Source organism: Pseudomonas sp. LS2P72, from assembly GCF_054897865.1.
Genome location: NZ_CM142708.1, coordinates 228,310 through 283,416, shown reverse-complemented (window position 1 = coordinate 283,416; position 55,107 = coordinate 228,310). Strand labels below are relative to the sequence as shown.

Annotated in this window: 55 protein-coding genes, 1 tRNA gene and 2 pseudogenes (2 of these 58 cut by a window edge); 30 read left to right on the top strand and 28 right to left on the bottom strand. The window is 59.2% G+C overall.

Going from position 1 to position 55,107, the window contains the following annotated elements; all coding sequences use genetic code 11:
* On the bottom strand, window positions 1-767 hold the 5' end (the start) of the coding sequence (locus ACYZUA_RS01250; RefSeq protein ID WP_461961766.1) for a Tex family protein. Its footprint begins 1,558 nt before the window's first position; only the first 767 of its 2,325 coding nucleotides appear in the window; it begins with the start codon at window positions 765-767; its stop codon lies off the left edge, out of view.
* Window positions 768-1,128: 361 nt separating this feature from the next.
* Between ACYZUA_RS01250 and ompR the strand changes: the two genes are divergently transcribed.
* Window positions 1,129-1,869 carry an osmolarity response regulator transcription factor OmpR gene (ompR, locus tag ACYZUA_RS01245; protein WP_008149284.1) on the top strand — a complete coding sequence of 247 codons (741 nt, stop codon included), beginning with the start codon at window positions 1,129-1,131 and terminating at the stop codon, window positions 1,867-1,869.
* Window positions 1,870-1,984: 115 nt separating this feature from the next.
* Window positions 1,985-3,298 carry an ATP-binding protein gene (locus tag ACYZUA_RS01240; RefSeq protein WP_461961765.1) on the top strand — a complete coding sequence of 438 codons (1,314 nt, stop codon included), beginning with the start codon at window positions 1,985-1,987 and terminating at the stop codon, window positions 3,296-3,298.
* Window positions 3,299-3,446: 148 nt separating this feature from the next.
* Here ACYZUA_RS01240 and rimK read toward each other — a convergent pair whose 3' ends face one another.
* Genes rimK through rimA form a run of 3 tightly spaced genes read right to left on the bottom strand, consistent with a single transcriptional unit; the run spans window position 3,447 to window position 5,624 of the window.
* A complete protein-coding gene (gene rimK / locus ACYZUA_RS01235) occupies window positions 3,447-4,352 on the bottom strand; it encodes a 30S ribosomal protein S6--L-glutamate ligase (RefSeq protein ID WP_283182504.1) in 906 nt (301 codons plus the stop codon).
* On the bottom strand, window positions 4,349-4,828 hold the full coding sequence (gene rimB / locus ACYZUA_RS01230; protein WP_461961764.1) for a retropepsin-like aspartic endopeptidase RimB: 480 nt from the start codon (window positions 4,826-4,828) through the stop codon (window positions 4,349-4,351). The genes rimK and rimB overlap by 4 nt, the downstream gene beginning before the upstream one ends.
* A gap of 16 nt (window positions 4,829-4,844) precedes the next feature.
* Window positions 4,845-5,624 carry a S6 modification regulatory phosphodiesterase RimA gene (gene rimA / locus ACYZUA_RS01225; protein ID WP_461961763.1) on the bottom strand — a complete coding sequence of 260 codons (780 nt, stop codon included), beginning with the start codon at window positions 5,622-5,624 and terminating at the stop codon, window positions 4,845-4,847.
* 116 nt (window positions 5,625-5,740) lie between these two features.
* Here rimA and ACYZUA_RS01220 point away from each other — a divergent pair, with 116 nt between their 5' ends.
* Entirely contained in the window at window positions 5,741-6,148 is a 408-nt protein-coding gene (locus ACYZUA_RS01220; RefSeq protein ID WP_129439414.1) for an RNA-binding S4 domain-containing protein, read from the top strand.
* Between the two features lie 13 nt (window positions 6,149-6,161).
* On the opposite strand, the pseudogene ACYZUA_RS01215 reads toward ACYZUA_RS01220, so the two are convergent.
* Window positions 6,162-6,326: pseudogene (locus tag ACYZUA_RS01215) on the bottom strand (phosphatase PAP2 family protein); the annotation flags it as partial.
* Window positions 6,327-6,429: 103 nt separating this feature from the next.
* Between ACYZUA_RS01215 and hslO the strand changes: the two are divergent.
* From hslO to ltrA, 3 genes are all read left to right on the top strand, one after another.
* Window positions 6,430-7,332 carry an Hsp33 family molecular chaperone HslO gene (gene hslO / locus ACYZUA_RS01210; protein WP_140680456.1) on the top strand — a complete coding sequence of 301 codons (903 nt, stop codon included), beginning with the start codon at window positions 6,430-6,432 and terminating at the stop codon, window positions 7,330-7,332.
* A gap of 182 nt (window positions 7,333-7,514) precedes the next feature.
* The gene (locus tag ACYZUA_RS01205) at window positions 7,515-9,056 is read left to right on the top strand and encodes a phosphoenolpyruvate carboxykinase (RefSeq protein ID WP_461961762.1); all 1,542 of its coding nucleotides are present in this window, start codon (window positions 7,515-7,517) and stop codon (window positions 9,054-9,056) included.
* 479 nt (window positions 9,057-9,535) lie between these two features.
* Entirely contained in the window at window positions 9,536-10,957 is a 1,422-nt protein-coding gene (gene ltrA, locus ACYZUA_RS01200; RefSeq protein ID WP_461959972.1) for a group II intron reverse transcriptase/maturase, read from the top strand.
* A 162-nt stretch (window positions 10,958-11,119) separates the two neighbouring features.
* Here the strand turns inward: ltrA and ACYZUA_RS01195 are convergent, their stop codons facing one another.
* The 6 genes and pseudogenes from ACYZUA_RS01195 to ACYZUA_RS01170 all read right to left on the bottom strand — a co-directional run bounded on the left by ACYZUA_RS01195 (window position 11,120) and on the right by ACYZUA_RS01170 (window position 13,415).
* Window positions 11,120-11,473: a DUF1493 family protein gene (locus tag ACYZUA_RS01195; RefSeq protein WP_461961761.1), complete on the bottom strand. Its 354-nt coding sequence runs from the start codon at window positions 11,471-11,473 to the stop codon at window positions 11,120-11,122.
* An 88-nt stretch (window positions 11,474-11,561) separates the two neighbouring features.
* A pseudogene (locus tag ACYZUA_RS01190) lies at window positions 11,562-11,717 on the bottom strand (YhfG family protein); the annotation flags it as partial.
* Between the two features lie 131 nt (window positions 11,718-11,848).
* The gene (nadS, locus tag ACYZUA_RS01185; protein ID WP_046031301.1) at window positions 11,849-12,136 is read right to left on the bottom strand and encodes a NadS family protein; all 288 of its coding nucleotides are present in this window, start codon (window positions 12,134-12,136) and stop codon (window positions 11,849-11,851) included.
* Between the two features lie 140 nt (window positions 12,137-12,276).
* A complete protein-coding gene (locus ACYZUA_RS01180) occupies window positions 12,277-12,573 on the bottom strand; it encodes a hypothetical protein (RefSeq protein ID WP_046045506.1) in 297 nt (98 codons plus the stop codon).
* 332 nt (window positions 12,574-12,905) lie between these two features.
* Window positions 12,906-13,073 (bottom strand): antitoxin PaaA2 family protein, encoded by a 168-nt coding sequence (locus tag ACYZUA_RS01175; protein ID WP_461961760.1) that lies wholly within the window; start codon window positions 13,071-13,073, stop codon window positions 12,906-12,908.
* Window positions 13,074-13,136: 63 nt separating this feature from the next.
* Window positions 13,137-13,415 carry a hypothetical protein gene (locus ACYZUA_RS01170; RefSeq protein ID WP_046045507.1) on the bottom strand — a complete coding sequence of 93 codons (279 nt, stop codon included), beginning with the start codon at window positions 13,413-13,415 and terminating at the stop codon, window positions 13,137-13,139.
* A gap of 310 nt (window positions 13,416-13,725) precedes the next feature.
* Between ACYZUA_RS01170 and ACYZUA_RS01165 the strand changes: the two genes are divergently transcribed.
* From ACYZUA_RS01165 to ACYZUA_RS01150, 4 genes are all read left to right on the top strand, one after another.
* Window positions 13,726-14,229 carry a polysaccharide deacetylase gene (locus tag ACYZUA_RS01165; protein ID WP_461961759.1) on the top strand — a complete coding sequence of 168 codons (504 nt, stop codon included), beginning with the start codon at window positions 13,726-13,728 and terminating at the stop codon, window positions 14,227-14,229.
* Between the two features lie 129 nt (window positions 14,230-14,358).
* Window positions 14,359-16,293 carry a RecQ family ATP-dependent DNA helicase gene (locus tag ACYZUA_RS01160; RefSeq protein WP_461961758.1) on the top strand — a complete coding sequence of 645 codons (1,935 nt, stop codon included), beginning with the start codon at window positions 14,359-14,361 and terminating at the stop codon, window positions 16,291-16,293.
* A 257-nt stretch (window positions 16,294-16,550) separates the two neighbouring features.
* Window positions 16,551-17,777, top strand: coding sequence for a 3-hydroxyacyl-CoA dehydrogenase (locus ACYZUA_RS01155; protein ID WP_461961757.1), 1,227 nt, complete (start codon window positions 16,551-16,553; stop codon window positions 17,775-17,777).
* 37 nt (window positions 17,778-17,814) lie between these two features.
* Entirely contained in the window at window positions 17,815-18,234 is a 420-nt protein-coding gene (locus tag ACYZUA_RS01150) for an acyl-CoA thioesterase (RefSeq protein ID WP_461961756.1), read from the top strand.
* Between the two features lie 69 nt (window positions 18,235-18,303).
* Here ACYZUA_RS01150 and ACYZUA_RS01145 read toward each other — a convergent pair whose 3' ends face one another.
* The 4 genes from ACYZUA_RS01145 to ACYZUA_RS01130 all read right to left on the bottom strand — a co-directional run bounded on the left by ACYZUA_RS01145 (window position 18,304) and on the right by ACYZUA_RS01130 (window position 23,294).
* Entirely contained in the window at window positions 18,304-18,789 is a 486-nt protein-coding gene (locus ACYZUA_RS01145) for a glycine zipper domain-containing protein (protein WP_048396028.1), read from the bottom strand.
* Window positions 18,790-19,126: 337 nt separating this feature from the next.
* Window positions 19,127-21,475 (bottom strand): FdhF/YdeP family oxidoreductase, encoded by a 2,349-nt coding sequence (locus ACYZUA_RS01140; protein WP_461961755.1) that lies wholly within the window; start codon window positions 21,473-21,475, stop codon window positions 19,127-19,129.
* A complete protein-coding gene (fdhD, locus tag ACYZUA_RS01135) occupies window positions 21,472-22,311 on the bottom strand; it encodes a formate dehydrogenase accessory sulfurtransferase FdhD (RefSeq protein WP_461961754.1) in 840 nt (279 codons plus the stop codon). The genes ACYZUA_RS01140 and fdhD overlap by 4 nt, the downstream gene beginning before the upstream one ends.
* 95 nt (window positions 22,312-22,406) lie before the next feature.
* Entirely contained in the window at window positions 22,407-23,294 is an 888-nt protein-coding gene (locus ACYZUA_RS01130) for a LysR family transcriptional regulator (RefSeq protein WP_461961753.1), read from the bottom strand.
* Between the two features lie 136 nt (window positions 23,295-23,430).
* Here ACYZUA_RS01130 and lysM point away from each other — a divergent pair, with 136 nt between their 5' ends.
* Entirely contained in the window at window positions 23,431-23,871 is a 441-nt protein-coding gene (gene lysM, locus ACYZUA_RS01125; RefSeq protein WP_223432609.1) for a peptidoglycan-binding protein LysM, read from the top strand.
* Window positions 23,872-23,991: 120 nt separating this feature from the next.
* Here the strand turns inward: lysM and yrfG are convergent, their stop codons facing one another.
* Window positions 23,992-24,654 (bottom strand): GMP/IMP nucleotidase, encoded by a 663-nt coding sequence (gene yrfG / locus ACYZUA_RS01120; RefSeq protein ID WP_134101224.1) that lies wholly within the window; start codon window positions 24,652-24,654, stop codon window positions 23,992-23,994.
* Window positions 24,655-24,743: 89 nt separating this feature from the next.
* Here yrfG and nudE point away from each other — a divergent pair, with 89 nt between their 5' ends.
* Window positions 24,744-25,310 carry an ADP compounds hydrolase NudE gene (nudE, locus tag ACYZUA_RS01115; RefSeq protein WP_461961752.1) on the top strand — a complete coding sequence of 189 codons (567 nt, stop codon included), beginning with the start codon at window positions 24,744-24,746 and terminating at the stop codon, window positions 25,308-25,310.
* Window positions 25,307-26,134, top strand: coding sequence for a 3'(2'),5'-bisphosphate nucleotidase CysQ (cysQ, locus tag ACYZUA_RS01110; RefSeq protein ID WP_461961751.1), 828 nt, complete (start codon window positions 25,307-25,309; stop codon window positions 26,132-26,134). The genes nudE and cysQ overlap by 4 nt, the downstream gene beginning before the upstream one ends.
* Before the next feature lie 193 nt (window positions 26,135-26,327).
* On the opposite strand, the gene ACYZUA_RS01105 is transcribed toward cysQ, so the two are convergent.
* From ACYZUA_RS01105 to rfbC, 4 genes are all read right to left on the bottom strand, one after another.
* On the bottom strand, window positions 26,328-26,783 hold the full coding sequence (locus tag ACYZUA_RS01105; protein WP_461961750.1) for a YiiD C-terminal domain-containing protein: 456 nt from the start codon (window positions 26,781-26,783) through the stop codon (window positions 26,328-26,330).
* 40 nt (window positions 26,784-26,823) lie between these two features.
* Window positions 26,824-28,215, bottom strand: a complete 1,392-nt coding sequence (locus ACYZUA_RS01100) for a sigma-54-dependent transcriptional regulator (RefSeq protein WP_461961749.1) — start codon at window positions 28,213-28,215, stop codon at window positions 26,824-26,826.
* Window positions 28,212-30,020 (bottom strand): sensor histidine kinase, encoded by a 1,809-nt coding sequence (locus ACYZUA_RS01095; protein WP_461961748.1) that lies wholly within the window; start codon window positions 30,018-30,020, stop codon window positions 28,212-28,214. Before ACYZUA_RS01095 ends, ACYZUA_RS01100 begins: the two co-directional genes overlap by 4 nt.
* A 106-nt stretch (window positions 30,021-30,126) precedes the next feature.
* Entirely contained in the window at window positions 30,127-30,672 is a 546-nt protein-coding gene (rfbC, locus tag ACYZUA_RS01090) for a dTDP-4-dehydrorhamnose 3,5-epimerase (RefSeq protein WP_461961747.1), read from the bottom strand.
* A 206-nt stretch (window positions 30,673-30,878) separates the two neighbouring features.
* Between rfbC and ACYZUA_RS01085 the strand changes: the two genes are divergently transcribed.
* From ACYZUA_RS01085 to ACYZUA_RS01070, 4 genes are all read left to right on the top strand, one after another.
* On the top strand, window positions 30,879-33,791 hold the full coding sequence (locus ACYZUA_RS01085; protein ID WP_461961746.1) for an aminotransferase: 2,913 nt from the start codon (window positions 30,879-30,881) through the stop codon (window positions 33,789-33,791).
* A 303-nt stretch (window positions 33,792-34,094) separates the two neighbouring features.
* Window positions 34,095-34,973 (top strand): N-carbamoylputrescine amidase, encoded by an 879-nt coding sequence (aguB, locus tag ACYZUA_RS01080; RefSeq protein ID WP_461961745.1) that lies wholly within the window; start codon window positions 34,095-34,097, stop codon window positions 34,971-34,973.
* Window positions 34,974-34,978: 5 nt separating this feature from the next.
* Window positions 34,979-36,085, top strand: a complete 1,107-nt coding sequence (gene aguA, locus ACYZUA_RS01075) for an agmatine deiminase (RefSeq protein WP_461961744.1) — start codon at window positions 34,979-34,981, stop codon at window positions 36,083-36,085.
* Window positions 36,086-36,329: 244 nt separating this feature from the next.
* On the top strand, window positions 36,330-36,542 hold the full coding sequence (locus ACYZUA_RS01070; RefSeq protein ID WP_046045525.1) for a hypothetical protein: 213 nt from the start codon (window positions 36,330-36,332) through the stop codon (window positions 36,540-36,542).
* A gap of 229 nt (window positions 36,543-36,771) precedes the next feature.
* Here ACYZUA_RS01070 and ACYZUA_RS01065 read toward each other — a convergent pair whose 3' ends face one another.
* Window positions 36,772-38,862, bottom strand: a complete 2,091-nt coding sequence (locus ACYZUA_RS01065; RefSeq protein ID WP_461961743.1) for a TonB-dependent receptor — start codon at window positions 38,860-38,862, stop codon at window positions 36,772-36,774.
* Window positions 38,863-39,106: 244 nt separating this feature from the next.
* Here ACYZUA_RS01065 and ACYZUA_RS01060 point away from each other — a divergent pair, with 244 nt between their 5' ends.
* The 13 genes from ACYZUA_RS01060 (at window position 39,107) to ACYZUA_RS01000 (ending at window position 49,798) form a co-directional block, all read left to right on the top strand.
* Window positions 39,107-39,778 carry a DsbA family protein gene (locus ACYZUA_RS01060; protein ID WP_461961742.1) on the top strand — a complete coding sequence of 224 codons (672 nt, stop codon included), beginning with the start codon at window positions 39,107-39,109 and terminating at the stop codon, window positions 39,776-39,778.
* 252 nt (window positions 39,779-40,030) lie between these two features.
* The gene (locus tag ACYZUA_RS01055) at window positions 40,031-41,314 is read left to right on the top strand and encodes an OprD family porin (RefSeq protein ID WP_461961741.1); all 1,284 of its coding nucleotides are present in this window, start codon (window positions 40,031-40,033) and stop codon (window positions 41,312-41,314) included.
* A gap of 328 nt (window positions 41,315-41,642) precedes the next feature.
* Window positions 41,643-41,933 carry a type II toxin-antitoxin system RelB/DinJ family antitoxin gene (locus tag ACYZUA_RS01050; RefSeq protein ID WP_461961740.1) on the top strand — a complete coding sequence of 97 codons (291 nt, stop codon included), beginning with the start codon at window positions 41,643-41,645 and terminating at the stop codon, window positions 41,931-41,933.
* Window positions 41,899-42,213, top strand: a complete 315-nt coding sequence (locus tag ACYZUA_RS01045) for a type II toxin-antitoxin system YafQ family toxin (RefSeq protein ID WP_461961739.1) — start codon at window positions 41,899-41,901, stop codon at window positions 42,211-42,213. Before ACYZUA_RS01050 ends, ACYZUA_RS01045 begins: the two co-directional genes overlap by 35 nt.
* Before the next feature lie 264 nt (window positions 42,214-42,477).
* The gene (locus ACYZUA_RS01040; RefSeq protein WP_461961738.1) at window positions 42,478-43,491 is read left to right on the top strand and encodes a 2-keto-3-deoxygluconate permease; all 1,014 of its coding nucleotides are present in this window, start codon (window positions 42,478-42,480) and stop codon (window positions 43,489-43,491) included.
* Window positions 43,488-44,768, top strand: a complete 1,281-nt coding sequence (locus ACYZUA_RS01035; RefSeq protein WP_461961737.1) for a four-carbon acid sugar kinase family protein — start codon at window positions 43,488-43,490, stop codon at window positions 44,766-44,768. Before ACYZUA_RS01040 ends, ACYZUA_RS01035 begins: the two co-directional genes overlap by 4 nt.
* A gap of 5 nt (window positions 44,769-44,773) precedes the next feature.
* A complete protein-coding gene (pdxA, locus tag ACYZUA_RS01030; RefSeq protein ID WP_461961736.1) occupies window positions 44,774-45,775 on the top strand; it encodes a 4-hydroxythreonine-4-phosphate dehydrogenase PdxA in 1,002 nt (333 codons plus the stop codon).
* A gap of 55 nt (window positions 45,776-45,830) precedes the next feature.
* A complete protein-coding gene (locus tag ACYZUA_RS01025; protein ID WP_461961735.1) occupies window positions 45,831-46,610 on the top strand; it encodes a DeoR/GlpR family DNA-binding transcription regulator in 780 nt (259 codons plus the stop codon).
* Window positions 46,611-46,697: 87 nt separating this feature from the next.
* Complete coding sequence (locus ACYZUA_RS01020; RefSeq protein ID WP_033058347.1) at window positions 46,698-47,108, top strand: MbcA/ParS/Xre antitoxin family protein; 411 nt, start codon at window positions 46,698-46,700, stop codon at window positions 47,106-47,108.
* Window positions 47,108-47,785, top strand: a complete 678-nt coding sequence (locus tag ACYZUA_RS01015) for an RES family NAD+ phosphorylase (RefSeq protein ID WP_461961734.1) — start codon at window positions 47,108-47,110, stop codon at window positions 47,783-47,785. Before ACYZUA_RS01020 ends, ACYZUA_RS01015 begins: the two co-directional genes overlap by 1 nt.
* 384 nt (window positions 47,786-48,169) lie before the next feature.
* The gene (locus ACYZUA_RS01010; RefSeq protein WP_046045533.1) at window positions 48,170-48,391 is read left to right on the top strand and encodes a tautomerase family protein; all 222 of its coding nucleotides are present in this window, start codon (window positions 48,170-48,172) and stop codon (window positions 48,389-48,391) included.
* Window positions 48,388-49,044 carry a DsbA family oxidoreductase gene (locus tag ACYZUA_RS01005; protein WP_461961733.1) on the top strand — a complete coding sequence of 219 codons (657 nt, stop codon included), beginning with the start codon at window positions 48,388-48,390 and terminating at the stop codon, window positions 49,042-49,044. Before ACYZUA_RS01010 ends, ACYZUA_RS01005 begins: the two co-directional genes overlap by 4 nt.
* Before the next feature lie 43 nt (window positions 49,045-49,087).
* Window positions 49,088-49,798, top strand: coding sequence for an SDR family NAD(P)-dependent oxidoreductase (locus ACYZUA_RS01000; protein ID WP_046045535.1), 711 nt, complete (start codon window positions 49,088-49,090; stop codon window positions 49,796-49,798).
* A gap of 65 nt (window positions 49,799-49,863) precedes the next feature.
* Here the strand turns inward: ACYZUA_RS01000 and ACYZUA_RS00995 are convergent.
* The 7 genes from ACYZUA_RS00995 to ACYZUA_RS00965 all read right to left on the bottom strand — a co-directional run.
* Window positions 49,864-49,939 (bottom strand) — tRNA-Thr (locus tag ACYZUA_RS00995).
* 118 nt (window positions 49,940-50,057) lie between these two features.
* Window positions 50,058-51,299 carry a nucleoside deaminase gene (locus ACYZUA_RS00990; protein ID WP_461961732.1) on the bottom strand — a complete coding sequence of 414 codons (1,242 nt, stop codon included), beginning with the start codon at window positions 51,297-51,299 and terminating at the stop codon, window positions 50,058-50,060.
* A gap of 297 nt (window positions 51,300-51,596) precedes the next feature.
* Entirely contained in the window at window positions 51,597-52,826 is a 1,230-nt protein-coding gene (locus tag ACYZUA_RS00985) for a methyltransferase (RefSeq protein ID WP_461961731.1), read from the bottom strand.
* Window positions 52,807-53,496 (bottom strand): ABC transporter permease, encoded by a 690-nt coding sequence (locus ACYZUA_RS00980; RefSeq protein WP_095127576.1) that lies wholly within the window; start codon window positions 53,494-53,496, stop codon window positions 52,807-52,809. The genes ACYZUA_RS00985 and ACYZUA_RS00980 overlap by 20 nt, the downstream gene beginning before the upstream one ends.
* A complete protein-coding gene (locus ACYZUA_RS00975) occupies window positions 53,496-54,188 on the bottom strand; it encodes an ABC transporter permease (RefSeq protein WP_095127575.1) in 693 nt (230 codons plus the stop codon). Before ACYZUA_RS00975 ends, ACYZUA_RS00980 begins: the two co-directional genes overlap by 1 nt.
* A gap of 78 nt (window positions 54,189-54,266) precedes the next feature.
* A complete protein-coding gene (locus tag ACYZUA_RS00970; protein WP_095127574.1) occupies window positions 54,267-55,013 on the bottom strand; it encodes an ABC transporter substrate-binding protein in 747 nt (248 codons plus the stop codon).
* A 13-nt stretch (window positions 55,014-55,026) separates the two neighbouring features.
* Window positions 55,027-55,107, bottom strand: the end of a protein-coding gene (locus tag ACYZUA_RS00965; protein ID WP_007897462.1) for an ABC transporter ATP-binding protein. It continues 693 nt past the right edge of the window; only the last 81 of its 774 coding nucleotides appear in the window; its start codon lies beyond the right edge, outside the window; it ends in the stop codon at window positions 55,027-55,029.

The window sequence follows — 55,107 nt, the reverse complement described above, 5'->3', positions numbered from 1 at the left end:
TGGCCGATCATGCCTTCGCACGGGTGCATGGCGCCCGGCAGTTCGTCGCCGACTTTCAGTGCCGAACTCAGAATGCCTTCGTTGCGGCCACGGAAAATCGCCAGCGCGCGGTGCGACGGCATGCTTTTCAGCGGTTCATCGTGTTCGAAGTAGTCGCGGAACTTGGAGCCTTCCTCTTCTTTGCCAGCGATGACGCGGGCGCTGAGGGTGGCTTCCTGCTTGAGGTAGCTGCGCAGCTTGTCCAGCAGGCCGGCGTCTTCGGCGAAGCGTTCCATCAGGATGTATTTGGCGCCTTCAAGGGCTGCCTTCACATCGGCGACGCCTTTTTCGGCATCGATGAAGCGCGCGGCTTCAGCGTCTGGCGTCAGGGTCGGGTCGTTGAACAGGCCGTCGGCCAGCGCCCCGAGGCCGGCTTCCAGGGCGATCTGGCCCTTGGTGCGGCGCTTTTGCTTGTACGGCAGGTACAAGTCTTCGAGGCGGGTTTTGGTGTCGGCGAGCTTGATGTCGCGTTCAAGTTGCGGGGTCAGCTTGCCTTGTTCCTGGATGCTGGCAAGGATGCTGATACGCCGTTCGTCGAGTTCTCGCAGGTAGCGCAGACGCTCTTCCAGATGACGCAACTGGATGTCATCGAGGCTGCCGGTCACTTCTTTCCGGTAGCGGGCGATGAAGGGAACGGTAGAGCCTTCATCGAGTAGCGCGACGGCCGCTTCGACCTGTTGTGGGCGTACACCGAGTTCCTCGGCGATGCGGCTGTTGATGCTGTCCATAAAACCACCTGACAAATTGTGAAAGCAGGCTCGCAGGCGCAGAGATAAGGGCTCGGCGAGTCTGGTTGAGCGGCCTGGCCTGCGCCGCTACCTGGATCAACAGGTATCCCGTTGACCCGTGAAATCGAACAATTACTGCCGGCGCCATGAAAATAAAAAACGGCCACCTACAGTAATGATCAGACGTTGCCTGACACAAAAGGCCGCGCATTATAACCAGCGTTCTGTCATTCGGGGGCATCACAGGCTGTAGGCATAAAGGCCGGATTTCTGGCGATCGAGGAAAAATCTGCTAACAATGCACACGGTGCGTATAACGGCAGCTACGCCATAATGCGCGCCGAGATCAAAGGAGCATCTAATGAGCAGCACTGCAAACATTGCTGAAGGCGAAAAAATTCTTATTGTTGACGACGATCCAGGGCTGAGCAGCCTGCTGGAACGGTTTTTCGTCAGCAAGGGCTACCGCGCCCGCGCCGTACCGAACACGGAACAAATGGATCGCCTGCTGGCGCGTGAAGTGTTCAACCTGGTCGTCCTCGACTTGATGCTGCCCGGCGAAGACGGCTTGACCGCTTGCCGCCGCCTGCGCACCGCGAACAACCAGATCCCGATCATCATGCTGACCGCCAAGGGCGATGAGCTGAGCCGCATCAAGGGCCTCGAACTGGGCGCCGACGATTACCTGGCCAAGCCGTTCAACCCGGACGAGCTGATGGCGCGTGTCAAAGCAGTCCTGCGTCGTCAGTCGGCCCCAGTGCCGGGCGCACCGGGCAGCGAAGACGAAAGCGTGACCTTCGGTGACTACGAACTGTCCCTGGCCACTCGCGAACTCAAGCGCGGCGACGAAGTGCACATGCTCACCACCGGTGAGTTTGCGGTGCTCAAGGCGTTGGTCATGAACGCCCGTCAGCCACTGACTCGCGACAAGCTGATGAACCTGGCCCGTGGTCGTGAATGGGATGCCCTGGAGCGTTCCATCGACGTGCAGATTTCCCGTCTGCGCCGGATGATCGAGCCCGATCCGTCCAAGCCGCGTTACATCCAGACAGTCTGGGGCGTGGGTTACGTGTTCGTTCCGGATGGCGCCGCCACCAAGTGATCGGTGATTTGTAGGAGCGGGTCTTGCGGGCAACGGGTCAGATGACCTTGCTCGCAGACTCGCGATCCGCAATATGCGAGCATCGCTCGCTCCTGCAAGTGTGTAGCGGTTATCCATGAAAACCCCCGTTTGGTTCCCCCAGAGTTTCTTCTCCCGCACCCTATGGCTGGTGCTGATCGTCGTGCTGTTCTCCAAGGCGCTGACCCTGGTTTATCTGTTGATGAACGAAGACGTGCTGGTGGACCGCCAATACAGCCACGGCGTCGCCCTGACGCTACGTGCTTATTGGGCGGCCGATGAAGAAAACCGCACGAAGATTGCCGATGCCGCGACCCTGATCCGGGTAGTGGGCGCTGGTGTGCCGGAAGGTGAGCAACACTGGCCTTACAGCGAGATCTATCAGCGGCAGATGCAATCGGAGCTGGGTGCCGACACCGAAGTCCGATTACGCATGCACTCGCCGCCAGCCCTGTGGGTTCGGGCGCCAAGCCTGGGTGATGGCTGGCTGAAAGTGCCGCTTTACCCGCATCCGTTGCGCGGCCAGAAAATCTGGAACGTGCTCGGCTGGTTCCTCGCTATCGGTCTGCTGTCCACCGCCTCGGCGTGGATCTTCGTCAGCCAGCTCAATCAGCCATTGAAACGTCTGGTCTATGCCGCGAGGCAACTCGGCCAGGGTCGCAGTGTGCGCCTGCCGATCAGCGACACGCCGAGTGAAATGACCGAGGTCTATCGTGCCTTCAACCAGATGGCCGAAGACGTCGAACAGGCCGGCCGCGAGCGCGAATTGATGCTGGCCGGGGTGTCCCACGACTTGCGCACGCCGCTGACCCGTTTGCGGTTGTCTCTGGAACTGATGGGCGACCACAGTGACCTGACGGACGACATGGTGCGCGACATCGAAGACATGGACGCGATTCTCGACCAGTTCCTGGCGTTCATACGCGATGGTCGTGACGAGTCGGTGGAAGAGGTGGACCTGAGCGATCTGGTGCGCGAAGTCGCGGCGCCGTACAACCAGAATGAAGAAAAAGTGCGCCTGCGTCTGGAGCCGATTCAGCCGTTTCCGTTGCGTCGGGTGTCGATGAAGCGGCTGCTGAACAACCTGATTGGCAACGCCTTGCATCACGCCGGCAGCGGTGTCGAAGTGGCGGCCTATGTGTCCGGCGATACCAGCGCGCCGTATGTGGTGCTGAGTGTCATGGACCGTGGGGCGGGGATCGATCCGTCTGAGCTGGAGGCGATTTTCAACCCGTTTACTCGGGGTGATCGAGCCCGGGGCGGAAAGGGGACCGGGTTGGGCTTGGCGATCGTGAAGCGAATTGCTTCGATGCATGGCGGGAATGTTGAGTTGCGTAACCGTTCTGGTGGCGGGCTGGAAGCGCGGGTGCGGTTGCCGTTGGGGCTTATGTTACCTCGGGATGCGGTTTAACAGCTGACATCTTGGGTTGGGGCTAAGGGCCTCATCGCGAGCAGGCTCGCTCCCACATTTAGACCGAGTTGCTGAATAAGTACGCGGTCAACTGTGGGAGCGAGCCTGCTCGCGAAGGCGGCCTCGTGGCCGCCCATAAAAGTCTGGATTAGCCCTTGCCTTTGGTGCGCGTCATATTCGGCCCACCATTCTTCTCAAGGTGCTCAATGATGATCCCCGCCACGTCCTTGCTGGTGGTGGTTTCAATCCCTTCAAGCCCCGGCGACGAATTCACTTCCATCACCAACGGCCCGTGATTGGAGCGCAGGATATCCACACCTGCCACCGCCAACCCCATGACCTTCGCCGCGCGCAACGCCGTCATGCGTTCTTCCGGTGTGATCTTGATCAGGCTGGCACTGCCACCGCGATGCAGGTTGGAGCGAAACTCCCCAGGCTTGGCCTGGCGTTTCATCGCCGCGATCACCTTGTCGCCCACCACGAAGCAGCGAATGTCCGCCCCGCCGGCTTCCTTGATGTATTCCTGAACCATGATGTTCTGCTTCAGGCCCATGAACGCCTCGATCACCGACTCCGCCGCCGTCGCTGTTTCACACAGCACCACGCCGATGCCCTGAGTGCCTTCCAGCACCTTGATCACCAGCGGCGCACCGTTGACCATCTCGATCAAGTCGGGAATGTCATCCGGGGAGTGCGCAAAACCGGTGACCGGCAAACCGATTCCCCGGCGTGACAGCAATTGCAGGGACCGCAGTTTGTCCCGCGAGCGGGCGATGGCCACGGATTCGTTGAGAGGAAAAACCCCCATCATTTCGAACTGACGCAACACCGCGCAGCCATAAAACGTCACCGACGCGCCGATCCGCGGGATCACCGCATCGAAACCCTCCAGCGGCTTACCGCGGTAGTGGATCTGCGGCTTGTGGCTGGCGATGTTCATGTAGGCGCGCAGGGTATCGATCACCACCATTTCATGGCCACGCTCGGTACCGGCTTCGACCAGACGACGGGTGGAATACAGACGCGGGTTCCGCGACAGCACAGCGATCTTCATGCAACACCTGTGGAGAAGGTAGATACCGGGAACACCGGCTTGTCTTGTACGTATTTAATGCCTGGATTGACCACCAACTGGCCATCGATCAAGGCTTTGGAACCGAGTAACAGGCGATAACGCATGGACTTGCGGCAGGCGAGAGTGAACTCGACCCGCCAGACCCGATCACCGAGGGCCAGGGTGGTGCTGACCACGTAACGCTTCTGCGCGTGGCCGTTGGAGCTTTTAATGGTTTTCATCGTCACCAGCAGTGCTTCGCAGCGCCGGTGTCGCAGTTGCACCACGGTTCCCAAGTGAGCAGTAAAGCGCACCCACTGTTCCCCGTCGCGCTCGAACGGTTCGATATCGGTGGCATGCAGGCTGGAGGTGCTGGCGCCGGTGTCGATTTTTGCGCGCAAGCCCGCAACTCCCAAATCCGGGAGCGCCACCCACTCGCGCAGACCGACAACGGTCAAATGGTCAAATGTCTTCAATAGGAAAAACCGGCGATTAACGCGTCCAGGCCCCAGGTGTCACCTGGGCCAACGCTTTGAATGCAGGTTTGGCGAACCAGTAACCCTGCATCAGAAAAATTCCACAGTCCGCCAGGAAATCCCGTTCTCCAGCGCTTTCAATGCCTTCGGCGATGACTGTAACGTTCAACTCCGCACACATTGTGACAACCCCTCGAACGATAGCCTGACGGGCACGATCACGGTCGACATCGCGGATCAGTGCCATGTCGAGTTTGATCAGGTCCGGTTGGAAATCAGCCAGCAGATTGAGCCCCGAGTAGCCCGCGCCGAAATCGTCGATGGCGGTCTTGAAGCCGAATTCGCGGTATTCACGCAGAATATTGGTCAAATGGCGATAGTTATCTACGTGCTGACTTTCCAAAGTTTCGAAAATCAGATGGTCAATCGGGAAGTTGTGTTTTTTCGCTGCTTCCAGCGTGCTGCGAATACACAGTTCCGGGCGGTACACGGCGTTGGGCATGAAGTTGATCGACAGGAGTGTCTGCATCCCTAGATTCGCCGCCCCTTCAATGGCTCGCGTCCGGCAGAGCTGGTCGAAACGGTAGCGGTTGTCCTCGGTGATCTGGTTGAGCACCGACAGCGCACCTTCACCGGCCAGGCCGCGTACCAACGCTTCGTTGGCAAAAATCGACTGGTCTCGCAAATCAACGATCGGTTGGTAGGCGAAGGCAAAATCGAAGCCCAGTGGCTCGCTTTGCTGACAACCCTGACATCCGCCCTGAGGCGAGGTCAATGATGACGGAAATGTAGTCACTCGATCACTCCATGCCGGTGATCCGGCCAAGTTCGCATTCTAGCTGGAGGTCCGAGTTATTGCGCCCGACAGAAACGGTAGTACAGTTCCGATTATTGGCTGAAAGAGGAATTCAAGTGGCACAAAAACAGGAAGAGGACGACAAGGTCCGTCTCGATAAGTGGTTGTGGGCCGCGCGTTTTTATAAAACACGCGCCTTGGCCAAGGCGGCGATTGAAAGCGGCAAGGTGCATTGCCGGGGCGAGCGTTGCAAACCGGGCAAGGAGCCGAGGATCGGCGACGAGTTTCAGATTCGCGCAGGGTTCGAGGAACGCACGGTGGTGGTTCAGGCGCTGTCGATCGTACGCCGTGGCGCGCCAGAGGCTCAGGCGCTCTACGCCGAAACCGACGCCAGCATCGCCAAACGCGAGGCGGCTGCGGCCATGCGTAAGGCCGGTTCGCTGGGTGTGAGCACCGATGGCAAACCGAGCAAGAAGCAGCGACGGGATTTGTTCAAGTTTCGTGGAAGCAGTAACGACGAGTAGTCAGTTGCCTAACCGCCAGCAGCGCGTTGGATGGATGAAAGCGCCACTCGTCGAAAACCACACACAGCCTCTGATCTGTAGGCCATAACCAAAAGGCCAGCAGTACCAGAGGCAAAAAATTGCATAAAGCCAACCTGCGGAGGTTCCACCTTGCTTGGAACAAACCCGGATTGTTCATAAAATGCCGCTCACGGCTGAACATCGCGCACCCAAAGGGTGCCGCAGAGGCGCAATCCTCACTGTTTGAAATCATTTTGTCATTACTTCAGATACCCAGACCTATGACCGATTTACCGGATACCGACTACACCCAACGCTTCATCTTCGATGACAGCGACACCCGCGGCGAGCTGGTTGCGTTGGAGCGTAGCTACGCCGAAGTCCTCGCTAAACACCCGTACCCGGAGCCGGTTGCACAACTGCTCGGCGAACTGATGGCGGCGGCATCGTTGTTGGTCGGCACTTTGAAGTTCGATGGCTTGCTGATTCTCCAGGCCCGTTCCGAAGGTCCGATCCCGCTGCTGATGATCGAGTGCTCCAGCGAGCGCGAAATCCGTGGTCTGGCTCGATACGAAGCCGACCAGATCGCACCGGATGCGACCCTCGCCGACCTGATGCCCAACGGCGTATTGGCGCTGACCGTCGACCCGACCCAGGGCCAGCGTTACCAGGGCATCGTCGACCTCGATGGCGAAACCCTGTCGGAGTGCTTCACTAATTACTTCGTGATGTCCCAACAAGTCGGTACGCGTTTCTGGTTGTACGCCGATGGCCGTCGCGCCCGTGGCCTGTTGTTGCAGCAACTGCCTGCTGATCGATTGAAAGACGAAGAAGAACGCGCCGCCAGCTGGCAGCACATCACCGCGCTGGGCAGCACCCTGACCGCCGATGAATTGCTGAGCCTGGACAACGAAACGGTCCTCCATCGTCTCTACCACGAAGAGCAGGTTCGCCTGTTCGATGTGCAGAAGTTGCGGTTCCGTTGCAGCTGCTCGCGCGAACGTTCTGCCAATGCGCTGGTCAGTTTGGGTCTGGAAGATGCCCAGTCGCTCGTGATCGAACACGGCGGCAATATTGAAATTGACTGTCAGTTTTGCAACGAGCGTTACCTGTTCGACGCCGCCGATATCGCTCAATTGTTCGCTGGTGCGGGTGTCGATACGCCGTCAGATACCCGTCACTAAAACGGTTCAGCGCAGGTAAATTCACTGGTTAGTGCCGGAATAACGCCGTTACGACGGGAGGGCCCTACTATTTTTGGGCTTTTCTGGCATAATCCGGCCCACTTTTTGTCGCGGTAGTAGTGCACGACTTTCTACTACAAAACGTTTGGAGCACACTCGGCCACTGGCCGACGGGGAATCTCATGACGCAAGCCAATAACGCCGTGTACACCGATCTGAGTGTTGATGATCTGGTAAAAGAAGCTCTGAGTCGCGGTGAAGGCGAGCTTGCCGATACCGGCGCGCTGGTAGTTCGCACCGGTCACCGCACCGGCCGCTCGCCAGTCGATCGTTTCATCGTTGACGAGCCGTCCACTTCGGCTTCCATCGCCTGGGGCCCGATCAACCGCAAGTTCCCGGCCGACAAGTTCGATGCCCTGTGGGACCGCGTTGAAGCGTTCAACAACGCGCAAGAACATTTCGTTTCCCACGTGCATGTAGGTGCGGCTGAAGACCACTACCTGGCCGTGAAGATGACCACCCAGACTGCCTGGCAGAACCTGTTCGGCCGTTGCCTGTTCATCAACCCGGAAAAGTACAACCCGGCTGGCCGTGATGAGTGGCAAGTGCTCAACGTTGCCAACTTCGAATGCGTGCCAGAGCGTGACGGCACCAACTCCGACGGTTGCGTGATCCTCAACTTCGCTCAGAAGAAAGTACTGATCGCCGGCATGCGTTACGCCGGTGAAATGAAAAAAGCCATGTTCTCGGTGCAGAACTTCCTGCTGCCGGCTGCCGACGTACTGCCAATGCACTGCGCCGCCAACATCGGCGAAGCGGGCGACGTGACCCTGTTCTTCGGTCTGTCCGGCACCGGCAAAACCACCCTGTCCGCCGATGAAAGCCGTTACCTGATCGGTGACGACGAGCACGGCTGGGGTGAAGGCGTTGTCTTCAACATCGAAGGCGGCTGCTACGCCAAGTGCATCGACCTGTCCGAGAAGAACGAGCCGGTCATCTGGAAAGCCATCAAGCACGGCGCAGTCCTGGAAAACGTCGTTATCGATGACGCCAAGCACGCCGATTACGCTGATGTCAGCCTGACCCAGAACAGCCGTGCCGCCTACCCGCTGGAGCACGTTGCCAAGCGTTCCGAGAAAAACCTCGGAGGCGAGCCAAACGCTGTGATCTTCCTGACCTGCGACCTGACCGGCGTACTGCCGCCAGTGTCGATCCTCAGCGAAGAACAAGCGGCCTACCACTTCCTGTCCGGCTACACCGCACTGGTGGGCTCGACCGAAATGGGTTCCGGCAGCGGCATCAAGTCGACCTTCTCCACCTGCTTCGGCGCACCGTTCTTCCCGCGTCCGGCCGGCGAATACGCAGAACTGCTGATCAAGCGCATCCGCGGTTTCGGCTCCAAGGTCTACCTGGTCAACACCGGCTGGACCGGCGGCGGCTACGGCGTCGGCAAACGCTTCAACATCCCGACCACTCGCGGCGTGATCGCAGCGATCCAGAGCGGCGCGTTGATCGGTGCTGAAACCGAACACCTCGACACCATCAACCTCGACGTGCCACTGGCCGTACCGGGCGTTGAGACTGGCCTGTTGAACCCACGTAACACCTGGGCTGACAAGGCTGCTTACGATGAAGCCGCTAAAGCACTGGCTGGGTTGTTTGTTGAGAACTTCAAGAAGTTTGAAGTGAGCGACGCGATCAAGGCTGCTGGGCCTAAGTTGTAAGATTTGGTTTGATGTAATGAGAAAGCCGCCTCTAGGGGCGGCTTTTTTGTGGGTGCGCCAGGCATGGCGCGTTGCGCGTAAGCGCAACCAGTTTGGCTGTGGTGGCCACGCTGGTGACTTGGAGGTGAGAGTCCTCTACACACCCGGCAAGGGGAAGTGTTAGCCAGAGGCAAGGGTGTCGCGGGTGACTGCGAATCTGAAGGAAGCCCGAGGCAAAATGCTGGCCTGACGAACAGGAAGCGGATAGAGGCGGCGCAGCGGGGTAAGACGGCCCAAATCGTCAAAGCCCAATACTTGCACGGAACGCTGTGACGTAAATCCGACAGGCATAAGCAGGAAGGTCGCGCGAATTACCCTGGGAGATCTGCACGTTTGCCACTGTGCTACCGAGCGTCGAGAGGCGACGGGATGAACGTGCAGAAGTCAGCCGAGGCCGTAGTAAGTGACGAATAACCACGTCACCAAGGGCCGAACAGGTTATGCCGCCAGTAGGCGTCAGAGTCTCGTCGAGTATCGAAATGCAGAAATTTCTCCCAGAGAAGACTGTTACCCCGAGTCCCGGACAGTATCCGAGGATGACGGCTGACAGGGCAGAGGTATCGACGGCGTCTGTGGCGTGGACGAACGCGGAGCCGGACACGCTGATGGCGCGGGTGCTTGCACCGGCGAACCTCAAGCGTGCGTATCACCGCGTGGTCAGCAACAAGGGCGCACCGGGTGCCGATGGCATGACGGTCGATGACTTGGCGGGCTACGTAAAACAGTATTGGCCGACCCTCAAGGATCGGTTGCTGGCCGGTGAGTACCACCCGCAAGGTGTATGCGCCGTCGACATCCCCAAACCCAAAGGCGGCACAAGACAGCTGGGTATCCCCAGCGTCGTGGATCGCCTGATCCAGCAGGCTCTGCTGCAACAGCTCACGCCGATCTTCGACCCGCTGTTCTCGGACTACAGCTACGGTTTTCGTCCGGGCAGAAGCGCCCACCAAGCCCTCGAAACCGCTCGGGACCATGTGGCAGCGGGTCACCGCTGGTGCGTGGAACTTGATCTCGAGAAGTTCTTTGATCGGGTCAACCACGATGTCCTGATGGCTTACGTGACGCGTCAAATCGAAGATAAGCGGGTGCTCGCGCTGATCCGTCGTTACCTCGAAGCGGGAACGATGTCGGGCGGACTCGTCAGCCGACGGCAGGAAGGGACGCCGCAAGGCGGCCCGCTCTCGCCGTTGCTGTCGAACATCCTGCTCAACGAACTCGATCGCGAACTGGAACGGCGAGGCCATCGCTTCGTGCGTTATGCCGACGACGCCAACATTTATGTGCGCAGTCGTCGTGCGGGTGAGCGAGTGTTGGCTGGGGTTGAGCGCTACCTGAATCAGCGTCTGAAACTGACGCTGAATCGGGAAAAGAGCTGCGTAGCACGGCCTTGGGTCTGCGACTACTTGGGCTATGGGATGAGCTGGCATAAACAGCCAAAGCTGAGGGTAGCGAGCATAAGCCTGCACCGCCTACGCGATCGACTCAGGGAAATCTTGCGTCGGATACGGGCTCGCTCAATGAGGTATATCGTCGAGCAAGTAACGCCCGTACTGCGTGGTTGGGCTGGCTACTTCAAGCTGACTCAGAGCAAGCGGCCACTTGAGGAACTGGACGGATGGGTGCGTCACAAACTTCGTTGTGTCATCTGGCGTCAATGGAAGCGGCCCTCTACGAGGGCGCGCAACTTGATACGTTTGGGACTCGACGAGGCGCGGGCGTGGAAATCGGCGACCAATGGCCGAGGCCCATGGTGGAACTCGGGAGCGTCGCATATGAATCAGGCGCTACCGAAGAAGCTGTGGGATCGACTCGGGTTGGTCTCGATACTGGATACGATAAACCGGCTTAGCCGCATAACCTGAACCGCCGTATACGGAACCGTACGTACGGTGGTGTGAGAGGACGGCGGCTGTGAAGCCGCCTCCTACTCGATGTGCTATTCAGGCTGCCAGGGAAACCGTAACTGCCATTATTCCAGCTGAAAAGGCGCTAAACGACCAGAATAATGGCACTTACGCATTCGGCTAGATGGCTTCCAATTCCTGTGTATCCCACCGTTGCAACTTGATCGCTTGGTAAATCATTCCGATAGTCAGCGGGACCTTGTCACCACGCCCCTTGGCTCTGCGCTTGAGAAACACATCAAACCCTTCCGGCTGAAAGTAGCGATAGGCGTCGTAGTCGATGAAGTCGATGGCGAACTGTTCTTCCAAGGCTTCCATCAGGTTTCGCGCATCAGCACCGTCGCAACTCAGGTCGAAGTTAATCGAGGTGGTGAGGCTGATGGTTTTGCGTTCAGGTAGACCGAGTTCTTCGTGCAGCAACTGCATGAGCAGGTGCATGGTGTGGTCGTCGGGGAAGTTGGGGGCGAGGTTCATTGCGGGGTGTCCGGTTGGGCTTGGATGGATCTTATTGGTCGTCAGGCTTGTGGGGAAGGACGGGAGAGCATTGCGGCGGTTTGTCTTGTTGGTATTTGGCGAGCACTTCGTCTCGCGTAGGAAGTGGTTTGTTGAGGTCTGCCGGTGATGTGTCGAAACCGGCGAGATACAGGCTGGCCAGGTAATTTGAGCGGCGGACCTTTTCGTAGTAATCCTGTTTACGTTGGAACGTGGATTCACTCATCGTGGTTGTCTCGGGTACGAGTGTTCGCCTAATGCCGTGGGTCTGCTGTCTTGACTTTCAGCTTTGAAGCACTTGGCGACTGTCCATGTTCCAGGACCAAGCGCGGGGGGAGGTGGGCTGTGTTGCGCTGTTCAACCGGCTAATGCATTCAGCACATGGACAGGGTCATTATGGATGGCTTTCAGCAGGGCTTTGGCCGGCCCTGTCGGTTCGCGGCGACCCTGTTCCCAGTTGCGAAGAGTACCCAGTTGGACGTCTATCAAGGCTGCGAACTTAGCCTGAGTCAGACCGGTAGCCTTACGAATTTCTTTGACTTGCAACGCATCAACATGGAATTCGCGGGAAGGCCGACGCTCACCCCGTACGATCTCGTCCATCTGTTGCACGCTTTCCATCAGCTCATCAAAAAATTTGCTCAAGGTTATCCCCGGGTTTTGATCGTTCCGACGCTCTGCGTGGGAATGCAGCCCGGGACGCTCTGCGTCCCTTTCTAGAGCTGGAACGCGGAGCGTCCCTTGAGGCATTCCCACGCGAGCGTGGGAAAGATCTTCGCTCGGCGTCAGGTTGGTGCTTTCCAGCCCATCATGCGTTGTTGGGCGACTTTCAGTAGGTCGCAGCCGTCCTGAGTCAATAGGTAGATGGCGTGGGTGATATGCGGGATGTCTTCCACGTCACCGTTTTTGAAGCATTGGCAATGTAGGGTTTTGAGTAGGTCGCTGGAAGCGCGGATGCGCTGGAGGGCGGCTTCGAGGATGTCTTGCGGATTGGCCTCTGTGTCGATGATCAGGGGCGGGGAATCGGTGAGGTTGGTTTGGAGGGGGCGGTAGCGATCGGGGAACGGATTCAATTTATTCATTTTATGTATTCTCAAATGCATCAGATGAAACCACCACCATCGTGACCAAGCGATGGAGGCGGACTGTGTTCGGGTTGGTCAGCCGGAGGAATACATAAGACCGGCACGCCATAAGGCGTCCCAAACACAGCCACCATATAGCGTGCAGACACTTGAGGTGCCGGCAGCATACAACGGACGCGTTTATGTATTCCATCGAGTGACCAAGCCCGAGTCGCTGAATTGGCAGCGACAGTCCGACTATAGGTGCGAGTCGCCGGTCGGCGATAGGCGACAAGGTGCCTTCTGTTGTAGGACCGGGATGAAGCTTTGATAGGGCGTTGCCTACGGACTTATGCCTTCCGCAATTTCTCGCGTTTGATTGCCATCAGGTGTTTGGCTTTTTCATTTGGAATGCTTGGGCGAGGGTCGTCGAGACTGGCTTGTACTTGAGCTCTGAACCATGCGTCGTAGGTTGCTTTGTCGAGTTGGTGTTGAGTGTCGGGCGATTCGTTTTTCATCAGGCACACCGAGTTATCGTTCATCGCGAGCAGGCTCACTCCCACAGGGGATTGTGGTGGGGCTCAATCAGTGGTGAGTTTCGGTAGGTGTTGCCGTGCAACTTCAAGCAATTCATTACCATCCTGAGTCAGCAGATACAGCGCGTTGACGATGTTGGGAATATCACTCGCATCCGCCTGTTTGAAGCACAGGCAATACAGGGTTTCGAGCAGTTCGCTGGCGGCGCGGATGCGTTGGCGGGCGGCGTCGAGGATTTCGTGAGGGTCGGCTTCTGTATCGATGACCAGCACGGGGGTGTCGCTGTAGCGGGATTTGAGCGGGCGATAGCGTTCTGTAAACATCGAGGTTCGTCCTGTGCGAAATCGGGAAGTGGCTCCCGGCAGGCCGAGTCACTGTTTTCAGCCGCGCCGCAGACTATAGAAGGGCGCGGCGCCGCGCAGCAATACGGCTTCGATGGACAGGGTTTGTAGGGGTTTTACCTGCCTTTTCAAACCGAACCTACGCGTTTCCCGAGGGTTTTTACGCCTAAACCCTTAGACGGCAAATTTCCTACGGGTTTGTCAGGCGCAACGCGTCAAACCTCTGTATGGTGCGCGCCAGAATCAGTAGGACGTTTCGAAACGTCCGTCCAACGCTTAAAGGGAATTAAGTATGCAATGGCTACGTATGGCCTCGATTTTGTTGCTATGGGCCGGGGTTTGTCGCGCAGCAGGTGCTGCTGACGCCGGTAACTCGATGGTCCTGGCCAATATGGACCGCACCGGTTGGCCGGATGCGCTGACCAGTCAGGCGAACATGGACACTGCTTTCCGTGCTGAAGTGCTGATGTTCGGCAAGGCATTGCTGGCCAGCGAAGCACTGGATGAACAGAGCCTGAAACAACGACTGGGCGTGCAGGATGTGAGGCTCAAGTCGGTCAGGCAGGTGCGTGACGGGCTGTGGGACCGGCTGCTGACCACCTACCGCAGCGCCAGCCAGAACTGCGACGGCGAGCCCTTCTGTCCCCGCGTGCGAAGCGTCGCTGATTTGCGTCAGTTGGCGGCGGCATTCACCGGCGAAATCAGCCCGGCCCATGCCGTTTGGGCGAGCAAGAGCCAGGTGTTCCATGAGCAGGCGCTTAATGAGCAACTGCGCGTGGTGGTGTGGGTGCCGTAGCCTCATCGTCTGTTGACGATCGTTCGAAGCTGTATCATCCCGTATCGTTTTGGTCCCCGACCTTTTCTCGACTCGCTGCGTTTGCCGGCTAGGCTTTGGGCTTCGCAGCGGTCAACGGAGTGACAGCTTATGCACAACACCCTGGAACAGGTTTTCGGTTTTTCACAGTTTCGGCCCGGCCAGGAAGCGGCGGTCAGCGCGGTATTGGCCGGGCGTTCGGCGGCGGCGATTTTCCCAACCGGCTCGGGCAAGTCCCTGTGTTATCAATTACCAGCCTTGCTGCTGCCGCACCTGACATTGGTGGTCTCGCCGCTGCTGGCGTTGATGCAGGATCAGTTGGCATTCCTGCAGCGCCACGGTATTGCGGCGGGCAGTATCGATTCGGCCCAGAGCCGCGATGACGCCAGCGACGTGATGGCTCGGGCCAAGTCTGGCGAGCTGAAGATTTTGATGATCTCCGTGGAGCGCCTGAAGAACGAGCGTTTCCGCAATTTCTTGCAGCAGGTGCCGATCTCGCTGTTGGTGGTGGACGAGGCGCACTGCATTTCCGAGTGGGGCCACAACTTTCGCCCCGACTACCTCAAGCTTCCGGATTATCAGCGCCAGTTCAACATCCCTCAGGCGTTGCTGCTGACCGCCACTGCGACACCCAAAGTGATCGCCGACATGGAGGCCAAATTCGCCATCGCCCCCGACGATGTGGTGACCACCGGTTTCTATCGGCCGAATCTCAATCTGTTGGTCGAGCCGGTGCGCGGTCAGGACAAGCGCCGACGCCTTGTCGAATGGATGAGTCAGCGTCCCGACCAGCCAAGCATCGTCTACGTCACCCTGCAGAAAACCGCCGAGCACATTGCCGAACATCTGGCCCGCAACGGTATTCAGGCGGAGGCCTATCACGCCGGTCTGCCCCACGAACAACGCGAAGCCATCCAGAAACGGTTCATGGGCGGGCAGTCCAATTGCATTGTTGCCACCATCGCGTTCGGCATGGGCATCGACAAGAGCGACATCCGCAACGTAGTGCATTTCGATCTGCCCAAATCCATCGAAAACTACAGCCAGGAAATCGGCCGCGCCGGGCGTGACGGGCAGCCATCCGACTGCCTGGTATTGGCCAACCGCGACAGCCTCAACGTGCTGGAAAACTTCGTCTACGGCGATACGCCAGAGCTGGATGGCATCCGCTACGTGCTTGACGAGTTGCAAGCCGCCGCGCCCGAGGGCCAGTGGGAGTTTCTGTTGGGGCCGCTGGCCGACCAGAGCAACATCCGTCAGCTGCCGCTCAAGACTTTGCTGGTGCAGCTTGAGCTGCGCGGAATCATCGCGCCGCGTTACGCCTATTACGCCGAATACCGCTTCAAGTACTTACAGGAGCCCGAGGCCTTGCTGGCCCGTTTCGAGGGTGAACGCAAGGACTTCGTCGCGGCGATCATCCAGACCTCGAGCCGCGCACGGACCTGGGCCACGGTGAATTTTGACGCGCTGTATGAGCAGCATCAGGCCGAGCGTAATCGCGTGGTGAAGGCGCTGGATTATTTCCAGGAGAAGGGCTGGGTCGAACTCGAAAGCAAGCAGATGACCGAGGTCTACAGCCTGCTGCAAACGGACTTTGATGCCCAAGCCCTGAGCGAAGAGTTGCACGCCTACTTCACTCGGCACGAGCGCACCGAGATCGCGCGGATTCACGCCATGCTGGATCTGTTCGCCACGGACCATTGCCTGGGTTATCGCCTGGCCGAGTACTTCGGCGACGAAAACGCGCCGCAGCAGTGCGGGCATTGTTCGGTGTGTCACGGCGATGTGGCGCGATTGCCGGCGCCACCGGAATTGCCGGCGCTTGTGGATAAAAACTTCGAGGCGTTGTGCGGTGACTTTATCCACAGGCATGAACAGCACACCGGCAACGTTCCGTCGGCGGAACGCGTGACGCGGTTTTTGTGCGGCATCGGCGTGCCGCTGTTCACCAAGCTCAAGGCACGGTCGATTCCGGGGTTTGCGGCGCTGGAGGATTATCCGTATGCCGAAGTCCGGACGTGGACTGAAGACCATCTCTCAGGCTGAACTGTGACCCCTGTGGGAGCGAGCCGGCTCCGGGCGGCGTTCCGACGATGACGGTGTCTGATTCAACATGGATGTTGGCTGATCGACCGCTTTCGTCGGAACGCCGCCCGGAGCTGGCTCGCTCCCACAGGGATTTCTAGTGATCCTGGGGGTACATCCATCCGCTGAATGTTGCTCATCACAGGAATAAATTTCAAAAAAGCGCGGTGGCTGACTATGGTGAAGGCTGTTTTTGGATCGCCAACAAGAGAACAACCATGAGCCAGACACCGTTCAATATTCAGCGCGCCGCCGTCATTGGCGCCGGCACGATGGGCCGTGGCATTGTCATGTGCCTGGCCAACGCTGGCGTCCCGGTGCAGTGGGTCGATAACAATCCACAGATGCTTGAACAGGCACTGGCTACCGTGGCGGACACCTACGCCCACAACGTGCGTCAAGGACGGATCGATCAGGCCGAAGCGGACGCTCGTATAGCGCGGGTAACGGCGGCTGCTGACTATGCGGCGGTCCGAGATGTCGATCTGGTGATCGAAGCGGTGTACGAAAACCTCGAACTCAAGCAGAAAATCTTCCGTGAACTGGACAGTCTGCTCAAACCTGAAGCGATTTTGGCCAGCAATACCTCGGCGCTGGATATCGACGCCATTGCTGCGGCTACTCGCCGTCCGCAACAGGTCCTGGGCCTGCACTTCTTCAGCCCGGCGCACATCATGAAACTGCTGGAAGTCGTTCGTGGTGCCCAGACTTTACCGGCGGTGCTTGAGGCAGCCCTGGCACTGGGCAAGCGCATGGACAAAGTCAGCGTGGTGTCGGGCAACTGCCATGGTTTCATCGGCAACCGCATGCTGCATCCGTATGGGCTCGAAGCGCGCAAAATGCTGCTCGAAGGCGCTTATCCCTATCAGGTCGATGCGGCACTGCAAGGTTTTGGCTTTGCCATGGGGCCGTTCCGCATGTACGACGTGGTTGGCATCGATCTGGAGTGGCGCGCTCGGCAGTTGGCCGGTAAAGGGCAGGATGCGCCTGAGGTTCAGGTGGACAATCGTCTGTGCGAATTGGGTCGTTTCGGCCAAAAGAGTGGCAATGGCTATTACCACTATGAGCCGGGCAGTCGCCAGGCTGAGCACGATGTTGAAGTCGATGCGCTGGTGCTGAAGGTCAGCGAAGGGTTGGGCTTCCAGCGTCGCGAGATCGGTCCTGAGGAGATTCTGGAGCGCTGCTTGCTGGCACTGGTCAACGAGGGTGCGAAAATTCTTCAGGAAGGGATTGCCGAATCGGCGCACGACATCGATCTGGTGTACCTCAACGGTTATGGCTTCCCGGCAGACAAGGGCGGGCCGATGGCTTGGGCGGACAAGCAAGGGCTGGCGGATATTCACCAGCGGTTGCTGGCGCTTGAGACGAAGCAGGGTGATCAGTGGAACCCGGCGCGGTTGATCGGAGAGTTGGCGGCGGTGGGTAAAGGGTTTGCGGATCGGTAGACTTCACCTGTTCGAACGATCCTCAAGGCGAGAACCCATGACTCAACGCACCGACTATCCCCACTTCCAGCCCATCACCACCCGCTGGCATGACAACGACGCCTATGGTCATGTCAACAACGTCACCTACTACAGCTTCTTCGACACGGCAGTGAACACCTACCTGATCGAAGTCGGCGGCCTGGATATCCATGACGGCGAGGTGGTGGGCTTTGTGGTGAGTTCGGCCTGCGATTACTTCGCCTCCATCGCCTTTCCTGACCGGATCGAAATCGGTTTGCGGGTGGGCAAGTTGGGCAACAGTTCGGTGCAATACGAGCTGGCAGTGTTCAAGGCCGGGGAAGACGAAGCCTGCGCAGCGGGGCGCTTTGTGCATGTGTTTGTAGACCGGGCGTCGAATCAGCCGGTGTCGATTCCTGCCGGGATGCGTGCAGCGCTGGAGCGGTTGGTGGTTTGACGGGCAAAAAAAATCGCAGCCCTAGGGCTGCGATTTTTTTGATCTACCGGTAAACGAGGTGATTCAACCTCAGTCGCGATAGCGATGTTTGTGCTTGCGATGCCCATAGGCATGACCACGGCCCGGATGTCCGTCACGGTAGTAGCGACGATCATCATGACCACGACGATAGGAGCGACGATCATCGTCGTCATCGCTCTTGTTGCCCATGTAGTTACCCAGCGCGCCACCGGCGCCGCCGCCTGCTGCGGAGCCGATCAGGCTGCCGGTGGTGCCGCCCATGCTGCGACCGACCACGTTACCGCCTGCTGCGCCCAACGCACCGCCAATGGCTGCTTCGCCACGGCTGCGTTTGTCTGCGCCAACTGCGCTACCACCCGCGCCGCCCAGGGCCGCACCAATGGTGGAACCTGTACTGCCGCCTAATGACTGACCGACGACTGAGCCCAGAACCCCGCCCAATGCGCCGCCCACACCTGCTTCGGTGGTGCCGCCAGCAGAAGCGAAGCCACTGACCAGGCCAAGGGACAACAAGAGAATCGAGGAGAACTTCATAGAGGAACCTCAAGGGGATGACGGCGCGATCCTGAGGCTGTGTCATGGTCGTGACAATCGAAATCCGACGAGTAACACGACTTGAGCACATTTCTATAAGTTACTGTTTTTTAGACGGAACTTAAGTGTTTTTCGCCGGTCTTTAGCTACTTCGGATAGGCCGTTTTCATGCAAAACGGCCTTTTTTGTGGGCGTTTGGAAAGTGACTGATCCGGAAGATTCGTTAAATGTCCCACCCGCAATCGCGAGCAGGCTCGCTCCCACATTTGATCTGCGTTGAACACAACTCCACTGTGGGAGCGAGCCTGCTCGCGATGGCGTCAGCTCAGACGCCGCGTCAAGCCGACTTGGCCATGATGAGCTGGGTCTCACTCGCCGCTTCCAGCCGGATCGCCACAAACTTCGACGTCGGCGTATGGCTGCCATCCCCGGTGCTTTCCAGCGGCACCAGCGGATTCACTTCCGGATAATAAGCCGCCGCTTGCCCGGCAGGGATATCAAACGCCAGCAGCGTAAAGCCCTTCACCCGACGCTCACGGCCATCATCCCAGATCGAAACGATGTCAGCCTTCTGCCCCGGCTTGAACCCCAGGCGAATAATGTCGGCTTCGTTGACGAACAACACATCACGCTGACCTTTCACGCCGCGATAGCGGTCATCAAGCCCATAAATCGTGGTGTTGTACTGATCGTGGGAACGCATCGACTGCATGATCAGGTCCGGCAACACGCCGGTGGCGCGAGTGCGTTCGTGCACCAGGTCCTTAGGCAGGATGTTCGGACGGAAATTGGCGCGCCCCGACGCAGTATTCCAGCGGCGCGCACCGGCGCTGTTGCCGAGGTAGAACCCGCCCGGGTTCTGGATTTTCTCGTTGAAGTCCTTGAAACCCACAATGGTGTCGGCGATCAGGTCGCGGATGCGCCGGTAATCGGCCACCAGCCAGTTCCAGTCCACCGGTTTGCTGCCCAGGGTTGCGGCGGCGATGCCGGCTATGATCGACGGCTCAGAGCGCATCTGGTTCGACAGCGGCTGCAATTGGCCGTTGGAGGCGTGAACCATGCTGAACGAGTCTTCGACGGTCACCGCTTGCGGGCCTTCGGTCTGGATGTCGATGTCGGTGCGACCCAGGCACGGCAGGATCAACGCGTCTTTACCGTGCGCCAAATGGCTGCGGTTGAGCTTGGTGCTGATTTGCACGGTCAGGTCGCAGTTGCTCAGGGCCTGGAAGGTCCGTGAGCTGTCCGGGGTGGCTTGGGCAAAGTTACCACCCAGACCGATAAAGACTTTCGCGCGGCCGTCGGCCATGGCATGGATCGCCTCGACCACGTTGTGACCGTTTTCACGCGGCACCTTGAACTTGAAGCGACGCTCCAGGGAATCGAGGAACGCCACCGGCGGACGCTCGTTGATGCCCATGGTCCGGTCGCCCTGCACGTTACTGTGGCCGCGCACCGGGCACAGACCGGCGCCGGGCCGGCCGATGTTGCCGCGCAGCAACATCAGGTTGGCGATTTCCTGAATGGTCGCCACCGAATGGCGATGCTGGGTGATGCCCATCGCCCAGCACATGATCACGTGCTTGCCTTTGGCGTACATCCGGGCCGCTTGCTCGATTTCAACCAGCGTCAGTCCGGATTGTTCGACGATCTGCTCCCACGAGGTGTCGTCGACGATGCCCAGGTATTCCAGCACGTTGACACTGTGTTCATTGAGGAAGTCATGGTCGAATACGGCAGGCTCGCCCGCCTTCTGTGCGTCACGCTCCCACTGCAGCAGGAACTTGGCCATGCCGCGCATGATCGCCATGTCGCCGCCCAATGCCGGACGGAAATACGCGGTGTTGGTCGGCTTGTCGCCGTTGGTGAGCATTTCGATCGGGTGCTGCGGGTGCTGGAAGCGTTCCAGGCCGCGCTCCTTCAACGGGTTGATGCAGACCACCTGAGCGCCGCGTTTCACCGCTTCGCGCAGCGGTTCGAGCATCCGTGGGTGGTTGGTGCCAGGGTTCTGACCCCAGACAAAAATAGCGTCGGCGTGTTCGAAGTCGTCGAAGGTGACGGTGCCTTTGCCGACGCCGACACTTTGCGCCATGGCCACACCGCTGGCCTCGTGGCACATGTTCGAGCAATCGGGGAAGTTATTGGTGCCGTAGGCACGCACGAACAATTGATACAGGTACGCCGCTTCGTTGCTGGCGCGGCCCGAGGTGTAGAACTCGGCCTGATCCGGGCTCGACAGGCCCTGCAAATGTTTGGCGATCAAGGAGAACGCAGCGTCCCAGCTGATCGGCTTGTAGCGATCGGTCTCGGCGTCGTAGCTCATTGGCTCAGTCAGGCGGCCCTGATATTCAAGCCAGTAGTCGCTCTGTTCCAGCAACGAACTGACGCTGTGTTTGGCAAAGAACGCACCGTCGACACGGCGTTTGGTCGCTTCCCAGTTCACCGCTTTGGCGCCGTTCTCGCAGAACGCCACCATGCCGGCTTCATTGGAATCGCCCCAGGCGCAGCCGGGGCAGTCGAACCCGCCGTTCTTGTTGGTCTTGAGCATCATGCGCAAGTTTTTCAGCGCGTTGTCGCTGGTCAACCAGGCCCGGGCAACGCTGGCCAGCGCGCCCCAGCCACCGGCCGGGCCTTTGTAGGGCTTATAACGCGGAACGGGTTTCTGGTCGGCTTGACGATGTTGACTCACGCTTGGTTCTCCGTCGCAGGGCTGTAGACCCGCGGCGCATTTTTCTGCGGCAGGTGGATGAGATTGAGGTTGTGGCGTCGGGCCCATTGCACGGCAAGGCCCGTGGGCGACGACAGGCTGACCAGGGTCTGGATACCTGCGCGCAACACTTTCTGGATCAATTCGAGACTGCAACGGCTGGTGACAATCACCAGCCCGCCGGTGGTCGGGATCTTCTGACGGATCAGTCCGCCAATCAGCTTGTCGAGGGCGTTGTGTCGGCCGATGTCTTCGCGGCCCATCAGCAATTGGCCCTGACTGTTCATGAACACGGCCGCGTGCACCGCGCCGGAGTACTGGCCAAGAGGCTGGAATGCACCGATGCGCTGACGCAAACCATCGAGCCATTCGGCGGGCGGCAAGGGTGCGCCGGGCAACACCTTGAGGTCTGGCAACGCTTGCTCCACCGCTTCCACACCGCAGAGCCCGCAACCGCTGGTGCCAGCCATTTGCCGACGTTGTTGCTTGAGGTTCCAGAAGGCGCGGTTGGCGATGGTCACTTGCGCGTATTGCGCTGAACCCGAGCCGCTGAGTTGCAGGTCATAGATATCAGAGGCGTCTTCGATGATGCCGCTGCCAAGGCTGAAGCCGACGATGAAGTCTTCGAGGTCCGTCGGCGTCACCAGCATCACCGCCTGGCTGATGCCGTTGTAAGCAATCGCCAACGCGACTTCTTCGGCCAGCGCTGTGCTGGCTGATTCGGTGTCTTGAAGGTCGCAGTACCTGTAAGTCTGGCTTGCGGCGGACGCTGGCGTTTCGAGGGCTGGCGCCGCGCAGGCAGGGCGCTTGGCGTTCATGGGGTTATCACCGACGGTTTAGGCTGCTTTAAGCCTAGGCGCGTCAACTTGTCGCGTCTAATCGCTAATACTGATCCACCGATAGATGGCGTCGATCAAGAGCTCGGCAGCGATTGCTGAAGAATCGCAAAACACGCCTCCGCGAGCGCCGAACGTGGGGCACTGCGACGCATGATCAGCCCCAGCCGGGCGAGGGTTTGAGCGTTTCCGATGGGGTGCAGGCGCAAATGATCGGTGAGTTTCTCCAGGCCTCCGTCCAGCGGCATCACGGCGCAGCAGAATCCGCCGTGCACCGCTTGTAACAATTGGTGGACGGCATCGGTTTGCAGCAACGGCTGCGGGGTGAGGCCGCGGCTGTGGAAGTTGTGGTCAATGGATTGCCGAAAATGCATGCCGCTGGTGAGCATGCCCAGCGGCAGTTCGATCAGCGACTCCCAACTCAGCGGCGCCTCGCCGAAACTGAAGAAGCGCTGATCGTAGAGCAGGCCCATGCGGGTTTCGCTGAACGCCAGGGAATCGAAGCGTTCGCCGTCCAGTCGCTCCAGGTACGAAACGCCGAGGTCCAGGCGATTGTTTGCCAGTTGTTCCAGGATTTGTTCAGAACTCAGGGCCGAGAGTTCGAAGCGCAGGTTCGGGTGTTGGGCGTGCAGGCGTTGCATCAGCGGCAGCGGATCGAAGCTCGACAGCGGCACTACGCCCAGACGCAACGTACCGACCAGGCTGCCGCGACAGGCAGCCGCTTCGGCCTGCAAACCGTCGTAGGCCGCCAGCACGGTGCGCGCCCACGCCAGCACCCGTTCACCCGGTGCGGTGAAACCTTCGAAGCGCTGCCCGCGATTGACCAGCGGCAACTCGAGTTCTTCTTCGAGGCTGCGCAGGCGCATGGACAGGGTCGGCTGGGTGATGTGACAACGCGCAGCGGCCTGGCCGAAATGCCGGGTTTCGTCGAGGGCGATGAGGAATTTCAGTTGCTTGATGTCCATCTTCGCTCCAGGGCGCGGGAAGGTTCGGATTCTAGCGCTTGGGGGGACGCGGCGTCATTGGTCGGGTTGGAACCGCAAGTGACAGCCTTGGTCTAGGCTTTTGCATCTGGAACCCAAAACCCAAGGAGAGCGCACCATGAGTATTTTTAGCTTTGTGAAAGAAGCAGGCGAAAAACTTATCGATCTGCTGACGCCAGGTAACGCCAATGCCAGCGAGCAGTTGAAGGAACACATCAGCAAGGTCGGCCTGGGTAACCCGAATGTGCAGGCGACGGTGGAAGGCGACAAAGTCACCGTGACCGGCGAAGTCGGCAGTCAGGAAGAGAAGGAAAAAATCCTGCTGGCGGTGGGCAATATTGCCGGTGTCGGTAGCGTGGATGACCAGATCACCGTAACGGGTCCGGTTGCTCAGGCAGCGCGGTTTGTCACCGTGAAAAAGGGCGACACCCTCAGCGCGATTGCCAAGGCTGAGTACGGCGACGCCAACAAGTACAACAAAATCTTCGAGGCCAACAAGCCGATGCTGTCTCACCCGGACAAGATCTATCCGGGGCAATCGTTGCGGATTCCTGAGTAACCCTCACGACCGTGTGATGGCCATCGCGGGCAAGCCTTGCTCCTACAGGATGTATGCAAAATTCGCGTACGACACACACCCGTAGGAGCAAGGCTTGCCCGCGATGCAGGCGACGCGGTCTTAGAGCCCGGCAATCAACTCCCGATAATCCCCCACCGCCGCAAACTCGGCCGTGTCCTTCGGCCCTTTACGGCTGTCCGGCTCACGCACGGCCAACAGATGCGCCACCCCAAAATTCCGCGCGCTGCGCAGGATCGGCAAGGTGTCGTCGATAAACAGACTGCGCGCCGGATCGAAACCGATGTCCGCCTGCAGGGCATCCCAGAATTGCGGGTTTTCCTTGGCGAAACCGTAATCATGCGAGCTGATCAACCGCTCGAAATATGGCGCCAGTTCGATTCTTTCCAGTTTCAATGACAGCGAATCGCGGTGTGCATTGGTGATCAGCACCACGCGCTTGCCCGCCTGTTTGATGGCAGCCAGAAAGGTGTCCGCATCCGGGCGCAGGGCAATCAAATGCGCGGTTTCCAGTTTCAGTTCACGCACCGGCAGTTTGAGCTCGGCGCTCCAGAAATCCAGGCAATACCACTGCAACTGGCCGGCGTTGCGTTCGAACAACGGCTGCAACTCCATCTCGGCCATGGCCCGGCTCACCCCGTGCAACTCGGCGTAACGCTGGGGCAGGTGCTCCATCCAGAAATGGTTGTCGTAGTGCAGGTCCAGCAGCGTGCCGTCCATATCCAGCAGAACGGTGTCGATGTCGCGCCAGGGCAGCAGGGACATAAAAACTTCTCCAGCGGTAAAAAAGATATCCGACGTAAACAATCAGGATAGGCCGGGTATAGTAACGCGCTATCGCCAAGGAGCCGCTCATGCGCCAGAAACCCACCATCCTCGCCCGCGAGATCGTCGCCACCAGCCGTTTGTTCTGCGTCGAAGAGCTGAAGTTGCGCTTTTCCAATGGCGTGGAGCGCACGTATGAGCGATTGGTGGGCAAGGGCACCGGTTATGGCGCGGTGATGATCGTGGCGATGCTGGATGCGGACCATGCGGTGCTGGTTGAAGAATATTGCGGCGGCACCGATGAATACGAGCTGTCCTTGCCCAAAGGCTTGGTCGAGCCGGGCGAGGACGTGCTGGCGGCGGCCGAGCGGGAGCTCAAGGAAGAGGCCGGGTATGGCGCGCGGCAACTGGAGCATCTGACGGAGTTGTCATTGTCGCCCGGTTACATGAGCCAGAAAATCCAGGTGGTGTTGGCCACCGATCTGTACGAAGAACGCCTTGAAGGCGATGAGCCCGAGCCGATGGGCGTGGACAAAATCAACCTGCGTGAATTGTCGGCCCTGGCCCAGAACCCGCGATTCACTGAGGGCCGCGCCTTGGCAGCACTGTATCTGGCCCGTGACCTGCTGACTCAGCGTGGAGTGTTCCAGCCATGATTTTCCCCCATCCGTTGATGGCGCCTGTTGTTGAACTGGCGCTGAAAGCCGGTGAAGCGATTCTGCCGTTCTGGCGTGCCAACGTCGCCGTAACTGCAAAATCCGATGATTCCCCGGTGACCGCCGCCGACATGGCCGCTCACCATGTGATCCTGGCCGGGCTGACGGCGCTGGACCCGAGCATCCCGGTGCTGTCCGAAGAAGACGCCAACATTCCCCTGAGCGTGCGCGCCGGGTGGCAGCGTTGGTGGCTGGTGGACCCGCTGGACGGAACCAAGGAATTCATCTCCGGTAGCGAAGAATTCACCGTCAACATCGCGCTGATCGAGCAAGGACGAGTGGTGTTTGGCGTGGTGTCGATGCCGCCCAACGGGCGCTTCTACGTCGGTGGTGCGGGGCTGGGCGCGTGGCGTGGCGATAAAGACGCGTCGCCTTCGCCGATTCAGGTTCGCGAGGTTCCTGCTGAGGGTGAAGCGTTTACCGTGGTCGCCAGTCGTCGGCATTCGAGTCCTGAGCAGGAACGCCTGCTGGCCGGGTTGAGCGACAGTTTGGGTGAGCTGCAACTGGCCAATATCGGCAGTTCGCTGAAGTTCTGCTTGTTGGCCGAAGGGGCGGCGGATTGTTATCCGCGGTTGGCGCCGACTTCGCAGTGGGACACGGCGGCGGCGCAAGGCGTGCTGGAAGGGGCTGGCGGTGAGGTGCTGGATTTGAGCGGTGCGCCGTTCAGTTATCCGGCGCGGGAGTCGTTGTTGAATGCGTTTTTCCTGGCGTTGCCGGCGAAGGCTGCGTGGCGGGAAAAGTTGTTGGCGTTGGCCCGAAGCTGATCGTTCGGATTCAAAGGCCACCCCTCACCCCAGCCCTCTCCCCAGAGGGGAGAGGGGAAAGGGGGCCGATCTTCAAGCTTTTCAAACCTGAGTTCGACTCGGTATCCCAGGTCGATGTAGCTCGAAAGAACACCTCGGTTAGTCCCCTCTACCCTCTGGGGAGAGGGTTAGGGTGAGGGGTGGTTCTTAAGCCCTACCGATGCAGCACGTACTGCCCGGTAAACCTCACGGCATCGTCATTACTGTCCGTATTTACGATCCGAGAATGCAGTGTCAACCGCGCCCGTCCATACCGCGCATACATCGCCAAAAACTTCTTCCACACCGCCGCACTCGGCGCATTGCAAATAGCCGTCGCGTCCATGATCACCGGCAGCGGATAGCTGATCTGTCCTTCCTGAATCACGATGTGCCCGCCTTCAACCCCTTCTTCACGCAAACGCAAATGCAACCAACCCCAACCGGCCAGCACCGCGCCGCAATACAGGCTGCCGCCGAACATGGTGCTTTTATGATTGACGTTGGCCTCCAGCGGCAAGTGCAGGCGCAGTTGCTGATCGTGCCAATCGAGCACTTTGAGGCCCATGTCCCGCGTCAGGGGAATGTCGCGATGGAGGACTGATTCCAGATGACGGCTGTCGCGGCTCATGCACGGATCTCTTGTTTGAAGATGATGATTTGACGGTAGCTCAATCGGGTTCGTCGGTGTGGCTGCTGCCACCGTCGGCGAAGTTCAGCCCGTGCTTGCGCAGTTTGTCGTGCAAGGTCTTGCGTGGGATGCCAAGCGCTTCGGCGAGGCTGCGCACCGAACTGTGAGAGCGCGACAGCTCGGCGGCGATCAAGCTCTTCTCGAAGTTTTCCACTTGTTCGCTGAGACCGCCGCTGACCACTTCGACCGTCATGCCGACAGCGCCATCCGCCGCGTTATTGTCCAGGGCCAGTTCCAGGCCCAAGGCAAAGCGTTCAGCGGCGTTCTGCAATTCCCGCACGTTACCCGGCCAGGTGTGGCGCAGCAGCAGGGCGCGTTGTCCCGGTTGCAACTCGTGGGGTGGCAGGCCGTGGCGGGCGCTGGCTTCGTCGGCGAAATACTGGAACAGCATCAGCGCATCTTCGCCGCGTTCACGCAGCGGTGGAATACGCAGCGGTGCGACGTTCAGGCGATAATACAAGTCGGCACGGAAGCGGCCCTGATCGGCGGATTGACGCAAGTCTTCCTTGGTCGCGGCGATGATGCGGATGTCCAACGGGATCAGCTGATTACCGCCCAAGCGCTCGACGACCCGCTCTTGCAGCATGCGCAGCAATTTCACCTGCACATCCAGGCTCATGCTTTCGATTTCATCGAGGAACAACGTGCCGCCATTGGCGAATTCGAACTTGCCGATGCGGCGCTTTTGCGCGCCGGTAAAGGCGCCGGGCTCGTGACCGAACAGCTCGCTTTCTACCACCGACTCGGCCAGGGCGCCGGCATTGATCGCCACGAACGGACCATTACGACGGCTCGACAGATCGTGCAATGCGCGTGCGACGACTTCTTTACCGGCGCCGGTTTCGCCAAGGATCAGCACATCGGCCTTGGTCGCCGCCAATGCACCGATCTGCTCGCGCAGGCGCAGCATCGGCGCCGAGTGCCCGACCAGTCGAGCGCTCAGTTCGTTGCGATCGCTCAGGGCCAGGCGCAGGCTGCGGTTGTCCAGCACCAATCGACGCAAGTCCAGGGCGCGACGCACGCTGTCGAGCAGGGAGTCGCTGGCGAAAGGTTTTTCCAGAAAGTCATAAGCCCCGGCGCGCATGGCCTGCACCGCCAGCGGCACATCGCCGTGGCCGGTGATCAGCAGCACTGGCAGTTCCGGGTCCTGGGCGTGGAGTTCGGTCAGCAGTTCGAGACCGTCCATGCCTGGCATGCGGATGTCACTGACCACCACGCCGGGCCAGTCGCGCTCCAGTTGTGCGGCCAGGCCCTTGGCTTCAGCGAGCGGCAGGATTTTCAGGCCGGCGAGGTCCAGGGTCTGGCTCAGGGCTTGACGCAGGTGCGGATCGTCGTCGATCAGCACGACCTGGATGCGGTTGTCGATGGTCATGCACTTCGGTCCTCGGACGGTTGCAGGCTCACACCCGGTGCGCCTGCACGCAGCTTCAGGGTAATCAGGGCGCCACCTTCCTTGTGGTTGGAGAACGACAGTTCACCCCCGAAGGCGCGCATCAGGGTTTCGCAAATCGCCAGCCCTAACCCAAGCCCCTGAGTGCGGGTCTTGGTGGTGTAGAAAGGCTCGCTGGCTCGGCCAAGTGCCTCCAGGCAGAACCCGGGCCCATTGTCGCGAATGTACAGATTGACGCCGTCGGCAGTGGATTGGGCACTCAACCAGAGCTTACGCGGCGGACCTTTTTCCGTCAGGGCGTCCAGGGCGTTGGCCAGCAGATTGCCGAGCACCTGACGCAGACGTGTTTCCCCGGCCTCGACCCACAGGGTGGCGGCCGGCAAGTCGCGGATCAGCTCGACTTCCATGCTGCGTCGACGCTTGGCCAGCAGCGCCAGCGCATCGTCCAGCGCCGGTTGCAGAGCGACGCTTTCCGGGGCGTGGCGATCGCGCCGGGCGAAGGCGCGCAGGTGGGCGATGATCGAGGCCATGCGCCCGGTCAGTTCGCTGATCAACTTGAGGTTGCCGCGCGCATCGTCGGTGCGCTGATGATCGAGCAGCACTTCGGCGTTTTCGGCGTAGCTGCGGATCGCCGCCAGCGGTTGATTCAATTCGTGGCTGATGCTCGCCGACATGGTGCCAAGGGCCGACAGCTTTCCGGCCTGCACCAGATCATCCTGAGCGCGCACCAGCTCTTGCTGGGCCTGTTCGCGTTCCAGCACTTCCTGTTTCAGTCGACGGTTGAGGCCTTCGAGGTCGCTGGTCCGCTCGGCTACCCGACCTTCCAGCTCGCGACGGGCCTTGGCTTCGAAGGCGATTCGTTCAAGGTAATGACGGCGGCGCTGCATCATCAGACCCAGCAGCAACATCAACACCAACAATGTCGCGCCGCCGATGGCGACGACCGTGCGTACCGGGCGATCGATCAAAGTGCGTGGGGCGAGGATGCTGACGTTCCAACCGGTTTCTGCGATGGGCTGGGTTTGTGTCAGCCAGGCGTTGGGGTTGAGCCGCAATGGTTTGGGATCACGGGTCGGATAAGGTTGAATCGCGGTGATAGCCTTGCGTTCTTCTTCGCCCAACGGGCGGGTCGAGCGGAATCGCCACTCGGGCCGCGACGTGAGAATGACCACGCCGTTATGGTCGGTCAGCAGCAGTTGTTCCGGGGTTTTGCCCCAGAGGCTTTCGGTGTGGTCCAGGTCGACCTTGACCACCAGCACGCCGATGATCTTTTCGCCACTACGCACGGCGGCGGCGAAGAAATAGCCGCGCTTGGCCGATGTCGTGCCCAAACCGAAAAAGCGCCCGAGCCGCCCGGCCATGGCTTCGCTGAAATACGGCCGGAAGGAAAAATTACGCCCGACGAAACTGTCGTGTTTGTCCCAATTGGACGCGGCCAGGGTCTTGCCCGTGGTGTCCATCAGGTACATGACTTCGGCGCCGGTCTGAGCGCTGATGTTTTTCAACAAGCGATTGGCGTTGCCCTGAGTGACGCCATCGTCGGGCGCGCCGAGGACGGCTCGCAGGGCCGGCAGATCGCCGAGGATCTGCGGCAACACTTCATAGCGGTGCAGGGTACCCAGCAAGTTGGCGACGTAAAGATCGAGCGTCTGACGGTTCTGCCCGGCCAGTTCGCTGCGGTAGTAACGCTCGGCCAGATGCTCCAGCGGCCACAGCAATGGCGCCAGGCACAGCGCGAGCAGGGCCAGGCTGCGCCAGCGGGGTCTGCGGGGGAGAGTTGGAGTCATGAGCATCGAGCGCCTGTGGGTACAGGCGCATTATGCCTAGGCTTGCGGGCGCAGTCTGCGCGCCGTGGGTCAGGCACGCCTGTGCGGCGAAGTTTCAGACGGTGTTTCAGGAAAAAACGTCAGCGTCCTTGAAGAACGCGGCGACCTCATCTTTGCCGGACAGTTGTGGCGCTTCGTCCAGTTGCCAATCAATGGCCAGGTCCGGATCGTCCCAGCGAATGCTGCGCTCGGCGGATGGGGTGTAGTAGTCGGTGGTTTTGTAGAGGAATTCGGCAAACTCGCTCAGCACCACGAAACCGTGGGCGAACCCTTCCGGGACCCACATTTGACGAAAGTTCTCGGCGGACAGACGCACGGCCACCCATTTGCCGAAATGTGGCGAGCTGCGGCGAATGTCCACAGCCACGTCGAGTACTTCACCCGCTGTGACGCGAACCAGTTTGCCCTGAGTGTTTTCCAGTTGGTAATGCAGGCCGCGCAATACGCCTCTTTGCGAGCGGGAGTGGTTGTCTTGAACGAAGTTTGTTTCCAGGCCAGTCGCTTCTTTGAAAGCCTTGGCATTGAAACTTTCATAAAAGAAACCACGTTCGTCACCAAATACCTCGGGCTCGATGATCAGAACACCGGGCAGGTCGGTGGTGACTACATTCATGGGGTTTCTCCAGCAATAGGCGTTGATGGGCGTCATTCTTGCGCAAAGTGGCGGCGGGGGCGAGTGGAGTGATTTTTTTCCTGATCCGGTAACTGATTTGTCGAGCCTCAAAAGAGTTTCAGGAGAGTTTCAGGCAGACGAAAGGGTTGCGTATCGCCCCAAGCAGTGGCGATATAAGCGCCTAATAAAATTTCAGGGGTCGTTGTATGCCACTCGCCACGTTGATTCATCGCGCCAGTTTGCCCGGCCCGCAAGTGTCTGCGGAGCAAGCGCTTGAGCTGCTGCAGGGACATTACGGGCTGAGTGGAAGGTTGCAGGCCCTCGGAAGCCAGCAGGATCTTAACTTTCGGGTCGACAGCGACCAGGGGCGTTTTGTCCTGAAAATCTGCCGTGGCGATTACTCGGCGCAGGAGCTGCACGCCCAGCACGCCGGGCTCAAGCATTTGGGTGAACACCCCGATGTGCATGTGCCACGAGTGATTCCCGCCAAAAACGGTACAGACCTGCTTTCCCTGGAAGTCGGCGGCCAAGCGGTGCATGTGCGCCTGCTCGATTACATCGAAGGCCAGTCGCTCACACACCTGGATCATCTGCCCCGTTCAGTGGTGGCCGGTTTCGGTCGGCTCTGCGGTGAAATGGACCTGGCATTGGCCGGTTTCGACCATCCGGGCCTTGAACGCACCCTTCAATGGGACGCCCGCCACGCCAACGCGCTGATCGCGCATTTACTGCCGGTCATCAACGACGAGCAACAACGCCGACTGATCGCCGATGCGGCTGAACAGGCCGAGCGTCATTTGCAGCCGCTGGTGGATAAGCTGCCGGTGCAGGCCATTCACATGGACATCACCGACGACAACGTGGTGTGGCAGCGAGATTCTCAACGCCAGTGGCAATTGCAGGGTGTGATCGATTTCGGCGACCTGGTTCGTACCTGGCGCATCACTGATCTGTCGGTGACCTGTGCGGCGCTGCTGCACCATGCGGATGGCGATCCGTTCTATATTTTGCCGGCGGTCCAGGCCTATCACGCCGTCAATCCGCTGCAACATGAAGAACTGTTGGCGCTCTGGCCACTGATCGTCGCCCGTGCGGCGGTGTTGGTGCTCAGCGGCGAGCAGCAGGTCAACATTGATCCGGGCAACGAATACAGTCGCGACAACCTCACCCACGAGTGGGAGATTTTCCGCGTTGCTACATCAGTGCCGTTGGCGTTGATGGAAGCGGCGATCCTGACCTCGGTCGGCCAGAACCTGCCGAGCATCGGCAGCGAAGGCTTCGCGCCGCTGCTGCCGAGTCTGGTGGGGCGTGAGTTTGCCTTGATCGATTTGGGCGTGCTCAGTCCGCATTTCGAGGCCGGTAACTGGGAGCAGGAGGGGATCGATCAGCGTCTGCTGACCGAAGCTGCCGCGGCTCATGGTCTGGCAGCCAGTCGTTATGGGCAATATCGCTTGTCCCGCACCCGCCCGGACAGCGCCACGGAGCCGGACACGTGCCCATTGCACGTCGAATTGCGAGTGCCCCGCGGCACGGCAGTCGAATCGCCGTTCGCCGGGGTGGTGCATCAGCCGGCGGCAGGCGTGCTGCAATTGGATGGCCCGCAACTGAGCGTGCGGTTGTGGGGAGTGACCCCGTCGCTGCACACGGGCGCAGCGCTGGTCAAAGGCCAGGTGCTGGGTTCGGTCAGCGGGCCACTCATCGTGCAGTTGTGCCGAGGCGCTTCGTTCAATTCGCCGTTGTTTTGCACGCCGTCCCGCGCGGCTGCCTGGCAAGCGTTGTGCCCGTCGCCGGCGGTGCTGCTGGGACTGGCCTGTGACGCTGAAGAAGAACTCGATTCGCAAACGTTGCTGGCGCGCCGTGACGCCAGTTTCGCCCGTACCCAGAAGCACTATTACGTCGACCCGCCGCGCATCGAACGTGGCTGGCGCAATCACCTGATCGACATGCAGGGCCGCTCCTACCTCGACATGCTCAACAATGTCGCGGTGCTTGGCCACGGTCATCCGCGCATGGCTGCTGTCGCCAGCCGTCAGTGGTCGCTACTCAACACCAACTCGCGGTTCAACTACGCAGCGGTTGCCGAGTTCTCCGAACGTTTGCTGAAACTGTCGCCAGACTCCATGGATCGAGTGTTCCTGGTCAACAGCGGCAGCGAGGCCAATGACTTGGCAATCCGCCTGGCATGGGCCTACAGCGGCGGTCGCGACATGCTCAGCGTGCTCGAGGCCTATCACGGCTGGACAGTGGGCGCGGACGCGGTCTCAACTTCGATTGCCGATAACCCGAAGGCCTTGAGCAGCCGTCCGGACTGGGTGCATCCGGTTACCGCGCCGAACACCTATCGCGGCGAATTCCGTGGCCCGGATAGCGCGCCGGACTACGTGCGTAGTGTCGAACACAACCTGGCCAAAATCGCCGAGCAGAAGCGTCAGTTGGCCGGTTTCATCTGCGAGCCGGTGTACGGCAATGCCGGCGGTATCTCGCTGCCGCCGGGCTATTTGAAACAGGTTTACGCGATGGTGCGTGCCCAGGGCGGCGTTTGTATCGCTGACGAAGTGCAGGTCGGTTACGGCCGCATGGGCAACTTTTTCTGGGGCTTCGAAGAGCAAGGCGTGGTGCCGGACATCATCACCATGGCCAAGGGCATGGGCAACGGTCAGCCGTTGGGCGCAGTGATCACCCGTCGGGAAATCGCCGAAGCGCTGGAGGCCGAGGGTTACTTCTTCTCGTCGGCCGGCGGCAGCCCGGTCAGTTGCCAGATCGGCATGGCAGTGCTGGATGTGATGGAGGAAGAAAAGCTGTGGGAAAACGCTCAGGTCGTGGGTGGGTATTTCAAGGAACGGCTTGAAGCGCTGATCGATATTCATCCGTTGGTTGGCGCGGTGCATGGTTCCGGCTTCTATCTGGGCGTCGAGTTGATCCGCAATCGCGAAACCCTGGAACCGGCAACCGAAGAAACCACGGCGCTGTGTGATCGATTGCGCGAGCTGGGGATCTTCATGCAGCCGACGGGGGATTATTTGAACGTCCTCAAGATCAAACCGCCAATGGTGACCTCGCGTCAGAGTGTGGATTTCTTTGTCGACATGCTGTCGAAGGTGCTCGCAGAAGGTCTGTAAACATATAACTCTGTGGGAGTGAGCCTGCTCGCGATTGGGCAGGATCAGTCGACATCTATGTTGAATGTTCGACCGCAATCGCGAGCAGGCTCACTCCCACATTGGTACGGTGTTAATTCGATAGATATCGGCTTTTTAGCAAAAAAATATGACAGAAGGTCTGCTGATGGCTTTTAAAGCCGATTTTTATCGGTTATAAAGTCGCCACTGCCCCGGTGTGGCCTCACCACGCCCGGTGCTTCCCATTTCTGTCATTGGTCGATGCCACACTCGACCCTAAAGCAATTGCCCCGGAGATGATTCATGAGCCGTATCGTTACCGTCGCCGCCACCCAGATGGCCTGTTCCTGGGATCTTGAAGCCAACATCGAGACCGCTGAGAAGCTGGTCCGTGAAGCCGCGGCGAAAGGCGCGCAGATTATCCTGATCCAGGAACTGTTCGAGGCTCCGTACTTCTGCCAGAAGCCGAACCCGGAATATCTGCAGCTGGCCACGACCGTTGAAGACAACGTCGCCATCAAGCACTTCCAGAAAGTTGCCAAAGAACTGCAAGTGGTTCTGCCGATCAGCTTCTACGAACTGGCGGGCCGCGCGCGTTTCAACAGCATCGCGATCATCGATGCCGACGGCAGCAACCTCGGGATTTATCGTAAAAGCCATATCCCGGACGGCCCTGGCTACCACGAAAAGTACTACTTCAATCCGGGCGATACCGGTTTCAAAGTCTGGAACACCCGTTACGCGAAAATCGGCGTGGGCATCTGCTGGGACCAGTGGTTCCCGGAATGCGCTCGCAGCATGGCGTTGCTGGGCGCGGAAATCCTGTTCTACCCGACCGCGATCGGCAGCGAGCCACACGACAAGACCATTTCGTCCCGCGATCACTGGCAACGCGTGCAACAAGGCCATGCCGGCGCCAACCTGATGCCGCTGATCGCCAGCAACCGCATCGGTAACGAAGAACAGGACGGCTACGACATTACCTTCTACGGCTCGTCGTTCATTGCCAACCAGTTCGGCGAGAAGGTTCAAGAGCTCAATGAAACCGAAGAAGGTGTGCTGGTTCAGCGCTTCGACCTGGATGAACTGGAGCACATCCGCAGCGCGTGGGGTTCGTTCCGTGATCGTCGCCCGAACCTGTATGGCACACTAAAGACCCTCGACGGATCCCTGGAGTCCTGATCGCTATGACCACTTTGCACAGCACGCCGCGCGCCGACGGCTTTTACATGCCGGCCGAATGGGCGCCGCAAACCCAGACCTGGATGATCTGGCCCGAGCGCCCGGACAACTGGCGCCTGGGTGGCAAACCGGCGCAAGCCGCGCACGTCGCGGTAGCTAAAGCCATTGCGCGTTTCGAACCGGTGACCGTGGCGGTTTCCGCCGGCCAATACGAAAACGCCCGTGCCCGTCTGGACGTGCCGAATATTCGTGTGGTGGAAATGTCCAGCGACGACGCCTGGGTTCGCGACACGGGGCCGACGTTTGTCATCAATAACAGTGGCGAAGTCCGTGGTGTGAACTGGGACTTCAACTCGTGGGGCGGTTTCGACGGTGGGCTGTATTCGCCGTGGAATCGCGATTCCCAAGTCGGCGGCAAGATCCTCGAGATCGAGCGCAGCCAGCGCTACCGCACCGAGGGTTTTGTGCTTGAAGGCGGTTCGATCCACGTCGATGGCGAAGGCACACTGATCACCACCGAAGAATGCCTGCTTAACCGCAATCGCAACCCGCACATGAACCGTGCAGAGATCGAAGCGGTGCTCAGCGCCAATCTGGCTGTGGATAAAATCATCTGGCTGCCGGACGGTTTGTTCAACGACGAAACCGACGGCCATGTGGATAACTTCTGCTGCTACGTGCGTCCGGGCGAAGTGTTGCTGGCCTGGACCGATGACCCGCAGAACCCGAACTACCCGCGCTGCCAGGCAGCAATGAAAGTGTTGGAAAGCAGCACCGACGCCAAGGGTCGCCCATTCACGGTGCACAAGATGCCGATTCCGGGGCCGCTGTATGCGACCGAAGAAGAGTGCGCGGGTGTTGATCCGGTGGACGGGACTCAGGAACGTAATCCGACCGTGCGTCTGGCCGGTTCCTACGTGAACTTTCTGATCGTGAACGGCGGCATCATCGCGCCAAGCTTTGACGATCCGTTGGATGGCCCGGCAAAAGAGATTTTGCAGGCACTGTTCCCGCAGCACGAAGTGGTGATGGTGCCGGGCCGCGAACTGTTACTGGGAGGCGGTAACATCCACTGCCTTACCCAACAACAGCCAGCACCGCACAAAGAGTGAGTGCAGTTGTAACAGCTTGAGTTGATTGCAAAATAATTCAGGCAAACGTTTTCACTCATGGTTTGGCAGAAAGCCCGCAGCCCTACAGGACCGCGGGCTTTTTTGTATCCGCTTGTCGACAGTTGCGAGACCTTGGCACAGCTCTTGTATCTCTCATGGTGTAAAACAGGGAGGGGAGAACTGCGATGTTCTGTCATAAACCTTGGATAAGTTAGCCGCTCACAAACCAGGAGAGAGCGCGGAAATGAACGCCGAAATGAATGTGGTGAGCGAGCGGGCGTTGCATCCCCTGGCAGTAAACAGCGAATCGCTCCAGGTTCTGGCGCACTGGTTGAAGTCCAATGGAACGCGTCAGATCAGAGAACCTGATCCGCGCCGGATGATGATCGAACGCTACCCCGCTGGTTTATTCAGCGAAGCGGAGCTGGAAGCGTTGTGGGATGTAATGGAAGGATAAGAAGAAAAACAACGGATTGGTAAAAGCGCTGCCGGGATGGCGGCGCTTTTTTATGGGCGAAGGTTTTGTGCGGCTGGACTACAACCCATTGTGGGAGCGAGCCTGCTCGCGAAGGCGGCCTGACAGTCAACAGTGATGCTGAATGTGCCGGCCTCTTCGCGAGCAGGCTCGCTCCCACAGGTGATTGGTGTGAACGCGTTGTTTGTGGTCCACACCGGTTCAACGGTGTTTAGAAGTTGTAGGTCCCGGTCACGACCAGGCTGCGCGGTTCACCCGGCTGAATCTGCGCCGCACTGGTGGCCGATGAGTAATAGGTCTTGTCGCTGATGTTGTTCAGCGCCGCGCGCAAATCCCAATCCTTTTGCCGGAACCCGGCCAATGCATCCCAACGACCGTAACCCGGCAGGACGGTGGTGTTGAGGTTGTCGGCATAACGCTGGCCCACCAGGGTCAGACCGGTTTCGGCGTACCAGCCCATTTCCGGTTTCCAGGTCAGGAACAGGCTGCCGTTATGCTTGGCCACGTTGCTGATGCGTTTGCCTTCAAAGCCGTTGTTGTCCTTCTCGACCGTCGCGTCCTGCACACCCACGCCACCGCGTACATACCAGTTGCCAGCGATCTTGCCGGTAGCGGTCAGCTCGATCCCCCGAGAACGTTGCAGGCCGGTCATCAAGGTGACGGTCGGATTGTCGGGATCGCTGGTGCGGCGGTTGTAGAGTTCCAGTTCGTAGATCGCCAACGTGGTGCTCAGGCGGTCATCGAGCCAGTCGCTCTTCACGCCGATTTCCTTTTGCTTGGTCAGTTCGGGGCTCAAGTCGTTGCTGTTGCCGGCAGCGCCCGGGGTGATACCGATCAAACCACCGCCGACCGGGGAAAACGTCTTGGTCCAGGAGGCATAGAAGGAATGATTCTGCAGCGGCGTCCACACCAGTCCTACACGCGGGCTGGTGCTATGGCTGTCACGATCTTCGGAAATGTCCCGCAGCTTATTGGTCGACTCGATGTCGAAGGTGTCGTAACGCAAGCCGGCCAACAGTTGCCATTGATCGTTCAGACGCAGTTGATCCTGCACGTATACCGCACGGCTTTCGACTTCGGTATGAGAGCTACTGGAAACCTGCATCCGCCCGGTATGGCGCAAATTGCGGTCGGGGTTGTACAGGTCCAGTGCCGGTACAGGCTGAGTCCCGCGTCCGGTGGCTGCGTTGTACAACGTAGGGTCGCGCCGCTGGCTGCCGATTTCGATGCCGGTCAGCAAACGATGCTCAAGGCCGAACGTGTCGAAACCGCCTTCCAGCTCGACATTGTTGTAGACGTTGCGGGTGGTCAGGTCCTGTTGCCAGTGCTGGCGCGTAACCTTGTTGGTCGCCGGCGTGTAACCGGTCAGGTAAGTGTTGTCGAAATCGCTGTTGAGCTTGAATACGCCCAATGTGTGGCGCAGCTGCCAGTTGTCGCTGAGCTCATAACTGAGCTTCGAGCGCAGGGATTGCGACTTGTCGTCGATGAAATCGTGTTCGCTGCCGTAAGTCGTATCCCGTCCTACGTCCGCCGGGCGTCCGTTTACCCCGGGGATACCGCGATCCGGCGTACGGTTGTAGCGGCTGTATTCGTACTGCACCAGCCAGTTCAGGTCCGGCGTCAGTTGCCAGCTCATCGACGGAGCGAACAGCTGGCGATTGCCGCTCACGCCGTCGCGGAAGCTGTTTTGATCCATGTTGCCCATGTTCAGGCGCAGGCTGATGTTCTCGCTCGGGTCGGTGCTGAGATCGGCGTAGAGGCTGCGCAAATCATCGCTGCCGCCCTGGGCCTCGAGGGTCGAGCGGCGACCGAATTCGGGCAGTTTGCTGACCCGATTGACAATCCCGCCCTGACTGCCACGGCCATACAAAACGGCGGCCGGGCCTTTGAGTACTTCGATGCGTTCGATGTTGTGCAAATCGCGTACGTATTGGCTGTCGTCGCGGATGCCGTCGAGGTAGAAGTCGTTGCTGGCGTCGAAACCGCGGATGCGCAGGCTGTCGAAGCGAGTGTCGGCGCCGCTGCTGACGTTGGGAATGCCGCTCAGCGCGGTGCCCAGATCGTTGGTGCCGTAATCCACGATGTTCGAGGTTTTGATCGAGTCGATGGCTTGTGGAACGTAGCGCACCGGCGTGGCGGTGCGGGTCGCGGTGCTGGTTTCCTTCACACGCGGGTCATCGGCTTCAGCTTCGGCGCTGATCGACGTCTCGGGTAAAACGGTGGTGGCGGCGCAGGCAAAACCGGCAGAGAGAAATGCAGAAAGCCCAAGGGTGACGGGCGTGAGGCGAAAGGGGGCAGGCATCTGAAGCGCATCCGAAAGGGTGAAGTAATTCGAGGGTGCGAATGGTAATGCTTGCTATTTACTTCTGTTAATTATTCTTGAAAAGTACCGTGTTTTGATTATTTCTAATTGTGTCGAGATGACGACAGAGGGGTGGTGAGGCCATTCGACCGATTCATGAAACAGACTGAAAGCCATTCCGGCGTTTTTCAGAGACGGGTGGAGGATTAATCTGCCGGCATCTTATTTTGTCGGAGTTTTTCCCATGATCCTTCACTACATTTACGACCCGTTATGCGGCTGGTGCTACGGCGCAAAACCGCTGGTGCACGCCGCCCAGGCTGTGTTGCCAGTGATCGTCCACGGCGGCGGCATGATGACCGGCGCCAACCGCCAGACCGTCTCGCCACAACTGCGCAACTACGTGATGCCTCATGACCGGCGCATTGCCGAGTACACCGGTCAGCCGTTCGGCGAGGCGTATTTCGAAGGGTTGCTGCGCGATGAGACAGCGGTGTTCGATTCCGCACCGCCGATTGCCGCGGTGCTCGCAGCCGAGCAGATCGCCGGTCGCGGACTGGAGTTACTGGGGCGTTTGCAAAGTGCTCACTACGAAGAAGGTCGACGCATTGCCGATGAAGCTGTGTTGTTAGAACTCGCGATAGACATCGGTCTGGAACCTCAAGCATTCCAGGCTGCTTTCAAAGCAGCTGAAACCGATCGCCACATCAAGGACAGTCGAGCATTGCTTGCCGAAATCGGCGGCCAGGGTTTCCCGACCTTCGCCCTGAAACACAACGGCCAATTCACCCTGATCGATATCAGCCCGTGGCTCGGCAAGCCGCAAGCCTTCGCGGCATGGCTGAGTCAGTCGCTTCCCGCACAAGCGTCATCATTGGGGCTTCAAGCCTGTGGCCTGAACGGCTGCGCCGATTGACCTCGACAAGTGATTTCTTAGACGTTTTTCGCCTATTTACAGACGATTCATGAAATTGACACATCGTTAAGGGCGCGGCTAGGATTCGCCCCACGCCTGTGGCTAACCGCCATGACTCATAAAATAACAAAAAGGCCCGCCACGATTTCTTCGTGCGCGGGCCTTTTTGTTTGGGGTGAAAAAAGAGTGCGATAGCGCCGTTTCAGCCGTTCGACGCAGCGCGTATCAACCGATCATAAGGAAAAGAACAAAATGTTGAACACGCGAATCAGCCTGATCGCTCTGGGGATGTTGAGTGCTACACAGGTCATGGCTAACGACCAGGCCGAATCCAAGGGTTTTGTTGAAGACAGCAGCCTCAAAGTGCTGCTGCGCAATGCTTACATCAATCGCGACAAAAAAGACGGCAACGACGACCAGCGTGAATGGGGTCAGGCTGCCATCGGCACCTACACCTCGGGCTTCACCCAAGGTACCGTCGGCGTGGGCGTTGATGCCTTCGGTCTGTACGGCTTGCGTCTGGACCGTGGTAGCCACAGCGGTGGCCAAGGCATCGATTTTTTCAAGGAAGGCGACAGCGGTAACCCGGCCGGCGACCTGGCCAAAGCTGGTGGCGCGGTAAAATTCCGCCTGTCCAGCACCGTTCTGACGTACGGCGACCAGATGCCGGTCCTGCCGGTGTTGAGCCACGACAACGGGCGTCTGCTGCCGGAAAGCTACACCGGCACCCTGATCACCTCCAGGGAGATCAAAGGCCTGGAGCTGAACGCCGGTCGCTTCACCGCCGAATCGCGCAAAAGCGCTGAAGGCCATGACAGCGGCGGTTTGAAGTCGATCAACGTGTTAGGCGGTAGTTACCAGTTCACCGAACAGTTCAAGGCTGCGCTATACGCCTCCGACGTCGAAGACGTGTTGAAGAAGCAATACGTGAACGCCAACTACGTGTTCCCGATCGACAAGGATCAGTCCCTGACTCTGGACTTCAACGGCTACCGCACCAAGCTGGAAGATTCCTACGTCCGCGACAGCGATGCCACCGGCGACGACAACAAAATCTGGAGCCTGGCCGCCACATTCGCCACCGGCGCGCACTCGTTCACGCTCGCCCACCAGCGCAGCACCGGCGACAGCAACCTGGGCTACGCCTACGGCGGCTACCAGAAAGATCAAGGTCGCGTCGGCGACGGCGGCAACACTATCTACCTGGCGAACTCCTACTGGTCCGACTTCAACGCCGAAGACGAACGCAGCTGGCAGCTGGGCTACGGCCTCGACTTCAGCACCTTCGGTATTCCAGGCCTGAGCTACAACTTCGCTTACGTGCGCGGCGACAACATCACCACCTCCACCAGCGAAGGCGGTACCGAGCGCGAAATCTTCAACCAGTTCAAGTACGTCGTGCAAAGCGGCCCGGCCAAAGACCTGAGCGTGAAACTGCGCAGCTCGATCCTGCGTGTCTCGCAGAAATCGAGTGAGTACAACTCCAGCGGTAACGAAGTGCGTGTGTTCGTGGATTATCCGATCAACATTTTCTGATGATCGGTTGCACCATCGAGGCCTGATGCAAGGCTGAGAAAGGAAGCCCCGACTGGTTCGGGGTTTTTTTGTGGGCGCGATTTAGAGCTCAACGCCCTCAGCTATTTCCTGCGTTGAACCGGGACGGTTCTCGAGTAGGAAAGGGATAAGGCTGATATTCATGGCGAGCTCAAACAGTTGAAATACTGGGCGAGGAATCCAGCTGATGATCACGCTTCCTAAGCTTTGGAGCCGTCCATCACGCTGAAGTTGACCAAAAAGATCCCGCTCAACCACAATGCTCGAGGTAGCGCCAATGTAGCTACAAATTAACGATGAGGTTATTACCATGGGTGCATTGCTGAAAACCACAGACGTGCGTTGCCGCATTGATGAGGATTTGAAGGCGCAGGCTACTGAGGTCTTGAGTGCTTGCGGCCTGAGCATCAGTGATGCCATGCGTCTTTTTCTTCGTCAGGTTGTAGCCACTCAGGGCCTCCCGTTTGAGGTGCGCGTCCCTTCGGAGAAGACGGCCCGCGCCATGACGGAAGCACGAGATATTCGCCAGCGGTTCGACTCGATAGACGACATGCTGAGGGACGCTGATGGCGAAACCGGAAAAAAAGCAAAAGCGCGCTGAGCTGCCCAAACAGTGTGCGCAAACATCGGAATTCAAGAAGTCGTGGGAACGTTACAAGCGGGCCGGACGCCGCGACATGAATGAAGTCCGTCAGGTGATGGTCATGCTATTTCTGGGAGAGCCATTGCCAGCCGAGTATCTGGATCATGCGCTTACGGGGGATTGGGCTGGTTTTCGAGAGTGCCATATAGGCGGTGATTTTTTGATGATTTATGAGCACACCCGCTCCGATCTGATCACATTTGTTGATCTCGGAAGTCATTCCGAACTGTTCAAGTAGCGCCTTTCAACACAAGCCCCGACTGGTTCGGGGCTTTTTTCTGGGCGCTGCAAAGCTCTGGCTTGCGTCACCTGGCGATTCGAGCCGCCCGGCACAGCCCGGATTCTTCGCTACGAATGATCGAAACGATCATTTTAATGATTGATTTGCGCAAATTAAACCGAAGGTCTAAGATAAATTTGACTGAAACAATCAGTAAATGATCGGTTCAGTCAGTTCCGAGGTGATGCACGTCTTACCCAACAATTATAAAAGGAGACCCTCGTGGCCCAATTTCCTATCAAACGCACCATTGAGCGCATACCGGGTGGCATGATGATCGTGCCCCTGCTGATTGGCTCGCTGGTGGCAACCTTCCTGCCCGACACGCCAAAGTTTTTTGGCTCATTCACCAATGCACTGTTCACCGGGGCACTGCCGATCCTCGCCGTGTTCTACGTCTGCATGGGCGCGAGCATCAACATCAAGGCCACGCCTTACCTGCTCAAGAAGGGCGGTACGTTGCTCGCGACGAAAGTCGGCATCGCCGTCCTCATTGGTATTGTGCTTGGGCACTTCCTGGGCGAGCAGCCGATATCGTCAGGCCTCTTCGCCGGCATTTCCACGCTGGCAGTGGTCGCTGCGATGAACGACACCAACGGCGGCTTATATATGGCGTTGATGGGGCAGTACGGTCGCTCCGAAGACGTCGGCGCCTACTCGGTCATGTCGCTGGAGTCCGGTCCTTTTCTGACGATGGTCACTTTGGGTATCGCTGGCCTGTCGGCATTCCCCTGGCCGACGCTGGTGGGCAGCATCCTGCCACTGGCGCTCGGCATGCTGTTGGGCAATCTCGACCGTGACATGCGCGATTTTCTGGCCAAAGCCGTCCCGGTCATGATCCCGTTCTTCGCTCTGGCGCTCGGTGCCAGCCTGGACTTGCATAACGTCTGGCACGCCGGTTTGCTGGGGCTCGGCATGGGTGTTGCGGTTGTCGTGCTGACCGGCATCCCGCTGTTCTTCGCCGATCGTTTGACCGGCGGCACTGGCGTCGCCGGTGTTGCAGCAGCCACCACCGCCGGGAATGCCGCCGCCGTCCCTGCGCTGATCGCGGCAGCCAATCCGGTGTACGCCGAAGCAGCCAAGAGCGCGACCATTCTGGTGGCCGCCTGCGTCGTGGTCACCGCGATTCTCGCGCCGCCACTCACCGCCGCCATCGCCAAGCGCGTGCAGCAGCGCAACCCCGCCGTCATTCCCGAACCGGAGCCCGAACCTCAAAAGCAGGAGGCCTTGCGATGAGGATGTTGATCATCGCAGACGATCTGTCGGGCGCGGCGGATTGCGCCATTGGCTTTGCGAGCGCGGGGCTGCAAACGGTCGTGACACTCGACCCGCTGAATGACAAGGCTGATGCTCAGGTGATCGCCGCCGATACCGACACTCGGCGCCTCTCACCGGCGCGGGCCGCCGAGCGTACCGTCGCCGCCTTCAAGGCACTGCATCAACCCGGGCAGCGGCTGTACAAGAAAATCGATTCGACCTTGCGCGGCAACTGGGCGGCGGAAGTCGCTGCTCTGCAACCGTTGGCGGGCCTGGCCATTGTGGCTCCGGCATTTCCTGCTACAGGCCGTACGTTGCGCGGCGGTCGGGTGTTCGTGAACGGCCAGCCACTGGAAACCACCGATACCTGGAAACTGGAAAACGCCGACCGTCCGGCCGATGTTGAAGCGATGCTCGTCACAGCAGGCCTGACCACCGCGAAGCTTGACCTCGACACCTTGCGCGGTAATGAAGACGCGCTCGCCCGGCACATTGCCGAAGTCGCCCGCAGCGGCACGCAGGCGCTGATCGTCGATGCGCAAACCGAAGACGACTTGCTAACCCTCGCTCGCCTGACCGCGTCGATGGACCAGCCACTGTTCTGGATCGGTTCGGGTGGCCTTGCGCGGGAAATAGCCAGCCTTCCTGATTTCTCCGAAGTACGCTTCGCGGCCATCGAACCCGATGCCGTCGAAAAAAGTCAGGCCCCCATTCTGATACTCGTCGGCAGTCTCTCCGGCGTCTGCGAACGCCAGTGCGCGCTGCTCAAAGAGCGTGGCGGAGTCAGCGAATTGGTCGTCCCGCCTGAGGTCCTTCGCCAAGGCACAACCCATGGCGATTGGGCGATCTGGCAGGCGCGCATTGGCGAGCAGCTCGACGGCTGGAGCGACCTGCTGCTGCGCATCGGCCGCGATGAGGCGTTCGATCCCCAGGAGGGCGCGCAACTCTCGACCATGCTGGCTGTGCTGGTAGAGCCGCATTTCGCCAAGGTCGGCGGCCTGATCGCCACGGGCGGCGAGACGGCGCGGGCCATATTGACCACTGTCGGGATCGACAGCCTGCAATTGCTGACGGAAATCGAAGCTGGCGTCGCCTTCGCTCGCCCGACCGTTTCCCGGCAAGGCCATCGTCCCGCAATTGTTACCAAGGCGGGCGCGTTCGGCAGCGATCACGCGTTGTACGCGGCATGGCAACACCTGAGCGACAGCGCCGATCGCTCCCCGCCCAAACGCACACGAATCCAAGGACTCGAATGAACACTATGAGCAACTACCTCCCGATCATCGGCATCACCATGGGCGACGCCACGGGCGTCGGTCCGGAAATCATCGTCAAGAGCCTGACTCACGACGTCGTCTACCAACAATGCCGGCCGCTGGTCATCGGCGATGTCCGTCGTCTTGAGCAGGCCAATGTCATCGTCGGCGGCAGCGCCAAAGTGCGCCGCATCGAGGACGCCTCTCAGGCGTTGTACGAGGCCGGCACCATTGACTGCATCGACCTCGACCTGATCCCCGACGACCTGCCGTTCGGCGAGCTGTCGCCTATCGCTGGTGACGCTGCTTATCAATACATCGCCCGTGCCGTCGAGCTGGCACAAGCCAAACAGATTGATGCGATTTGCACCGCGCCGTTGAACAAGGAAGCGCTGCACGCCGGCGGCCACAAGTACCCCGGCCATACCGAAATGCTCGCGCACCTGACCAACGTCGACGAAGTGTCGATGATGCTGGTGGCGCCGCAGCTGCGGGTGATTCACGTCACGACCCACATCGGCATCATCGACGCGATCCGCAAGATCGAGCCGGGCCTGGTCCAGCGCACGATCGAGCGCGGCAACGCGACGCTGATCAAGGCCGGCATCGCCAAGCCGCGTATTGGCGTGTGCGGGATCAATCCCCATGCCGGTGAAAACGGTTTGTTCGGCTATGGCGAAGAAGAGGAAAAAATCATCCCTGCGGTGAAGCTTTTGCAGGAACGCGGCCTCGACGTGACGGGCCCACTGCCCGCCGACACGCTGTTCTTCCTTGCCGGACGCGGCGACTTCGATCTGGTGGTGGCGATGTATCACGACCAGGGCCATGGTCCGGTCAAAGTGCTGGGGCTTGAAGCGGGAGTGAACGTGACCGTCGGCCTGGACGTGATCCGTACGTCGGTCGACCACGGCACTGCTTTCGATATCGCCGGTAAGGGCATTGCTGATGAGCGCAGCCTGCTCGAAGCGCTGCGCCAGGGTGCGGAGCTTGCCACGCGACGGGGATGAGTCGCAGGGACGCTGTCGTGTAAGATCGACCACCGTCCACACAACGAGACCCGCCATGAAAGCATCCGAACGCCACCGCGCCATCCTCGATCTCGTGCGTATTGGCGATGCCAACGTCGAGCAATTGAGCGCGGCGCTCGGGGTCTCGGAGGCGACGGTGCGGCGCGACCTGACCATGCTCGCCAAACAGCGGCATCTGGTGCGCACCTACGGTGGCGCCACCGCGGTGGTTGGCGTGCATGAGCCGGAAGCTTCGCTGGAAGAGCGCAAGACCAGCCAGTGGGAGCAGAAAGACGCCATCGCCCAGGCGGCCGCGGCTCACGTCCAGGACGGCGATACCGTGCTGCTCGACGGCGGCACCACCTGCGCCGCACTGGCCCATCATCTGTGTTCGCGACAAGACGTGCATGTGGTCACCAACAACCTGCTGGCCGTGATGACCCTGGCCAATGCGCCGGGCGTGCGGTTGACCTTGATCGGAGGCGATCTGCGCGGTTCGAGCATGAGCACGTTGGGACCGTTGGCCGAGCTGACGTTGAGCCGGTTGAGTGTCGACAAGGCCTTCCTTGGTGCTGACGGCGTGGTTGCCGAGTTTGGTTTGTGTGAAGCGAGCGCGCAGCAGGCGTATCTGAAGGAATGCATCATCAAGCGTGCGGCGCAGATTGTTGTCCTCGCTGACACCGACAAACTCGGCCGTGCCCGGCAACAGCACTGGACTCCGATTGAGCGGGAATGGCGGTTGATAACCGGTGCTACGGCCGATGAAGCGGCACTTGCGCCGTTTCATGCGATCAAGCAAATCACCGTGGAAACCGTGATCGTCGATAAAGCTTAGGAAATCCATAAGCGAACAAAAATTTAAAATATATTCGGATCTGTACTACTCTGAAGGCATATCCCTTTGCCCGAAGGAGTCCTTCCAATGGCCACTTCATCCCCAGTCCGCACAGCTCCGCAAGAACTCGACACCCCGGAAGCCGGCCGCGTGGCGCTCAAGTTCTTCTTCAACCTGATGGAGCGTTGGGGCTGCACCGCCGAAGAACAGCGCACGCTGTTGGGCAAAGTCGGCAACACCACCTTCTATAAATACAAACATCTGCCGCCCAATGTGCGTCTCCCTCACGACACTCTGGAGCGCATCTCTTACCTGATGGGCATCCACAAAGCCCTGAGCATCATCTTCAGCAACAACCGCGACCGCGCCTACAAATGGGTCAGCAGTCCGAACACCGCCGCGCCGTTCAATGGTCAATCCGCGTTGAGCTACATGCTGGCCGGCCGGGTGGTGGACATCGCTGACGTGCGTCGCTACCTCGATGGCGTCCGCGGCTGATGGCCCCGGAAGTAGCGCTCCCCGAATGGAACCGTGCTTACCGGATGATCAACAGCGCGTTCCCCCCGATCACCCTGTTTGAAGACGTGCTCGACCCCGAAGACCTGCAAACCGCCTACGCCCTGGAAGCCCTGACCAACGACCGGTTGGTGCAAGAAGCCGGCGTGCTCTCCCGCGTGCTGCCCGAAGACCGAATCTCCGGCCCCGGCTCATCACCAGTCATGGCTGCGTTCACCCACATCGGCAAAACCAGCCGCTTCACCGACGGCACCTACGGCGTCTACTACGCCGCCAGCAGCCAGGCCGCCGCCATCGCCGAAACGAGCTATCACCAGGAACGCTTCCTGGCCGCGACCAACGAGCCCGACATCGAGTTGACCCTGCGCACCTATGTCAACAAAGTCGTCAAACCGATGCATGACGTTCGCCAACACTACCCCGAAATGCACAACCCGGATCCTGACGCTTACGGGCCGTCACAAGCGTTTGCCCGGCAATTGCGTGAAACCTTGTCGTGGGGGCTGCTTTACAACAGCGTCCGGCTGACTGGGCATGAATGTGTTGCTGCGTTTCGTCCGCCGGCCGTGTCTATTCCGAAGCAAGGCAAGCACATTCGTTATGTGTGGAGTGCGAGCAGCGGGAAGATTTCGTTTGTGTTTGAGGTCAGCGAAGTGTGAGCCGGAAACTGAAAAGCCCCGATTGATTCGTAAATCCCCTCGCCACAGGTTCTTGCTCGACTGGAGACTGTCTTAGGTGAACAGCATTGCGATTTGATTCGGGGCTTTTTACGCGTGCGGCTTGGGTCTACGTGGAATGGGCTGTCGAAGAATTGAACTGCCATTAACGTCTCGATCCTTTGAATTATCTAAAATTTGCGATAAATGCAGGCTAGTCGATTGATCGTTTTTGATGCAAACGTATTGTCTGTCCGAAACATAACTCATTACACCAAGTAACTAATGATGTTCCCACCCCCACCTTTATCCCCACCAACCAACCCCCTACATTGAGCTCCAACGCCGACCCATTCATTCCGAAGGGAAGGTCACTGGAGATTCCTCATGCCTTTCGTAAGCGTACGCATTACCCGCGATGGCGTTACCTCTGAGCAGAAAGCTCAGGTGATCGCCGAAATCACTGAAACCCTGGAACGCGTCCTCAACAAGGATCCGCACCTGACCCATATCGTGATCGAAGAAGTCGACACCGATAACTGGGGTTACGCCGGCATCACCACCACCCAGTACCGTAAGCAGCTGGCTGAGGCGGAGGGGCAGTCATGACCGCGTCGGTCTCCATCGATTTCATCTCCGACGTGGTGTGCCCGTGGTGCGCGTTGGGCGCGACGGCGCTGGAGCAGGCCATCGAAAACGTGGCCGGTGAAGTGTCGGTCGAGCTGACCTACAAGCCCTTCGAGTTGAATCCGGACATGCCGGCAGTCGGCGAAAAAGCGGTTGAGCATTTAATGCGCAAGTATGGACGCAGCGCCAAAGACGTCGCCGCCGGCAAAGCGATGCAGATCGCTCGCGGTGAGGCCATTGGCTTCAAGTTCGATTTAGAGAAGCGCAGCCACTTCTACAACACGTTTGATGCTCACCGGTTGTTGATGTGGGCGTTGCAGGAAGGGCGGCAGGTCGCACTGAAGAAGATCCTGCTGCGCGCTTACTTCACCGACGGCCAGAACCCGAGCGATCGCGAGACGCTGGTTGGTCTGGCTGCTGAAGCGGGACTGGATGCGGCGGCTGCTCAAGAGATGTTGGCGTCCGCAGCGTTCGCCAAGGAAGTGCGTGAGCTTGAAGAGTTTTACCGCCAGCGCGGCATCAATTCAGTTCCGGCCCTGGTGCTGAACGGTCGTCACCTGGTGTCCGGTTCGCAGTCGGTCGAGTACTACGAACAGATGTTGAGACAAATGGCGAAGGCCCCCGCCGAAGCCTGATTACTTACTTTTTCAAACCATCATTTATTAGTTGAGGTTCATCATGAGCAATTCGAAGAAAGTCATCGTTATTACTGGCGCCTCCCAAGGTCTCGGCGCAGGCATGGTCAAGGCGTTCCGTGACCTGGATTACAAAGTTGTCGCCACTTCGCGTTCGATCAAACCGTCCACCGACCCGGACATCCTCACCGTGGCGGGCGACATCGGCAACCCGGAAGTCGCCCAGCAAGTCATCCGTGAAGCCATCGCACGTTTCGGCCGCATCGACACCCTGGTCAACAACGCCGGGATCTTCGTTGCCAAGCCGTTCACTGCCTACACCCCGGAAGACTACGCCGCCGTGTTGTCGGTAAACCTGAATGGTTTCTTCTACATCACCCAACTCGCGATCACCGAGATGGAAAAACAAGGCAGCGGCCACGTCGTCAACATCACCACCAGCCTCGTGGACCACGCCATCGACGGCGTGCCATCGGTACTGGCGTCGTTGACCAAAGGTGGCCTGAACGCGGCGACCAAATCCCTGGCCATCGAATACGCCAAACGCGGGATTCGGGTGAACGCGGTCAGCCCCGGCATCATCAAGACGCCAATGCACGGCGAAGAAACCCATGAAGCGCTGGGCAATCTGCACCCGGTCGGGCACATGGGCGAGATCAGCGACATTGCTCAGGCGGTCGTGTATCTGGACAGCGCCAACTTTGTCACGGGTGAAATCCTGCACGTTGATGGTGGGCAGAGCGCGGGGCACTAAGACCTGCTTTTCCAAACGCCAGAAACAACAAAGCCCTCGTATTTCTACGAGGGCTTTGTTTTGTATGGTGCCGGCACCAGGAGTCGAACCCGGGACCTACTGATTACAAGTCAGTTGCTCTACCAACTGAGCTATACCGGCGTGTTGGGCGACGATTATAGCGATTGGGTTGGTTCTGTAAACCCCTGAATTCAGACTATTTTTGCGCGGGTGTCAGGCCAGCCTCGCGGACGCTTCTGCGAGGCTGGCCTGTGAGGCATTACACGCCGTTTTTAACCGCGTTGATCAGGTCCTGACTCAACACCTGCGCGGGCGCCACTTGCACGCTTTGCGTGTAGAACGGCGGCAGGTTTTGGGCCAGTGTCGATAACGCTTGGGCGGTTGTGTTGCCGGGCAGCAGCACATATTGCAGGTTGGACGGATAGCTTTGTGGCACGGGGCCTTCCATGGTCGAGCCGTAAGCGCCGAAGGTCATCACGGCCTGCGGTGTGGTGGGATCGGGTGCATAGAGGAAGACGAAGGTGCCGTACTTTGGATGCGTCAGGTATTGCTCGGCCTGGGCGCGAACCGCCGGGTCGGGGTCGTTCATCAGGGTCCAGCGCATGACCGCGTAGTTGCGGGTGGTTTCCATGAACGCTGTACGAATCGGCGACTGGTTCTCGACGCCACCCAGGCACACCAGCAGGTTGCCGAACGGATCGATGAGGGCTACCGAGTTGAACACCGGGCTGTGCTGTGCGGTTTGTAACAGTGGTGGGGCGAGTTCTGCGCCGGGATCACGTGGGTTGGCCGATTGCACGGTCAGCGCAAACGGGCTGAGCGCAGTCAGTGCCTGGCGGACTTTGCTGTCGGCCGGGAGGTTTGCCGGGTTTTGCAATTGATCCGGCGGCAGACCGCTGTTGTTGCTGGCCTCGCGCACGGTGTTGACGCTGGCGGAGAAGATCGAGCTGCAGAGGCAGTACGCCGCCGAGTTGATGGTCTGGCCGCTGAATACCGGGCTGGTCGAACCTTGATAAGCCCGGCTGACAGGCGCTGCAATCGCGTAATAACCCCAGGTGTCCTGCGCCTGTTGGCGGATCTGCGGTGGCAGCGACGGAAAGGTGAACTGGCTGTTGTAGTTGATGCCTGCGTAGTCATCGATCGCACTGACGGCGACGTTAAATCCTGCAGTCAGCAGCGAACCGGCGCACATGGCGCACGGGTCCAGCGTGGTGACGACAGTCAACTGATTGGGCGGTGGCAGGTTCAATGGCGCGACGTTTTCGTAGTACCAGTCCACCAATTGCCGCTCGCCGTGGGCGGTCGGGTCATGAGGTAGAAAGTATGTGGTGCCACTGCCGGGGAAAGGCATCAGCACGTTGTTGTGCAGCGCGGCGATGACTTCGCCCGTTGCGTTGTTGATGATGGCGCCGCCCACCGCGAAGGTTTGCTGCAGCGCAGCATCAATGGCTTGGTTGGCGACGGTATCGACGGCTTCCTGTGCACTGTTCAATGTGCTCATGTTTTTCCCAGCTCCTTGCTGTTTAAGCGCCAGGAGAATCTGGCGTTTGGCAAAGATAGTTGAGGTTTCGCAGGTCGTTATGTTGTTTTGCCTTAATGCTTATGCACAACGGGATCTGTACCGCACCTCCTTAGAGGCAAATTTGCGGAGCCGTTCTCATTTGATCGCAAATACCTGTTTTTCCGCTTTTTTTATAGGTGTACGAAAATTGAACAGTTGTGTTTCAGCTCCGAAACAATCGTATTTATTGGATCCACGATAATTTCATCCCCAGAGTTATCCACAGGATGAGGTGCTTTAAGGACGCTCAGCCAGGATCAGGAAATTACGCGGTGTAAGTGGGGTTTCGCAGAAGGTTCCGAGGCGAACCGCATACCCTTGTTCGGAAAGGAAAAGGGCTCGATCAAGTACCAGCCACAGCTCCAATGGGCGTCGGAAAAGTCCGCGCAACAGCTCGAGATTGCGCACTTCGGCCAATCGCTGCCAACCGGCGGCTTTGAGTGCTGACCAATCCTGCGGGCCGATTGTGGATAACTCTTTAAGCGCGGCTAAATGATGGCAGTAATCAGCGAAGGATTTATCCAGCCAGGCGCTGGGGAGGGAAGGGGTGGGCAGGTATTCGTCAATGCCCCGCAGTTGCCGCTGGAGCAGGTCGAAGGCCAGGCGTCGGGCCATGGAGGTGTCACGCTGACGTCGGACGCGAGCGCCAGCGGTGACGGTTTCGCTCATCGGTAGCGAAAGATCTTCGAGGGATAGCTGTAGGTCGGAGTGCTTGGCCGACAAGGAAAGCGGCTGATACTCGCTCAGACTGATCCGGTTATAGCAGCAAGGCGCGATGGCCAGTTGTTTGCAGCCAGACGCACTGGCGAGCTGGATCAGCCGCACATGCAGATCACCGCAGGCGTGCAGCGCTACGGGCGTGTAGTCAGCCTTCAAGAAAGAGGCGGCATCCGCAGCGAGTACATCTTGCTCGACATGCAGTGCGTGCAATTGATGACGCTGGCTGAGTGCCTGACCGCTGGCGACCAGCGCCGGGTCGTATTCCAGGCAGGTCAGTTGTTGTCCGGATTGCAGCAGACGTCGACCCAAGTGGCCTTTGCCCGAGCACCAGTCCAGCCAATGGCTCGGCGCGTCAGCAAATTGCAAACGACTGGCGAAGGCTTCGATCTGCTGCCACTTGCGTCCCGGCACATCGACATTCAGCCGATGGCCAGCTGCTTCGAGTGCATGAGCTGGCAATTCACCTACAGCGCTCAGCTCAAGGGAAAACGCCGCCAGTGAAGCGAATGGCTCCGGCGCCTCCAGAAGAGCAGGTTGGTTATGAGCATTTTCCGCATCGTCCAATGACCTGCCGCGTAGCCATACAGACAACTCAGGGTAGGACGCTTCCCAGGGAAGCTGCAGATGAGTAAACGGCCGAGGCTTCCACAGTGCCTGATGCTCGATCAGAAAAGCATCCAGCGCCGTGAAGCGGGCGAGTAAGGCCTCGCCCGTCAGCACCTGAGAATCAACGCCCTTGGCAGGCATCGACGCGCAACCAGCGCTCCAACTGACGGAACGCCTGCACCAGTACAAACGACATCAATAGATAGAACACACCGGCAGTAAAGAACATGTCCACCGTCAGGTAGTTGCGGGCAATGATGGTGCGCGCCATGCCGGTGAGTTCCAGCAGGGTGACGGTGCTTGCCAGAGAACTGGCCTTGAGCATCAGGATCACTTCGTTGCTGTAGGCAGGCAGGCCGATCCGTGCCGCTCGCGGCAGGATGATGTAAAACAGCGCCTTGGCCTTGGACATGCCCAAGGCGCGTGCCGCTTCGATCTCACCGGGCGGAATCGCCTGGATCGCGCCGCGCAGGATCTCCGCAATGTAAGCTGCCGTGTGCAACGTCATGGTGGCCGTGGCGCACCAGAATGGACTTCGCAGGTAAGGCCACAGGACGCTGTCGCGCACCACGTCGAACTGCGCCAGGCCGTAATAGACCAGGAACAACTGAACCAACAGCGGTGTGCCGCGAAAGAAAAAGATGTAGGCGTAGGGAAACGCGCGAACGTACCAAAGCTTGGACGAGCGCGCGATGCCCAATGGGATGGCCAGCAGCAGGCCGAGAATCACGGCGATGCCCACCAGCTCCAGCGTCAGGGTGGCGCCCTGGATGAACTTCGGCAGCCATTTGTAGATGACTTCCCATTCCATTACGTCGTCCTCACAAAGCCGCGGGCAGCGCGTTGTTCCAGAAAATGCATGCCAACCATGGCCAGTATTGTCAGGCCCAGATACATGAAGGCCGCGACCATGAAGAACGTAAATGGATGCTTGGCGAAGGTTACGGCGTTCTGTGCGTGACGCATGATTTCTTCCAGGCCGATCACGGACACCAGCGCCGTGTCTTTCATCAGGACCATGAACAGGTTGCCCAGGCCCGGCAGGGCGATGCGCCACATCTGCGGCATGATCAATCGGGTGAAGATACGGAACTTCGACAGGCCCAGGGCCACGCCGGCTTCACGGTGACCCTTTGGAATCGCCAGAATCGCACCACGAAACACTTCCGTGGCGTAGGCGCCGAAGCACAGCCCCAGCGCAATCACGCCAGCGGCGAAGGCATTGAGTTCGAGGTCGGGGTTGCCGAAGAACTCGCCCAGGGCACGCATCAGGTTGACCGTGCCGAAGTAGATCAACAGCACCCAGAGCAATTCAGGGATGCCGCGAACCAGTGTTGAATAAGTGCCGCCAAGCCATTGCAGTGGCTTGTACGGGGAAGTTTTGGCCAAGGCGCCGAGCAGACCGAGCACCAGCCCCAGGCACAAGGCCGAGAGTGCCAGTTTCACAGTCATCAGCGCGCCAGCGGCGAGCGCCGGGCCGAATCCGTAGAGATCGATAGTCATGGATTTCTTTTCAAATTGCGGCAGGCAATGCCAGGGACTGGCGCCGTCAAATAACGGCGCCGGCCCGGCAGGTCAGGATCAATAGATGCTGAACGGGAAGTACTTGTCGTTGATCTTTTTGTAGGTGCCATCAGCGACGATTTCTTTCAGTGCGGTGTTCAGCTTCGTACGAATCTCATCGCCTTTACGTACAGCGATACCGATCTTGTCGCTTTCTTCCACCGGGTCGCCCTTGAACTCGTAGGACCGGCCGGCGTCGCTTTTCAGCCACTCGTAGTTGACGTATTTGTCCGCGAGGATGCCGTCCAGACGACCGGAAGTCAGGTCGAGGTAGGCGTTTTCCTGGGTGTCGTAGAGTTTGATTTCAACGCCTTCCATGTTGTCTTCCAGCCAGGTGCCAGCGAGGGTCGCACGTTGTGCACCGATCACTTTGCCTTGCAGGGAAGCCTTGTCGGTTTTGAAGTCGACGTCTTTCTTGGCGATGAATTGCAGCTTGTTGGAGTAGTACGGGTCGGTGAAGTCCACCGCTTGCTTGCGCTCGTCGGTGATCGACATCGAGGAGATCAGGAAGTCGAATTTCTTGGCGTTCAGGGCCGGAATGATGCCGTCCCAGTCGGACGTGACCACGGTGCACTCGACTTTCATCTTGGCGCACAGGGCATCGCCGATTTCTTTGTCGAAGCCGACGACATTGCCACTGGCATCTTTGTTGTTGAACGGCGGGTAGGCCGCTTCGATGCCCATCTTCAAGGTCTCGGCGGCGGCACCGGCGCTGAAGGCCAGGGTGACGGCAGCAGCCAGGAAGATTTTTTTGTAGTTCTGCATGCGGGTAGCTCCGTTAGCGGTTGCTGGACATGAATTGTTTGCAGCGCGCCGAAAGCGGGTTTTCGAACACCTGCTGTGGCGATCCTTGCTCTTC

Excerpts from the sequence above, each read along its gene's own strand:
- ACYZUA_RS01155 (WP_461961757.1), top strand. The coding sequence starts at position 16,551 with ATGAGCCAGACACCGTTCAATATTCAGCGCGCCGCCGTCATTGGCGCC.
- ACYZUA_RS01180 (WP_046045506.1), bottom strand. The coding sequence starts at position 12,573 with ATGAATAAATTGAATCCGTTCCCCGATCGCTACCGCCCCCTCCAAACC.
- ACYZUA_RS01010 (WP_046045533.1), top strand. The coding sequence starts at position 48,170 with ATGCCTTTCGTAAGCGTACGCATTACCCGCGATGGCGTTACCTCTGAG.
- yrfG (WP_134101224.1), bottom strand. The coding sequence starts at position 24,654 with ATGTCCCTGCTGCCCTGGCGCGACATCGACACCGTTCTGCTGGATATG.
- ACYZUA_RS00975 (WP_095127575.1), bottom strand. The coding sequence starts at position 54,188 with ATGACTATCGATCTCTACGGATTCGGCCCGGCGCTCGCCGCTGGCGCG.
- cysQ (WP_461961751.1), top strand. The coding sequence starts at position 25,307 with ATGATTTTCCCCCATCCGTTGATGGCGCCTGTTGTTGAACTGGCGCTG.
- ACYZUA_RS01070 (WP_046045525.1), top strand. The coding sequence starts at position 36,330 with ATGAACGCCGAAATGAATGTGGTGAGCGAGCGGGCGTTGCATCCCCTG.
- aguB (WP_461961745.1), top strand. The coding sequence starts at position 34,095 with ATGAGCCGTATCGTTACCGTCGCCGCCACCCAGATGGCCTGTTCCTGG.
- hslO (WP_140680456.1), top strand. The coding sequence starts at position 6,430 with ATGACCGATTTACCGGATACCGACTACACCCAACGCTTCATCTTCGAT.
- ACYZUA_RS01160 (WP_461961758.1), top strand. The coding sequence starts at position 14,359 with ATGCACAACACCCTGGAACAGGTTTTCGGTTTTTCACAGTTTCGGCCC.
- ACYZUA_RS01085 (WP_461961746.1), top strand. The coding sequence starts at position 30,879 with ATGCCACTCGCCACGTTGATTCATCGCGCCAGTTTGCCCGGCCCGCAA.
- ACYZUA_RS01050 (WP_461961740.1), top strand. The coding sequence starts at position 41,643 with ATGGGTGCATTGCTGAAAACCACAGACGTGCGTTGCCGCATTGATGAG.
- ACYZUA_RS01100 (WP_461961749.1), bottom strand. The coding sequence starts at position 28,215 with ATGACCATCGACAACCGCATCCAGGTCGTGCTGATCGACGACGATCCG.
- ACYZUA_RS01175 (WP_461961760.1), bottom strand. The coding sequence starts at position 13,073 with ATGAAAAACGAATCGCCCGACACTCAACACCAACTCGACAAAGCAACC.
- ACYZUA_RS01000 (WP_046045535.1), top strand. The coding sequence starts at position 49,088 with ATGAGCAATTCGAAGAAAGTCATCGTTATTACTGGCGCCTCCCAAGGT.
- fdhD (WP_461961754.1), bottom strand. The coding sequence starts at position 22,311 with ATGAACGCCAAGCGCCCTGCCTGCGCGGCGCCAGCCCTCGAAACGCCA.
- ACYZUA_RS01060 (WP_461961742.1), top strand. The coding sequence starts at position 39,107 with ATGATCCTTCACTACATTTACGACCCGTTATGCGGCTGGTGCTACGGC.
- ACYZUA_RS00980 (WP_095127576.1), bottom strand. The coding sequence starts at position 53,496 with ATGGAATGGGAAGTCATCTACAAATGGCTGCCGAAGTTCATCCAGGGC.
- ACYZUA_RS01145 (WP_048396028.1), bottom strand. The coding sequence starts at position 18,789 with ATGAAGTTCTCCTCGATTCTCTTGTTGTCCCTTGGCCTGGTCAGTGGC.
- lysM (WP_223432609.1), top strand. The coding sequence starts at position 23,431 with ATGAGTATTTTTAGCTTTGTGAAAGAAGCAGGCGAAAAACTTATCGAT.
- ACYZUA_RS00985 (WP_461961731.1), bottom strand. The coding sequence starts at position 52,826 with ATGCCTGCCAAGGGCGTTGATTCTCAGGTGCTGACGGGCGAGGCCTTA.
- rimK (WP_283182504.1), bottom strand. The coding sequence starts at position 4,352 with ATGAAGATCGCTGTGCTGTCGCGGAACCCGCGTCTGTATTCCACCCGT.
- ACYZUA_RS00970 (WP_095127574.1), bottom strand. The coding sequence starts at position 55,013 with ATGCAGAACTACAAAAAAATCTTCCTGGCTGCTGCCGTCACCCTGGCC.
- ACYZUA_RS01035 (WP_461961737.1), top strand. The coding sequence starts at position 43,488 with ATGAGGATGTTGATCATCGCAGACGATCTGTCGGGCGCGGCGGATTGC.
- ACYZUA_RS01205 (WP_461961762.1), top strand. The coding sequence starts at position 7,515 with ATGACGCAAGCCAATAACGCCGTGTACACCGATCTGAGTGTTGATGAT.
- ACYZUA_RS01150 (WP_461961756.1), top strand. The coding sequence starts at position 17,815 with ATGACTCAACGCACCGACTATCCCCACTTCCAGCCCATCACCACCCGC.
- ACYZUA_RS01130 (WP_461961753.1), bottom strand. The coding sequence starts at position 23,294 with ATGGACATCAAGCAACTGAAATTCCTCATCGCCCTCGACGAAACCCGG.
- nudE (WP_461961752.1), top strand. The coding sequence starts at position 24,744 with ATGCGCCAGAAACCCACCATCCTCGCCCGCGAGATCGTCGCCACCAGC.
- rfbC (WP_461961747.1), bottom strand. The coding sequence starts at position 30,672 with ATGAATGTAGTCACCACCGACCTGCCCGGTGTTCTGATCATCGAGCCC.
- ACYZUA_RS01165 (WP_461961759.1), top strand. The coding sequence starts at position 13,726 with ATGCAATGGCTACGTATGGCCTCGATTTTGTTGCTATGGGCCGGGGTT.
- pdxA (WP_461961736.1), top strand. The coding sequence starts at position 44,774 with ATGAGCAACTACCTCCCGATCATCGGCATCACCATGGGCGACGCCACG.
- ACYZUA_RS01005 (WP_461961733.1), top strand. The coding sequence starts at position 48,388 with ATGACCGCGTCGGTCTCCATCGATTTCATCTCCGACGTGGTGTGCCCG.
- ltrA (WP_461959972.1), top strand. The coding sequence starts at position 9,536 with ATGCCGCCAGTAGGCGTCAGAGTCTCGTCGAGTATCGAAATGCAGAAA.
- ACYZUA_RS01055 (WP_461961741.1), top strand. The coding sequence starts at position 40,031 with ATGTTGAACACGCGAATCAGCCTGATCGCTCTGGGGATGTTGAGTGCT.
- aguA (WP_461961744.1), top strand. The coding sequence starts at position 34,979 with ATGACCACTTTGCACAGCACGCCGCGCGCCGACGGCTTTTACATGCCG.
- ACYZUA_RS01045 (WP_461961739.1), top strand. The coding sequence starts at position 41,899 with ATGGCGAAACCGGAAAAAAAGCAAAAGCGCGCTGAGCTGCCCAAACAG.
- ACYZUA_RS01065 (WP_461961743.1), bottom strand. The coding sequence starts at position 38,862 with ATGCCTGCCCCCTTTCGCCTCACGCCCGTCACCCTTGGGCTTTCTGCA.
- ACYZUA_RS01170 (WP_046045507.1), bottom strand. The coding sequence starts at position 13,415 with ATGTTTACAGAACGCTATCGCCCGCTCAAATCCCGCTACAGCGACACC.
- ACYZUA_RS01095 (WP_461961748.1), bottom strand. The coding sequence starts at position 30,020 with ATGACTCCAACTCTCCCCCGCAGACCCCGCTGGCGCAGCCTGGCCCTG.
- ACYZUA_RS01105 (WP_461961750.1), bottom strand. The coding sequence starts at position 26,783 with ATGAGCCGCGACAGCCGTCATCTGGAATCAGTCCTCCATCGCGACATT.
- ACYZUA_RS01020 (WP_033058347.1), top strand. The coding sequence starts at position 46,698 with ATGGCCACTTCATCCCCAGTCCGCACAGCTCCGCAAGAACTCGACACC.
- ompR (WP_008149284.1), top strand. The coding sequence starts at position 1,129 with ATGAGCAGCACTGCAAACATTGCTGAAGGCGAAAAAATTCTTATTGTT.
- ACYZUA_RS01025 (WP_461961735.1), top strand. The coding sequence starts at position 45,831 with ATGAAAGCATCCGAACGCCACCGCGCCATCCTCGATCTCGTGCGTATT.
- ACYZUA_RS01015 (WP_461961734.1), top strand. The coding sequence starts at position 47,108 with ATGGCCCCGGAAGTAGCGCTCCCCGAATGGAACCGTGCTTACCGGATG.
- ACYZUA_RS01195 (WP_461961761.1), bottom strand. The coding sequence starts at position 11,473 with ATGAACCTCGCCCCCAACTTCCCCGACGACCACACCATGCACCTGCTC.
- ACYZUA_RS00990 (WP_461961732.1), bottom strand. The coding sequence starts at position 51,299 with ATGAGCACATTGAACAGTGCACAGGAAGCCGTCGATACCGTCGCCAAC.
- ACYZUA_RS01240 (WP_461961765.1), top strand. The coding sequence starts at position 1,985 with ATGAAAACCCCCGTTTGGTTCCCCCAGAGTTTCTTCTCCCGCACCCTA.